Genomic DNA, 56115 nt, shown 5'->3' with positions numbered 1-56115 from the left:
TCCGCTCTACATCCTCTACACGTCCGGCACGACCGGTACGCCCAAGGGCGTCGTGCGCGAAAATGGAGGCCACGCCGTCAACCTCGCCTGGTCGATGCCCGCGATCTACGACGTCGGGCCGGGGGATGTGTTCTGGGCAGCTTCGGACGTGGGCTGGGTCGTGGGCCACAGCTACATCGTCTATGCGCCGCTGCTGGCAGGCGCGACGACCGTCCTCTTCGAAGGCAAGCCGGTCGGCACGCCCGATGCAGGGACGTTCTGGCGCGTCATCCAGCGCCACAAGGTCAAGACCTTCTTCACCGCCCCGACCGCGATCCGCGCCATCCGCAAGGAAGACCCGGAGGCGAGTTTCCTCCAGGAAATCGGTACAGGCGATCTCAAGGTGATTTTCCTGGCCGGAGAGCGCGCCGATCCCGAGACCATATCCTGGGCCGAGGAGCACACCCGCCTGCCCGTGATCGACCACTGGTGGCAGACCGAACTGGGCGCACCTGCCATCGCCACCTGCTTCGGCCTTGGCGACACGCGCCGCAAGCGTGGCAGCGCAGGCTTTCCCGTGCCGGGCAACGCTTTTGCGATCCTCGGTGAGGACGGCCAGCCCGTTCCCGATGGCAAGAGCGGTGCCGTGGTCATGCGCGAGCCTCTGGCCCCGTGTGCCTTCCGCACGCTCTGGAACAACCCGGCAGGCTACGCGAAGAACTTCACGTCCTTCCCCGGCTTCTACGAAACCGGAGATGCCGGCCATTTCGACGCGGAAGGCTTCCTCCACATCATGGGCCGCACCGATGACATCATCAATGTCGCCGGGCACCGCCTTTCGACCGGACAGATGGAGCAGATCGTCGCCACCGTCGATGGCGTGGCCGAGTGCGCGGTGATCGGCGCGGACGATGCGCTCAAGGGCCAGATCCCGATTGCCTTCGTGATCCCCCGCGCCGGGGCGAGCGATCTGGAGAGCCTGGCCCCTCGCGTCATTGCCGAGGTGCGCAGCGAACTGGGCGCCGTGGCCGCGCTCAAGACCGCGTTTGTCGTGCCCCAGCTGCCCAAGACCCGCTCGGGCAAGATCCTGCGCAATGTCCTGCGCAAGATCATGAACGGCGAGGACTTCCCCCCACCCCCGACCATCGAGGATCCGGGCGCACTCGACGCGATCCGCGCGGTTGTCTTTCCCAAGGCGGCGGCCTGAGAGCGCACGAGAACCCCAAACGAAGAAGGGCGGACCGCAAGGCCCGCCCTTTCTCGTTTGTAGATCCCTTGGGGACCCGCCGATCAGATGTGGATCGCGCGGCCAAAGGCGGCGAGCACGGATTCGTGCATCGATTCCGAGATCGTGGGGTGCGGGAAGACCGTCTGCATCAGTTCGGCTTCGGTCGTCTCGAGCGTCTTGCCCACGACGTAGCCCTGGATCATCTCGGTGACTTCCGCGCCGACCATGTGCGCGCCCAGCAGTTCGCCGGTCTTCGCGTCGAACACCGTCTTCACGAAGCCTTCCGGTTCGCCCAGCGCAATGGCCTTGCCGTTGCCGATGAAGGGGAACGTGCCCGCCTTGACGGTGTAGCCCGCTTCCTTGGCCTTGGCTTCGGTCATGCCGACAGAGGCCACCTGCGGGTGGCAATAGGTGCAGCCCGGGATGTTGTTGCGGTCAAGACCGTGCGGGTGCACGTCCTTGTTGCCCAGTTCCTGCGCGATGGCTTCGGCCGCCGTCACACCCTCGTGGCTGGCCTTGTGGGCGAGCCAGGGGCCGGGGGTGCAGTCACCGATGGCCCACAGGCCCTTGACGCCGGTGCGGCCGTAGTCGTCGATCTGGATGAAGCCGCGCTCGAGCTTGGCGCCGACCTTTTCCAGCCCCACGTTCTCGGTGTTGGGCACGATGCCCACGGCCGAGATCACGTGGCTGTAGGTTTCCTCGGTGACCTTGCCGTCCTTGGCCTTGATCTTGACCTTCACGTCCTTCGCACCGGCCTTGACGTCCTGCACGGCGGTTTCGGTCAGGATCTTCATGCCCTGCTTGGTCAGCGCCTTGTGCATGAAGGCCGAGACGTCCTTGTCTTCCACCGGCATGATGCGGTCGACCATCTCGACGATGGTGACGTCGACGCCCATGTCGTTGTAGAAGCTCGCGAACTCGACGCCGATCGCGCCCGAGCCCATGACCAGAAGCTTGGTCGGCATCTCGGTCGGGGTCATCGCGTGGCGGTAGGTCCACACGCGCTTGCCGTCAACGGGCGCATTAGGAAGTTCGCGCGCACGCGCGCCAGTCGCCACGATGATGTGCTTGGCCGAGATGGTTTCCTTGCCCTTCTCGCCCGCGACCTCGATCTTGCCGTCGCCCACCAGCGTGCCGGTGCCCATGTGGACGGTGATCTTGTTCTTCTTCATCAGGTGCGTGACGCCCTGGTTCAGCTGCTTGGCCACGCCGCGCGAGCGCTTGACCACGGCATCGAGATCGGCGCGGATATTGTCCGCGGCCAGGCCGTAGTTCTTGGCATGCTGCATCTGGTGAAACACTTCGGCCGAGCGCAGTAGCGCCTTGGTCGGGATGCAGCCCCAGTTGAGGCAGATGCCGCCGAGCAGCTCGCGCTCGACAATGGCGGTCTTCAGGCCAAGCTGCGCCGCACGGATGGCCGAAACGTAGCCGCCGGGGCCGGAGCCGAGGACGATGACGTCGTAGGTGTCTGCCACTGTCTTATTTCTCCTGTTCGATCTCGCGGGGCCTGCCCGCCTCGTCGATCGCGACGAAGGTGAAGACCGCCTGGGTCACCTTCACGCGCTCTTCTTCATAGCGATGGCGGCGCCAGGCCTCGATGGCGATGGTCATCGAGGTGCGGCCCACCTTCTGGATGTCGCCGTAGACGGAGACTTCGTCCCCGATGCTCACCGGCTTGTGAAACTGCATCGAATCCATGGCGATGGTCACGGCACGCCCGCGCGAAAATCGCGCGGCGATGAGCCCGGCGGCCATGTCCATCTGGCTCACCAGCCAGCCACCGAAGATGTCGCCATAAGCGTTGGTGTCGGCTGGACGCGCGGAGACGCGGATCACCGCCTCGCGCTTGTCTGCGATCATATCCTGCATGTCATGCTTCCTTGCGCCCGTCGGCCAGGGGCTTGGGACGGTCGTTCGCGTCGAGGCCGACGAAGGTAAAGGTGCCGTTGGCCACTTCCACTTCCTCGTCACTGGCCCGGGCTCGGCCGAAACCGCGCGTGCGCACCGTCATCGAGGTGCGGCCCACGCGCAGGACATCGGCGTAGACGTTGAGCTCGTCGCCCACCTGCATTGCGCCCGGAAAGGCGAAATCGGTGGCGCCCACGACAACGGCCTTGAGGCCGGTGCGCCGGGTGACGAGGGAACTCGCGCCAAGGGCCAGCTGGCACATCAGCCAGCCCCCGAAGACCCCGCCGTAGGGATTGAGATCGGTGGGCATGGCGGTGACGCGGATGACCAGGTCACCCACCTCGCCATGCCCTGATCCCGTGTCCATCTCAGGCGATCATCCCGAGCGGGTTCTCGACGAAGTCCTTGAACGCGGCCATCAGGCGCGCGCCGTCGGCACCGTCGATGGCGCGGTGGTCGAAGCTGCCGGTCGCGCTCATCACGGTGGCAACACCGAGCGAACCGTCTTCCATGACCCAGGGCTGCTTCTGACCGGCGCCAATCGCCATGATCATGCCCTGCGGCGGGTTCACCACCGCCGAGAAGGACTTGATGCCCATCATGCCCATGTTCGAGATCGACGCCGTACCGCCCTGGTATTCCTCGGGCTTGAGCTTGCCTTCCTTGGCGCGGGTGCCAAGGTCCTTGGTCATCTTCGCGATCTGCGAGAACGACTTGTTGTTGGCGTCCGGCACGATCGGGGTGATCAGGCCATTGGGGATCGAGACGGCAACCGAGATGTCGGCACGTTCGTACTTGATGAGCTCGGTGCCCGCGAAGGACACGTTGCACTCGGGAACTTCGACCAGCGCCATGCCGAGCGCCTTGACCAGCATGTCGTTGACCGAGACCTTGAGGCCGCGGCTCGCGAGCGTCTCGTTCACCTGCGCGCGCAGCGCCATCAGCGCGTCGAGCTTCACGTCCACCGACAGGTAGATGTGCGGCGCTTCCTGCTTGGACTGGGTGAGGCGCTTGGCGATCGTCTTGCGCATGCCCGAGAGCGTCTCGATGGTGTGCGGCACGCGATCGTCCAGGATCGAGGCTGCGCTGGAGACGGCCGGTGCAGCTGCGGGCGCCGGAGCGGCGGCGGCGGCAGGCGCTTCGGCCTTGCCGGGCTCGGCGTTCTCGACGTCCGCCTTCACGATCCGACCATTCGGGCCCGAGCCCTTGATGGTTGCAAGGTCGAGGCCCTTGTCGGCGGCAATGCGGCGCGCGAGCGGCGAGGCCTTGATGCGGCTGTCGTCGGACTTCGCGGCGGCGGGAGCCGGGCTCGGCGAGGGAGCGGGCGCGCTGGAAGCCGGGGCCGCAGCCTCTTCTTCCTTGGCGGCAGGGGCCGAAGCAGGAGCTGCGGAGACGTCGGCGTCGGCCAGAGCGGAGGCATCCTCACCCTCCTCGGCCAGCAGCGCGATGACCGTGCCGACCTTCACGCCTTCGGTGCCCTCGGGCACGGCGATCTTGCCGATCACGCCTTCATCGACCGCCTCGAATTCCATCGTGGCCTTGTCGGTTTCGATCTCGGCCATGATGTCGCCCGAGCTGACGGTGTCGCCTTCCTTGACCAGCCATTTGGCCAGCTTGCCCTCTTCCATCGTGGGGGAAAGGGCGGGCATCTTGATCTCGATGGGCATGGAAGCTTTTTTGTCCCTTATTTCCGTGGGGAGGCGTTTCAGGTTGCCCCTTCATTGAACAAGTTGCAGCTTGCGCACAAGCTCCCAACAGGTGCTTTTTTCGCATATGGGATGGGTTGCGCGCAGGCTCAATACCCCTGATAAAGCGCGGTGAGAGGATGAATATGCGCGTATATCTGGTCATTGTGGACGAAAGCGACGAGGCTCTGGTGGCGCTGCATTACGCCGCGCGCAGAGCTGCAAAAACCGAAGGTGCACTTCACCTTCTTGCAATCGTACCCCCTCAGGAGTTCAACGCCTTCGCCGGCGTGCAGGCCACGATCGAGGAGGAAGCGCGCGCGCGGGCCGAGACTCTGGTGACGGCAGCGGCCGGCAACCTGCTCTCGCAAGGTGCGAAGATGCCGCTGATTTCCGTCGAGGTCGGCGAGGACATCAAAGTCGTGCGCAAGTACCTTGAAGCCCACCCCGAAGTCTCCGCGCTGGTGCTGGGCGCTGCGCGCGAGGGAGGCCCGGGCCCCCTCGTCTCGCACTTCACCGGTTCGGGCCTTGCGCGCATGGCCTGTCCGGTCTTCGTCGTGCCGGGCAACCTCGACGATGCCGCCATCGAGCGCCTCGCCGACAACTAGGTTACTGGCTGTCACACCCGGCATCGCGCCGACCGATTTCGTCGGGGCGATGCCAGTTGATCGCGGGATCAGCGCTTCTTGCCGCGTCCCTGGTGGCGGATGTTCGCCGGGCGACCGCGCTTTCCGACCAGATGCTTGCCACGGTGCTTGAGCGGCGCGGGTTTGCCGCGCGGTTCGATCCGGCCACCGCCCTCTTCCAGCTCGAACTTGAGCGCGCCGGTCAGAGGGTTCGCTTCGGCGAGGCGCAGCGGCAGGATCTGCCCGATGGCGTACGTCGTGCCGCTCCGTTCGCCTTGCAGAACCTGCTTCTTTTCATCGTAATCAAAGCGCTCGTCGCCCAGCGTCGAGACCGGGACGAGCCCATCGCCGCCGAGCGAAATGATTGTCGCGAAGAAGCCGAACTTCTGGACGCCGGTAATGCGGGTCTGAAAGACCTCACCCACGCGCGAGGCGAGCCAGGCCGCAACATAGCGGTCGATAGTTTCGCGCTCGGCTTCCATCGCGCGGCGCTCGGCCTTGCTGATGGCATCGGTCACCCGGCCAAGATCCTCGCGGTCACGCTCGGAAAGGCCACTGGTTGCCGGGATGTCGCCCTTTGGAGCGGGCTGTTCGAGATGGTAGGCATCGACGAGCGCACGGTGGACCAGAAGGTCGGCATAGCGACGGATCGGCGAGGTGAAGTGGGCGTAGGAGCCCAGCGCAAGACCGAAGTGCCCGGCGTTGCGCGGCCCATAGTACGCCTGGGTCTGGCTGCGCAGGACCGCTTCCATGATGAGCGCCTTTTCAGCCTCGTCGGAAATGTCCTTGAGCATGCGGTTGAACAGCCCCGGCGTGATGACCTGACCCATCGCCAGCTTCATGTCGAAGGTGGCGAGGTAGTCCTTCAGCGCGACCAGCTTCTCGCGGCTCGGCGCTTCGTGAACACGGTAGACGACCGGCGCGACCTTGGCTTCCAGCGCCTTGGCCGCCGCGACGTTGGCCGCGATCATGAAGTCCTCGACCACGCGGTGCGCATCGAGACGTTCGCGCGTGGCGATCTCGGTGATGCGTCCTTCGGTGTCGAGCTGGACACGCCGTTCAGGCAGTTCCAGTTCGAGCGGGTCGCGGGCTTTGCGGGCCGCCGCGAGTGCCTTCCAGCAGGCCCAGAGGCCCTGGAGATTTGCGCCAGCACGATCCTCGTCGATGCGGGCCTGCGCTTCCTCGTAGGCGATCACTTCGTCGATGCGCACGATGGCGCGGGTAAAGCGCCAGTCGATGACCTTGCCCTGCGCGTCGAGGACCATGTGGCAGGCCATCGCAGCCCGATCCTCGCCCGAGCGGAGCGAACAGACGTCGGCGCTCAGGATTTCGGGCAGCATGGGCACGACTCGGTCGGGGAAGTAGACCGAATTGCCGCGCTTGCGCGCTTCCCTGTCGATACTGCCGCCCGGGCGCACGTAGAACGAGACGTCGGCAATCGCGACGAGCGCGTCGAAACCGCCATCCTCGCGCGGCTGCGCCCAGATCGCGTCGTCGTGGTCGCGCGCGTCCGACGGGTCGATGGCCACGATCGGAAGGTGGCGCAGGTCCTCACGGTCCTCGTGGTTGAGCGGCAGCTTCGCGGCGGCCTCCGCCTCGCCCAGCGTCTCTTCCTCGAAGTGATTGGGAATGCCGTGCTTGTGGATCGCGATCAGGCTGAAGGCCTTGGGCGCAAGCGGTTCGCCAAGAACCTCGGTGACCTTGACCGCCGCACGCACCGACTTGCCGATGGGCTCGGCCAGCACGAGCTCGCCCGCTTCGGCGCCGCCCAGATCGCTGATCTTGGAGGACTGGCGGATGCGCTTGTCGACGGGCTGCAACCAGCCCTGCCCCGACTTGTCGATCTCCACCACGCCCAGCATCTGTTCAGAGCGCAGGGCAAGTTTCTTCATCGGATAGCCGCGCCAGCCCGATCCGGTTTCCTCGGTCCGGGAAAGTACGCGGTCACCTTTCTTGAGCGCGCCCATCGGGTTGCGCTTGCCCTTGGCTTCGACAAGGCGGATGCGCGGCGGAGGGCTCGCGTCCTCGGGGTGCCAGGTATCGGGCACGGCAATCGCCTCGCCCTCGTCGATGTCGATCACGCGCAGCACGGTTACCTTGGGTAACCCGCCCATGCGGTGGTACGCGGTGCGCTTGCCGTCGATCAGGCCTTCCTCGGCCATATCCTTGAGCAGCGCCTTGAGCTGGATCTTCTCCTGCCCCTTCAGCGCGAAGGCGCGCGCGATCTCACGCTTGCCGGCGGGGCCGTCCGCGTTCTGGATGAAGTCGAGGATCTGCTTGCGCGTCGGCAGCCCCGGTTCGGGCCGTTTCTTGAATGCCATAGCCTTGCCATGGGACACACAGGGCCTGAATGCAATGGGCAGCGACGCGTTGAGGCTGCGTCAGTCCTGCTGGAGTGGGTAAAAGGCCCCGCCCGGCACCGCAGCCGCAATCGGGCTTTGGGCGCCGCTTGGCGAACTGGCGCTGACGCCCAGGATCCAGTCGTCCCCGCGAAGGCCCTCCAGTTTCACGCTGGTCTCGGAGGTCCCCGTGACGATGGGCTCCGCCTCCCAGTCCGCCGCGTTGGTCGCGCGCTTCCACACCGAATAGGTCGCAGCGCCCGCGACCGGCTCCCAGGTCACGTCGGTCCAGGTCTTTACGGCTGCATCGGCACGGGGTGCGGGCGGCATCGGCGACTTCGCCAGGGCACCGAGCGCCGCAATGTTCAAGTCGGTGACCTTGGCGAGATAGGGAAAATCCATGTACTCGACCGTGTCCCCGTAAAACGTACTGCCCTCGGTGCGCAGGTCCTGGTGCTGGTGATCGTAGTTCTCGACCGCGACCGTAAAGCGCACGGCCGGATAGCCCAGTTCGAGGAACGGGGTCTGGTCGCCGCCACGCCCCATGCGGTCCGCGCGCCAGATCTCGCGCACGTCGAAGGCGGGATCGATCCCCGGAACAAGGTTCGTGATGAAGCGTGAGAGGTTGCGGCCCGGACTGTCATTCTCACCGCCAAAACGCCGCGCGGCACTGCGCGTCTCGTCGGTTGCATCGGCGCGGGGACCTTCGGAGAAAAGGCGCACATGGGCATCGTCGCAATAGCCGTCCGAGCCGCACGAGCCGCCCACGATATCGTTGTTGAGGACCGCCTTCACGGTCCAGCCCTGCGCCCTGGCGTAGTCCGCCAGTACCTTTCCACCCAGAAGCCCCTGCTCTTCCCCGGAGAGCGCGGCGTAGACGATCGTTGTCGGAAACTTCTGCGGGGAGAGCGCGCGCGCGGCCTCGAGGACAAGCGCCACGCCCGAGGCATCGTCATTCGCGCCGGGAGCATCGCTGGTTGCGTCCATGACGTCGCTTACCCGGCTGTCGATGTGCCCCTGCACGATGATGACTTCATTCGGTCGTTCGGTCCCGCGCTGGATCGCGACCACATCGACAATGCGGGTCGGTTCGGGGACGCGGCGGCCGGTGACCGTCTGTTCCGGCTGAACGATATCGAGGCAGTTCCCGCACGCCGTACCGATCTTCGCGAACTCACGCGCGGCCCAGGCCCGGGCCGCACCGATCCCCCGCACCGGATCGCTCGCCGAGGACAGCGTGTGGCGGGTTCCGAAGGAAACAAGGGTCTCCACGTCGGCGCGCAGACGCGCCTCCGAGGCCGGATCCGCATGGGCGGTCATAGGGGAAAGGACGGCGCCAAGCGCGACTGCGGTGTGGAAAATGCGAGCGTTCATGGCGCGCAATGTTCCCCGCGCCAACGCAGAAAGCAAGCCTTGGCCGCAGCTCTCGCTCTGGTCAGTAGTCGTCGGGTTCCGGGCCGTAGCGGTTATCGCCATCGCTCGAGCCCATGATGCCAAAGACCACGACAAGCAGCAGGGGGACCATGCCCAGGAGCACGGCCGGCGAACTGTTGAGGCCCTGAAGGTCTGCCTGCATGGTTTCGGGATGCGCGAAGTCGAGCTTCTCGAACGCCGCTGTAACAAGGGGGATGCTGGCGATGCCGCCGCCGATGCCGACGAGCTTCAAAGCAACGGCAAGGCCCGCAATCCAGCCCGGCTTGCCGGAATCGTGGAGGCGGCGCACGAACGCGGCGACCAGCAATCCGGTTGCGACAAGGGATGCAATCGCGTTGACCCAGATCGTGCCGACCAGAGTGGATGCCATGCGTGTTCTAATCGCATCGGCCATGGCGGCTTCATTCACGCTATCCGGATTCGATGAGATGGCGTTGATGCCGTCCAGCACCATCGCACCGCCCACAATCAGACCATAGATCCACGATACGGCGAAATAGAGCACCACGAGAAACGCGGTGTAGATCCAGAAGGTCGTACGCGAATCGCGCCCTGTGAACGTGACGAGGTTCGAGAGGCAATGCCGGATCGGCTCTATCACGTTCATGGCTCGGTCCCTGTTTGCGCAGGCTCTAGTAAGAGCGCGCGACGTAGATACGTTCGGCCGCAGGTTCGCCGGTGAAGATGCACGCACCGCTGACGGGCTCGGCGTCCATGGGTGTGTTGCGCATGGTGAGCTTGAGCGCCTTCAGGCGCTGCACGACCTCTTCCAGCTGCACATCGGTCGGGCGCGACCACTGCACTTCGGCCCAGCCCGGGTACTTCTTGCTGGGAGCGAAGAAGGCCTCGAGTTCCTCGAAGGTCGAAACGCGCGAGATGTTGGCGTCGCGCTTGGCCTTGGCTTCGGCGAAGAGCGAAGCCTGAAGGTCTTCCAGTTCGCCGGCAGCGACACCAAGGAAAGCCTCGCGAGCCATGGCCTTGAAGTTGACCTTGCCCGCCTCGTTCCAGAGCTGGTCGCGGCGAACGACGGTAATCTGTCCGTTCTCGGCATCGCGTCCGCCGATCTCCAGGATCAGCGGAACGCCCTTCTTGACCCAGCCCCAGCGCTTGAGCGCGGCCTTGCCCGGACGCTTGTCCAGCATGACGCGGATCTTCTCGCCCAGGGCCTGGCGTGCGCCAAGTGCCTTGCGCAGGTCTTCGCAGTAGGCCAGCAGCGCGGCGTCTTCGGGCTTGTCGCGCAGCATCGGGAGAATGACGATCTGGTGCGGCGCCACGGCGGGCGGCACGCGCAGGCCATCGTCGTCACCATGGGTCATGATGAGCCCGCCGACCATGCGGGTCGAGGTGCCCCACGACGTCGTGTGGCACAGCTGCTGCTGGCCTTCGCGATCCTGGTAGCTGATGCCCGCCGCCTTGGCGAAGCCGGTGCCCAGGTAATGCGAGGTGCCCGCCTGGAGCGCCTTGCCGTCCTGCATCATGGCCTCGATCGAGTAGGTCGCATCGGCGCCCGGGAAGCGCTCGTTCTCGGGCTTTTCCCCGGCGATGACCGGCATGGCCAGGACGTCTTCGGCGAACTCGCGGTACATTTCGAGCGCGCGCAGCGTCTCTTCCATTGCGTCCACACGGTCGGCGTGGGCGGTGTGCCCTTCCTGCCAGAGGAACTCGCTGGTGCGCAGGAACATGCGGGTGCGCATTTCCCAGCGCACGACGTTGGCCCACTGGTTGGTCATCAGCGGCAGGTCGCGCCAGGACTGGATCCAGCGGCCCATGGCCTGGCCGATCACGGTTTCCGAGGTCGGACGCACGATCAGCGGCTCTTCGAGCTTGGCCTCGGGATCGGGGACCAGGCCGCCCTTCCCGTCCGAGACCAGACGGTGGTGGGTCACCACGGCCATTTCCTTGGCGAAGCCATCCACGTGTTCGGCTTCCTTGGAGAAGTAGGACAGCGGGATGAACAGCGGGAAATAGCAATTGTCGACGCCGGCATCCTTGATGCGGTCGTCCATCAGGCGCTGCATGCGCTCCCAGATGCCGTAGCCCCAGGGTTTGATCACCATGCAACCACGGACACCGGATTCTTCGGCCATTTCGGCCTCGGCGATCACTTCCTGGTACCACTGCGCGAAGTCGTTTTCACGCTTGGTGTTCAGGGCATGGCGGATAGCGGACACGGGCAATCTTTCTGTATCTGCATTAAAGGCGGCCGAATGGCCGCCCTTGCGTGAAAAATCAGTGTGCCGGAATCACCGGCACCATGCCCATGCGCAGATACTTATTTGCCGAGCGCGTCAAGCCTCTTCTGCATTTCGGCCATCTGATCACGCAGCGCCGCGAGGTCCTTGTCCCCATCTTCCGACTTGGGAGCGGGCGTTTCGGGCTTTTCGGCACCGGGCATGAAGGCGGCCGATGCGGCCCGGAACATGGCCATGTTCTGCTCGGCGAGCTTGGCCAGCGGGTTGTTGCCGAGGCTGTCCTCGAAGGTCTTGGCGAGCTTGGACTGGTTGGCCCGGAAATTCTCCATCGAGGCTTCCAGGTAGTGCGGGATCAGTGACTGCATCGAGTTGCCGTACATCCCGATCAGCTCACGCAGGAAGTTGACGGGCAGCATCTGCTCGCCGTTCGATTCCTCTTCCATGATGATCTGGGTCAGGATGGTGTGGGTGATGTCGGTCCCCGACTTGGCGTCGAGCACCTTGTAGTCCACACCTTCGCGCGTCATCTTCGCAAGATGGTCAAGCGTGATGTAGCTTGATGAGCGGGTGTTGTAGAGACGCCGGTTCGCGTACTTCTTGATGATGACCGTGCCGTCGTCCTTGGATGCCTTGTCAGCCATGCGCAATCCTCAGTTATCTATGAGTGAACCGTACCACCCGGATATGTCGCGTTGCAACAGGATTTGCTGCGCAGCAATAGACGGAATTAACCGCTTTCAACGCCCGAAACGACGGCCTAGTGAGGTCAGCAATTCATACTGGGTCAGGCCGGAGACTTCGGACGCCTCAGGTAGCGAATAGTCCAGCGTCAGCCAGTCGCCTTCCCGAACATGGGGTGCTGCGCCCAGATCGACGACCGTCAGGTCCATGCTGACCCGCCCGAGGACCGGCAAAGCCGCGCCCTCACCGTCGCGAAACATGCCCTTGCCCGACCAGCAGCGCAGGAAGCCATCGGCGTAGCCCAGAGCCAGCGCACCCACCCGCATGGCGCGCGGCGCGGTAAAGGTCGCGTTGTAGCCCACGCTCTGCCCGGCTTCGAGGTCCCGCACCTGCAGCACGGCCACCTGCGGGCGCACGACCTGCCGCAAGTGCGGTGCCATTTCGGCGCGCGGTAGCCCTCCGTACAGCCCCAGGCCCGGCCGGGTCAGGTCGCCATGATAGGCCTCGCCAAGGCCAATCCCGGCGCTGTTGGCAAGGCTGGCACGGCGATGCGTGAGGGCGCCCCGCGCCTCCATCCAGCGCGAGCGCTGCACCTCGTTGAGCGGGGTATCCTCTTCCGAGGCGACAAGGTGGGAGAGGAGGACATCGACATCGAGCTGCGCCAGTGCCGGGTCGCCCAGCTCGTCCATGGCAACGCCGAGACGGTTCATGCCGGTGTCGACCATGAGATCGCAGCGACCGCCACCCGCAGCCAGCCAGCGCCGTGCCTGGGCCAGGGAATTGATCACGGGCTTCACACCGCACGCTTTTGCGAAGGCGGCGTCGGCCTGCGTCAACGGGCCGTGAAGGACCGACACCATGCCAGGATCAACCGCCGGAACCGCATCGGCCACCTCGCCCCAGTGCGCCACGAAGAAATCGCGGCACCCTGCCTCAAGCAGAAGCGGCACGGCATGGCGCGCGCCGGTACCGTACGCGTTCGCCTTTACCGCTGCGCCCGCCCGCGCAGCGCCGGAGAGCCGGTCAAGAGCCTTCCAGTTTGCAATCAGGGCGTCGTCGTCGAAATCGAGGCGCAGGGGCGCCTGGGGCCGTTCAGGGTGCATCGTGTCCAAAGTCGCGCGGAGGCCCGCTACGCAGGCCCCAAAGGGAAATCAGCAGCGCAAACGCGACCACGATCCAAGTATACCACAGACCCTGATACGGATTCCCGCTGCTGGCGACCATGTAGCTGGAAATGAGCGGCAGGAAACCTCCGAAATAGCCTGTCCCGATATGATAGGGGATGGACATCGAGCTGTAGCGGATCTGGGGCGGAAACATCTCGGCCAGAAGGGCCGCGACCGGCCCGTAGGTCGCCCCGGAAAGCGCCATGAGGAGAAGCAGCATGGCCCCGATCCGAAAGGCGTCCCAGGCGCCCGGCCGGACCGTCTCGAAACTGTAGCCCGCGTCTTCCAGCCAGCCTTTCAGGCGCGCCTTGCGTTCGGGTGCCGCAGCCGTCGGTTGCGCATCGAGGGTGATGCCGCGCTCCCCGATGCGAAGTTTCAGCGCGTCGCCGGGGACCACCGTATAGGTTACACCCAGCTCGGTGAGATCGCCCAGAAGGCTCGCGCAGGGGGTGGCCTGCTCCTCGGCAAACGGACTGTAGCGGCATCCCGCGCCCTCGACCTGCACGGGGACCGCCATGTTGGTCCTGACGAGATCGGGATTGGCACTCTGGCCCATGATCCAGAAGGCCGGGAACAGCAGCACCAGCGTCAGCGCATATCCCCAGACAATCGGCTTCTTGCGCCCGATCCGGTCGGACAGCGCGCCGAAAATGACGAAGAAGGCCATGCCCAGCGCCGCACTCGCGCCGATGATGATCTCGGCCATGGTGCTCTCGACCCGCATGGCGCCTTTGAGAAAGCCAAGCGCGGAAAACATCGCGGTATACCAGATCACGGTCAGTCCCGCCGCGATCCCGAACAGCGCGATGAAGATGCGCTTGCGGTTGCCGGGATAGGTGAAACTCTCCTTGAAGGGATTGCCCGCGATCTCGCCTTCGGCGCGCATGGCCTGGAAGACGGGGCTCTCCGAGAGCTTGAGGCGCATCCACAAGGAGATACCCAGCAGCACGATCGAGAGCAGGAAGGGCACGCGCCAGCCCCACTCCAGCCACAGCGCCTCGGGCATGAGCGCCTTGCAGCCCAGCACCACGACAAGGCTGAGAACAAACCCGCCCACCACGCTCGCCTGGATGTAGCCGGTGAAGTAGCCACGGCGCTCCGGGGGTGAATGCTCCGAGACGTAGATCGCCGCCCCGCCGTACTCGCCGCCAAGCGCCAGCCCCTGCAACACGCGCAGGCACAGCACGATGGCGGGCGCGGCAAGTCCGATCGAGGCGGCCGAGGGGATGAGCCCGACCCCGGCCGTCGCGATGCCCATCAGGGTCACCGTAACGAGAAACGTGTACTTGCGACCGAGCCTGTCGCCCAGGAAGCCGAACAGGATCGCGCCCAGCGGTCGAAACCCGAAGCCGACCGCAAAGCCGGCCCAGACGAGCAGTGTCTCCAGCGTCTCATTACCCGAGGGGAAGAACGTCTGCCCGATGATCGCAGCCAGCGTGCCGTAGATGAAGAAATCATACCATTCGAACACCGTCCCCATCGACGATGCGGCAATCACCAGCCGAATATCGGAAGCGCTTGGCTGTGTGTCTGCTGCGTGCAGATGCGTCCCTGCCATGAACCGGACCTCTCCCCCCAAGAGCCTGTTCTCAGGCCTCTCTCCGGAAGGAGGGTAGCGTTACTCGGCGAGAGAGGAAAGGGCCTCTTGCGCCGCATCCCAGGCGAGCAGCACCGCGCCGTGTCGCCCCGGGTAATCCGGAACGGCCGCGAGCGTCTCAAAGCCGGGCCATCCGGGCATCGGCCCCTCGCCCGAAAGCCAGCTTCGGATCTCGCCGCGGGCCTGGGCCAGCTCGGGCGCGCTCTGTCCTTGCGCCCCCTTGGCAAAGATCGCGGCCGCAGCCTGGCCGATGGCGCAGGCCTGCGCGGATATGCCGACACGGACAATGCGGTCATCCGGGCCGCTGTCGAGACCAAGCCTGAGCTGGCTTCCGCAGGTTGGGGAACGGGCCTCAGCCACATGCGGCAGGTCGCCTGTCAAAGGATAGGCGGCCAGGTCCATGGCAAGTGTGAGCACATCGGGGGTGTAGAGGACTGTTGCCGACATCAGGCACCCTCCCCTTCGTTCAGCATGGCCGTGCGGCGCTCCGAGATCATCTGCACCATCGCTTCGCTGCTGGCGTTGATGAACGGGTAGGTGCGCGACTGTGTCACCCAATCGGGACGGCCGGCGACACCCCAGACGGTGTCATAGCCCAGCATCAGGACCGAGAAGGCCAGGACGATGATGATGATGCCCTTCATCGCCCCGAAACCGAGGCCGAGGACCCGGTCGATGGGGCCCAGCACCGACTTGCGGCTCTGCGAGCCGGCCCACTTCGCCACCATCTTGACCACGATGTAGGGCACCAGAAGCAGCAGGGCGAAGGCCAGGATGCTCACGCTTGAACTGTCACCAAGATAGCCTTCAAGCTGATAGGTGAGAGGCGTGTGCAGCATGCGGATCGCGAATATCGCGAAGATCCACGCCGAGAGGGCCAGGACTTCCTGGACAAAGCCGCGCACGAAGCCCGTCGCCGCGCCCAGGGCAACGAAAAGCAGGGCGGCCATGTCGAAACCAGTCATGGGATCAGTGTCCTAGGCATCGCTCAGGATGCGGTCAACGAGATTGGGTAACATGCCAAGTCCGGTGAAGGTCAGCCCCTTCCCACCCTCTCCGCCCGAATCCTGCTCGGCCGCCGAGGACGGGCCGAAGGCCTTGGCAAATCCCAGCTTCGCCGATTCGCGCTGTCGGATCGCTGAATGGGCCACGGGGCGGATCTCTCCGGCGAGCGAGACCTCGCCGAACCACACCGCGTTGCTCGACAGCGGCTTGTCGCCAAGCGCGGAGACAAGGGCAGCGGCCACAGCCAGATCGGCGGCCGGATCCGATAGCCGGTAGCCGCCTGCAACGTTGAGATAGACTTCCGCACTGGAGAAATTGAGCCCGCAGCGCGCTTCCAGTACCGCCAGCAGCATGGCCATGCGGCCGTTGTCCCAGCCCACGACGGCGCGGCGCGGCGTCGCCCCGCTCTGGAGCCGCACGATGAGCGCCTGGATCTCGATCAGGACCGGCCGTGTGCCCTCCATCGCAGGGAAGACCGCGCTGCCCGCCATCGGCTCTTCCCGGCCGGACAGGAACAGCATGGAAGGGTTGCCGACCTCGGCAAGCCCTGCACCTTCCATTGCGAAGACGCCGATCTCGTCGACCGGCCCAAAGCGGTTCTTGAGGCTGCGCAAGATGCGGTACTGGTGGCTGCGCTCGCCCTCGAAGCTCATCACCACATCGACCATGTGCTCAAGCACGCGCGGGCCCGCGATGTTGCCGTCCTTGGTGACGTGCCCAACAAGGATCAGCGTCACCCCGTTTTCCTTGGCGTAGCGGATCAACTCGAACGCGCAGCCACGCACCTGGCTGACCGTCCCCGGCGCACCCTCGATCTGGTCGGAATGCATGGTCTGGATCGAATCGATGACGAGCAGCGAGGGCGTGTCCATGTTGCCCAGCGTCGTCAGGATATCGCGTACGGATGTCGCTGAGGCCATGAGGATCGGCGCCTTGGAGAGCCCCAGACGCTCGGCACGCAGGCGCACCTGACCTGCCGCTTCCTCGCCGCTGACATAGACCGCGCTGCCGCCCGAAGTTGCAATGTGCGCCGAGACCTGGAGCAGCAAGGTCGACTTGCCGATGCCCGGATCGCCCCCCATCAGGATCGCCGAGCCCGGGACAAGCCCTCCGCCCAGCGCACGGTCGAACTCGGCAAGACCACTGGCGCGGCGCACCGGAAGTTCGCCCGGCGCGTCGAGCGGAGTGAACACGATCGGCCGCCCACCCGAGGACAGGTCGTGCTTGGAGGAGAAGACCGTCTGCGGCGCCTCCTCGACCAGGGTGTTCCATTCGCCGCAGTCGGCGCATTGTCCCTGCCAACGTGTCGCGACGGCGCCACAAGCCTGGCAGGCGTATCTACGTTTGGGCTTTGCCATGGCTCCGGGCGTAACCGGAACGGAGCAAGAACGCAATTGCCTTTCCCACCTATCAGGTCCACCCTAAGCCCATGCGCCAGAAAGAACTGCGAATTGCGCTCGTTTGCTATGGAGGGGTCAGCCTCGCCGTCTACATGCACGGGGTTACCAAGGAGCTTTGGCATGCCTTGCGGGCAAGCCGTTCATTCTGGTCGGACGATCCGGCCGATCTGGGCACAGGCGCGGTCTACCGCCGGTTGCTCGAACAGATCGAGGATGCCAGCGGCCTCAAATTGCGGGTCATGGCCGACGTGATCGCCGGGGCAAGCGCAGGTGGCATCAACAGCGTGTTCCTTGCCCAGGCAATCCATTCGGGCCAGTCGCTCGAACCGCTGACCAACCTGTGGCTGGAATGCGCGGACATCGACCGCCTGCTCCACCCCGATGCCCGCCCGCTTTCGGCCGCCACCAAGTTCTGGGCACAGCCGCTCGTCGCCTTCCTCCTGAAGCGCCCAGACGGCGCCATCGCCTCCAGCGTCGCGCCCGAAACCCGCACCGAGGTGCGCGAGAAGCTCTCGCGCCTGATCCGCTCGCGCTGGTTCGAGGCGCCGTTCTCGGGCGAAGGGCTCTCCAATACGCTCGCCTCGGCATTGGAAGCCATGGCGCGCGCGCCGGGCGGCGCTCCGCTCCTGCCGAGCGGCCACCCGCTCGACCTGTTCGTGACGGCGACCGACTTCAAGGGCCACCTCGAAGCGCTCAAGCTGCATTCGCCCCCGCTCGTCCTGGAGAGCGAGCATCGCCTCACCATCGACTTTCACGCCCGTACGCCGGTGCATCGCGGCATGCCCCTGGCGCCCATTCCCGAACTCGTTTTCGCGGCAAGGGCCACCTCCAGCTTCCCGGGCGCCTTCCCCCCTCTTCAGCTTGCCGAAATCGATGAGCTCGCTCGTGAGCGCGAGATCGAATGGGAGGAGCGCGAGACCTTCCTGGCCCGGATCATGCCAGAGCACACCCGCCGCGGCGATCTCGCCAATGTCGCGCTGATTGATGGCTCGGTGCTCGTCAACGCCCCCTTCCGCGATGCCATGAGCGTCCTGCGCACGCGCCCGGCTGCGCGCGAAGTGGATCGCCGGGTTGTCTATATCGAGCCCACCCCCGATGCCTTCGGCGAAGCGGCACGGCGCGAGAACACGCCGCCCGGCTTCTTCCCCGTGATCTTCGGTTCGCTGTCCTCGATCCCGCGCGAGCAGCCCATCCGCGACAACCTGGAGGCGATCCAGCTCGATTCGCGCGAGACGGCGATGCTGCGTGAAATCATCGAGGCCCTGCGCCCCGAGATCGAGGAGACGGTCGAGCGCCTGTTCGGGCACACCCTCTTCCTCGACCGCCCCACCCCGGCACGCCTCGCAAGCTGGCGCAGCAAGGCGCACAAGGCCGCGCAGGAGCAATCGGGATTTGCCTACCACAGCTACGCGCAGGTCAAGCTGACCGGCGTCCTCGAGAAGATGGCCGAGCGCATCGTCGAAAGTGCGCCCGGTGCCGAGCACGTTACGCTCCGGCGCGTGGCCAAGCACCTTGCACGCTATCTTGCCGAAACCGGGCTCGACCGGCGCGAAGCCCTGCGCGATGGCAATTCGCCACGCCTGATCGCGTTCTTCCGCAAGTTCGACCTTGCCTACCGCACCCGCCGCCTGCGTTTTCTGGCGCGGCGCGTCACGCAGGAAAGTGCACAGGACGAGGGCGTGCGCGAGGTGGACCGCGACCAGGCCCGCGAGGCCATCTACAGCGCGCTCAATCGCTACCAGGAGGCGGGCAACCGCACTGCGCAGGATAGCGACTTTGAGCAGAAGGCTGCGCAGATCCTCGCCGATCCCGAGGCGGTCCTGGCCGATCTGGGACGGTGCTGGTCGCTCCACGACATCGATGAAAAGGTGGACGCCATCCTGGCCGAGGCGCTCTCACGAATGCCGCGCGCGCTGCGGCGGCGCATGCTTCTCGCGTACCTGGGCTTTCCCTTCTACGACGCCGCGACCCTGCCCATGCTGCGCGGCGAAGGTCTGAACGAATTCGACCCGGTGCAGGTCGATCGCATCTCGCCCGAGGACTGCACCGCGATCCGGCCCGAAGGTTCGCCCTCGCCCTTGCGCGGGACCGAGTTCTACACATTCGGTGCCTTCTTCAGCCGCGCCTATCGCGAGAACGACTATCTGTGGGGAAGGCTTCACGGTGCAGAGCGCATGATCGACCTCATCGCTTCGGCGCTTCCCAGAGACCATGCGCTGGGCCGCAGCGAGATCGACACGATCCGGCGCGAGGCGTTTCTGGCCATCCTCGACGAAGAAAGGGACCGGCTTCAAGCCGATCCCTCCCTTGTCGATCAGATCCGCAACGAGGTCCTCGCCCGGCTGTAGTCTGTGGGGCGACCTCAGTCGGTGAGGTCGCTCCAGGCATCCTTGATGCGGTCGAAGAAGCCCTTGGACTGGGGACATTCGTCGCCCGTCTCGGTTTCCTGCAGTTCGCGCAGGATTTCCTTCTGGCGCGCACTCAGGCGGGTCGGGGTCTCGACAGTGATCTCGATGACGAGATCGCCGCGGCCACGGCCCTGCAGTACGGGCATGCCCGCGCCGCGCTTGCGCAGCTGCTTGCCCGACTGGATCCCGGCGGGAATGTCGAGCGCGATCATCTCGCCGTCGATGCCCGGGATTTCGATCGAACCGCCCAGCGCCGCCGTCGTAAAGGTGATCGGAACGCGCGTGAGCAGCGTCGTGCCCTCCCGCTCGAACACCTTGTGGCGCTTGACGTGCAGGAAGATATAGAGGTCACCCGGAGGCGCCCCGAATGGCCCGGCTTCACCCTTGCCGGCAAGGCGAATGCGCGTGCCGTTGTCGACGCCGGGGGGCACGTCCACCTCGATCGTCTGGGGCTTGTCGACGCGGCCTTCGCCGCCACAGGCCCGGCACGGTTTCTCGATGACTTCGCCGCGGCCATGGCACGTCGGGCAGGTTCGCTCGACGATGAAGAAGCCCTGCTGCGCACGGACCTTGCCGTGCCCGTTGCACATCGAACAGCCACGCTTGCCGGTGCCCGGCTCCGCGCCCGAACCCTCGCAGGGTTCGCACGGCTGCGACACCTCGATGGTGATCTCGGTCTTGCGGCCCTTGAACGCGTCCTCGAGCGAGATCTCCATGTCGAAGGGAAGATCCGCGCCCCGGCGCGCCTGCTGACGCCCGCCTCCGGCACCGCCACCAAAGGCACTGCCGAAAATGGATTCGAAGATGTCGCCGATGTCGCCGAATTCGGCGCCCATGCCGCCGCCGCCGTGGCCACCGCCGCCGCCCATGCCCTGCTGGAACGCAGCGTGGCCGAAGCGATCGTAGGCTGCGCGCTTCTGCGGGTCCTTCAGGACGTCATAAGCTTCGCTGCACTGCTTGAAGCGGGACTCGGCCTCGGCATCGCCCGGGTTCTTGTCCGGGTGAAAGCGCATCGCCATCCGGCGGTAGGCCGACTTGATCGTCTTGTCGTCGGCATCGCGCGAGACTTCGAGAAGTTCGTAATAGTCGATTTCGGTTGCTGACACTGTGGTCTCACCTCCTTCGATGCTGCAAGGCGCCACCGGTGCGGATCACACCGATGACGCCTTCACAGTTTCATCCGGACTGTCAGCCCTTGTTGTTTTCGTCGACTTCCGAGAATTCGGCATCGACCACGTCATCGTCCGCCTTGGGGGCTTCGCCACCCTCGGCGCCGCCAGCGGCCTGTTCCTTCTCGTAGATCGCCTGGCCCATCTTCATGGCAACCTGAGTCAGCGCTTCGGTCTTGGCCGTGATCTCGGCAGCATCGTCGCTTTCCAGAGCGGACTTGGCTGCGGCAATCGCGGCTTCGACTTCTTCCTTCAGGCCGGCGTCGATCTTGTCGCCGTTCTCGGCAAGCTGCTGCTCGGTGGCGTGAACGAGGCTTTCACCGTTGTTCCTGGCTTCGGCCGATTCACGACGCTTCTTGTCCTCGTCCGCGAACTTTTCCGCGTCCTTGACCATCTGGTCGATGTCGGCGTCCGAGAGACCACCCGAGGCCTGGATGCGGATCTGCTGTTCCTTGCCCGTGCCCTTGTCCTTGGCGGACACGTTCACGATGCCGTTGGCGTCGATGTCGAAGGTCACCTCGATCTGCGGAACACCGCGACGTGCCGGGGGAATGCCGACGAGGTCGAACTGGCCGAGCAGCTTGTTGTCCTGCGCCATCTCGCGCTCGCCCTGGAACACGCGGATCGTCACCGCTTGCTGGTTGTCCTCGGCGGTCGAGTAGACCTGGCTCTTCTTGGTCGGGATCGTCGTGTTGCGGTCGATCATCTTGGTCATGATGCCGCCCAGCGTCTCGATGCCCAGCGACAGCGGGGTCACGTCGAGCAGCAGCACGTCCTTGACGTCGCCCTGAAGCACGCCAGCCTGGATCGCGGCGCCCATGGCAACCACTTCGTCCGGGTTCACGCCGGTGTGCGGGTCCTTGCCGAAGAAGTCCTTCACGACTTCGCGGACCTTGGGCATGCGGGTCATGCCGCCCACGAGAACGACGTCATCGATTTCCGAAGCCGAAACGCCAGCATCGGCGAGCGCCTTCTTGCAGGGCTCGAGCGTACGCTTGATGAGGTCGGCGACCATCTTTTCCAGGTCCGAACGGGTGACCGTCTCGACCAGGTGAAGCGGGGTCGTCGCGCCGCCTTCCATGCGCGCGGTGATGAAGGGCAGGTTGACTTCGGTCGAAGCCGTCGAGGACAGCTCGATCTTGGCCTTCTCAGCCGCTTCCTTCAGGCGCTGCAGGGCCAGCTTGTCGGTGCGGAGATCCATGTTCTCCTTGGCCTTGAACTTGTCGGCCAGCCATTCGACGAGCTTGGTGTCGAAGTCTTCACCGCCCAGGAACGTGTCGCCGTTGGTCGACTTCACCTCGAAGACGCCATCGCCGATCTCGAGGATCGAGACGTCGAAGGTGCCGCCGCCAAGGTCGTAGACGGCAATGGTCTTGCCATCGTTCTTGTCGAGGCCATAGGCGAGCGCAGCCGCGGTCGGCTCGTTGATGATGCGCAGCACTTCAAGACCTGCGATCTGGCCGGCGTCCTTGGTCGCCTGGCGCTGCGCGTCGTTGAAGTAGGCGGGCACGGTGATCACGGCCTGCGTCACGGTCTCGCCAAGATAACTCTCAGCAGTTTCCTTCATCTTCTGGAGCGTGAAGGCGGAGACCTGCGACGGGCTGTAGTCTTCGCCGCCAGCCTGAACCCAGGCGTCGCCGTTCTTGCCCTTGACGATGGTGTACGGGACGAGCTCGGTGTCCTTCTTGGTCACCGGATCGTCAAAGCGGCGGCCGATAAGGCGCTTCACCGCGAAAATCGTATTGTCGCCGTTCGTGACCGCCTGGCGCTTGGCCGGCTGTCCGATCAGGCGTTCGCCGTCCTTGGTGAAGGCGACGATGGACGGCGTCGTACGCGCGCCCTCGGAGTTTTCAATTACCTTCGGCTTGCCACCGTCCATGACCGCAACGCAGCTGTTGGTGGTGCCAAGGTCGATACCAATTACTTTACCCATTATCCCCATTCCTCACGTCAGTGGTTGACACCGCACGGATCGCCTCCCTGGCTTGAGGCAAGGCGGCTTGTGCAGCTCGGTGACGTTCAATCGTCGAAGCGGGATATAGGTGCGGTTTTTGTTGGAACAAGACCATTGCGATGGCATTAGCGCAATCCACGCCATCAGAGCTTCCCGCAAGGACCGGTTTCGCATGTTCACTCGCAAAAACGCCGCCTTTTCCGCCCTGTCGCTGGGCCTTCTCGCACTTGCGGGATGCCAGCAGTCGGCAGAACCCGACGCGCAAGGCTCCGCCTCTGCGCCTGCCGAAGCACTGGGCCCCGACGCCAAACCCGGCACCAGCGGCGAGGCGGGTCGGATGATCCTGCCCGTCGTCGCGGATCGTCCCGCGGCGGTCTATTTCACCTTCACCAACGCCAGCGATGAACCCGTCGCGCTCGCCGCGATCCATATCGCGGGCGCCAACAGCGCCGAGATGCACAAGACCGAAGGGGGACAGATGCGCGCGGTTGAGCGCGTGGCGGTTGATGCGGGCAAAAGCGTCGCGTTCGCGCCCGGCGGCCTGCACGTCATGGCCTTCGATCTCGACGACAGCCTGAAGAGCGGCGGCACGACCGAGATGACCATCACGTTCGAGGGCGGCGACAAGCTTTCCATGCCGCTGGTCATCGAGAAGATGGGCGCAGGCATGCACGCCGATGCAACCATGGATCACGGCGCGATGGACCATGACGCCATGGGCGGGATGGAGCACTGAGCGCACCCTCGTCCCTAGCCTGCCCAGTGGGCGGGTCGCGTGCCCTGACGCGGGGCGAAATCGCACTTGCCCGGAGTATCTTCGGCGAGGCGATTTCCTATGACGAGGTGCGGATCAAGCGTACGAAGTGGTTTCCGCTGCAGCCCCGCTCAACGGTCATGGCGCCCTGCGGGCATATCCACTTCCATCCCGCCTGCGAGATCTACCGCGATGATTTCGCCTGCGGTGACCTCGCCCTGGAAGGCTTGTTCATCCACGAGATGACCCATGTCTGGCAGGCGCAGACGCGCGGGCGCCTGTTCCTGCCGACCCGGCGCCATCCCTTCTGTCGCTATCACTATGCCTTGAGACCGGGCTGGACGCTCGAGCGCTATGGACTTGAGCAGCAGGCCGAGATCGTGCGGCACGCGTTCCTGCTTCAACGCGGCGTGGTGCTGGCCGGGGCTCCGCCTCTTGCCTCCTACCGGGCGATCCTGCCGTTCCAGCCCGCCTGATACGAAAAAGGGCGCGGTGACCGCCTTGTCACCACGCCCTTTTCATCCCCCTGCCCGAACAGGCTCGATCAGCAATCGTCGTCCCAGTAGCGGTCACCCGAGCGGTCACGGCGATAGCAGCCACGGTCCTTGTCGACCTGCGAACCCGCCGCGGCGCCCGCGGCTGCACCAATGGCCGCGCCCGTGCCGACATCGCCGCCCGCGAGAGCGCCGATGCCCGCGCCCACCGCGCCGCCCGCAGCAGCTCCTTCGCCGGTGTAGTTGCTGGCGCAACCCGCCATCGTGAATGCGCCTGCTGCCATTACCGGCAGAATGAGCTTGCTGTACGCCCGCATACTGAGATCTCCTTGAAATTGCCTGTTTCCAATTTCAACGAGACCTGCGCGCAAGAGTTCCTGACTTTTTGTCCCGCGCCCCCGCTGCCCTCAAACAGCAAAGGCGCAGACGAGCCCCTGCCCGCCTGCGCCTTTGCGTATTTCAAGCTGCCGAAGCGGCCTGCGAGGATGCCCTCGATCAGTCCGGCTTCTTGGCCACGGCCACCATGGCCGGACGCAGCAGACGATCCTTGATCATGTATCCAGCCTGGAGTTCCTGCACGACCGTACCCGGCTCGGCGTCGGCTGAGGGAACCTCGATCATCGCCTGGTGCTGGTTGGGGTCGAGCGGGAGGCCCATTGCCGCGATGCGGGTGATGCCGTGGTTGGTGAACACCTTGTCGATCTCGCGGTTGGTCGCCTCGATACCGGTGACGATGTTCTTCATCTTCTCGTCCTCGCGCTGGTCGGCGGGAATGGCCGAAAGCGCACGGGCGAGGTTGTCGGAGACCGAGAGGATCTCACGCGCAAAGCTGGTGGCGGAGTAGTTGCGGGCGTCCGCGATGTCCTTCTCCAGACGGCGACGCACGTTCTGCGTCTCGGCACGCGCGTAGAGCGCTTCCTGCTTCACCGTTTCCAGCTCTTCACGCAACCTGGCAAGTTCGTCTTCCACGCCGTCACCGTTCGCTTCGCTGTTGTCGAGCATCTCTTCGGGCACGCCGTCCAGTTCCTTGGCCACTTCCTGGTCAACCGGCGGCTGAGTCTTGTCGTCAGTCATGTCTTCTATGGTTCCAGCTATCCGATAAGCTTGCCCAGACTTCGGGCAGTGAAGTCCACCATGGGGACGACCCGCGCGTAATTCAACCGCGTCGGACCGATAACCCCCACCACGCCGACCACCTTGCCGTCGCGATCACGATAGGGCGAGGCGATCACCGAGGACCCGGAAAGCGCAAAGAGGCGATTTTCCGAGCCGATGAAGATGCGGGTCGAGCGCGCTTCACGCGCACTTTCCAGCAGTTCGGCAACCGACTGCTTGTTTTCAAGGTCATCGAGGAGCGAGCGGACACGCTCCAGGTCCGAAAGCGTGCTTTCGTCGAGGAGGTTTGCCTGCCCGCGCACGATCAGAACCGGACGCTCCAGCGCGTCCTCGCTCCACACCGCGATCCCGCGCTCGACCAGTTCGCGGCTCGCCGCATCCAGTTCCGCCTTCCCCGAGGTGATCTCGGCCTGCATCAGCCGTGTCGCCTCCCCGAAGGTGCGCCCCTTCAGATGCGCACTGATGAAGTTGGAGGCCTGCTCCAGGCTGCCCTGCGTCAGGTCGTCGGGAAGGTCCACCACGCGGTTCTCGACCGCGCCATCGTCCCCGACAACGACCGCCAGCGCCCGGCCTGGCGCCAGCGGCACGAGTTGCAAGTGGCTGAGGCGCGGCTCACGGCGCGGAACCATCACCAAGCCTGCACTCGACGTCAGGTTGGAGAGAAGCGAGCTCGTTGCCTCCAGCGCCGCCTCGATGGGCCCAGGCGCCGAAAGCCCGCGCTCGATCGCCTGGCGCTCCTCGATGCTGGGCTCGGCCATCTGCATGATGCCATCGACGAACAGCCGCAGGCCGGCTTCGGTCGGCAAGCGTCCCGCGCTCGTGTGCGGCGCGGCCAGAAGGCCCAGTGATTCAAGGTCTGCAAGGACCGAGCGGATCGAGGCGGGCGAGAGATTGACGCCCCCGGCCCCGGCCAGCGCCTTGGAGCCGACCGGGGTTCCGGTATCGAGATAGCCCTCCACGACAAGGCGGAAGATCTCGCGGGCGCGGGTGGTCAGTTCGGTGATGGGCGGTGTGGGCATGATGCGTGACAATTTAGCCTCTGCTCTTGCAGCCTCAAGCCCAATGCGCGTAGGGGCGGCTCGAAAATAGAGAAAGGCAAATCCATGCGTCCTTCCGGCCGTGCATCCGACGAGATGCGCACCATCGACATCCAGACCGGTTTCACCAAGCACGCCGAGGGCTCCGTGCTGATTTCCTTCGGCGACACCCGCGTGCTGGTCACCGCTTCGGTCGAGGAAAAGGTCCCGCCGTTCCTGCGCGGCAAGGGTGAAGGCTGGGTCACGGGCGAATATTCGATGCTGCCGCGCGCCACGCACACCCGTGGCAGCCGCGAAGCCGCCAAGGGCAAGCAGTCGGGCCGCACGCAGGAAATCCAGCGCCTGATCGGCCGCTCCTTGCGCGCCGTCGTCGACATGAAGAAGCTGGGTGAGCGTCAGATTGTGCTCGACTGCGACGTGCTCCAGGCCGACGGCGGCACCCGCACCGCCTCGATCTCGGGTGCCTGGGTGGCGCTGCGCCTTGCCGTCGACAAGCTGATGGCCGAAGGCAAGATCAAGGAAGATCCCATCGAGGGCCGTGTCGCCGCTATTTCCTGCGGCATCTGCGAGGGCACCCCGGTGCTGGATCTGGACTACATCGAGGACAGCTCGGCCGATGCCGATGCCAACTTCGTCCTGATCGAAGGTGGCAAGATCGCCGAAGTCCAGGCCACCGCCGAAGGCGCGACGTATGACGAGGAAGGCCTCCTGCGCCTGCTGCGCCTCGCCAAGATCGGCTGCGACCAGATCTTCGCCGCACAGGCCAAGGCCGTCGGCAAGTAAACTAGAGGCACGAGGAGGGATCCCATGACCCGCAAGCTCCAGGGCGGAAAGCTCGTCATTGCCACGCACAATGCGGGCAAGCTGAAGGAAATCGGCGCCCTCCTCGCGCCCTATGGCCTTGAATGCGTCTCGGCGGGCCAGCTTGGCCTGCCCGAGCCGGAAGAGACCGGCACGACCTTTGCCGAGAACGCGCTCATCAAGGCGCACGCGGCGGCCAAGGCCGCGCAGCTTCCGGCACTTTCGGATGACAGCGGCCTCTCGGTCACCGCGCTCGATGGACGTCCCGGCGTCTACACCGCGGACTGGGCCGAGCGGCAGTGGTTTGAAGGCGAACCGGGGCGCGACTGGTTCATGGCGATGGGTAAGGTCGAGGGCCTGCTCGCCGAAAAGGGCCCCGATGCCGACCGCTCCTGCTGGTTCTCCTGCACGCTCGCGATTGCCTGGCCCGATGGCGAGGAAGTGGTCTACGAAGGCCGCGTCAATGGCACCTTCTCCTGGCCTCCGCGCGGCCGTGTCGGCTTCGGCTATGACCCGGTGTTCGTGCCCGAGGGCAAGACCGTGACCTTCGCCGAGATGGAACCGGCCGACAAGCAGGCGATGAGCCACCGCGCCGATGCCTTTGCCAAGCTGGTCGCGGAGCAGTTCGGCAGCTAAGCTGGGCCGATCATGGCGCGCGCACTCTACATCCACTGGCCGTTCTGCCTCGCAAAGTGCCCTTATTGCGACTTCAACAGCCATGTCCGCGACCGCGTGGACAATGACGCGATGGAAGCCGCGATGCTGGCCGACATGCGCCACGAACATGCCCTTGCCGGTCGCGAGCCGCTTCATTCCATATTCTTTGGCGGCGGCACGCCCTCGCTGATGCCCCCTGCCCTTGTCGAGCGGCTGCTGCGCGAGGCGCAGGATCTCTGGGGCTTTGCCCCGGACATCGAGATCACGCTGGAGGGCAACCCCTCCTCGATCGAGGCGGCGAACTACGCCGCGCTTGCCAGTTGCGGGATCAACCGTGTGTCGCTCGGCCTCCAGGCGCTCGACAACGAAACGTTGCGCTTCCTGGGGCGCCTCCACGATGTCTCGGAGGGCTTGAAGGCGCTCGAAGTCGCGCAGGCCCAGTTTGCCCGGGTGAGCTTCGACCTGATCTACGCGCGCCCCGGCCAGTCCCTAGAGCAGTGGGACGCTGAGTTGGCACGTGCGCTTGGCTTTGGCACCGGGCACCTCTCGCTCTACCAGCTCACCATCGAGCCGGGCACGAAGTTCGAGACGATGGTCCGCAAGGGCGATTTCACGCCGCTGGACGAAGACGCCTGCGCCGACATGTTCGCCCTTACGCGGGAGCGTACGGCAGCGGCAGGCCTTCCCGCTTACGAGATCAGCAACCACGCCCGCCCGGGCGAGGAAAGTCGCCACAACCTCACCTATTGGCGGTATGAGGATTATTGCGGGATCGGCCCCGGCGCGCACGGCCGGCGCGCGAACGCCGCGACGGTCCGCCACCGCAAGCCGGAAAACTGGCTCAACGCCTTTGCTAGCTCCGACCATGGCATCGTCGAGGAGCGCGCACTTGCGGTGCCCGAACAGGCCTCCGAAGCCATGTTGATGGGCCTGCGCCTGCGCGAAGGGATCGACCTTGCCCATCTCGCCCAGCGTTTCGGCCTTCCGGCCAGCGCCTTGTGCCATGCCGACAAGGCCACGTTCTACGAACGGCAGGGGCTCGTGTGGCAGGACGGCAGCCGGATGGGCGTGACAGAGGCGGGCATGCCACTCCTCGACGGGCTCCTCGCCGAGATCGTTCCCGAAGACCTGGTGGCGGTGTGACCCGCGCCGATGTGCTTGAGGCCTGGGGAAACCACCTCGTCCAGGCCCGTCGCCGCAGCCCCCACACGACCCGCGCCTATCTCGCGACTGCTGCGCGGCTCCTCGATTTTCTGGGCAAGGACATTACCGCAGGCGTGACCTGGGCCGAGCTTGCCCGGTGCACCAGCGAGGACCTGCGCCGTCATCTTGCCGCGCGCCGCGCCGGGGGCATCGGCAACGCCTCGGCCGCGCGCGAACTTTCCGCGCTCAAGGCTTTCCTGACTTTCGCGCGTCAGCAGGCAGGTGACGCCATGGCCGCCCCGCCCCGGGTACGCGGCCCGCGCGTGAAGAAAGGCATCCCCCGCCCGGTCACGCCCGACGAGGCGGTGAGCCTTGCCGCCATGGCCGATGAACTGGCTTCGGACGACTGGATCGGCGCGCGCGACCGCGCGGTTCTCGTCCTGCTCTATGGCTCGGGCCTGCGCATCTCCGAAGCGCTGTCGCTGACAGGTTCCGTGATGCCGCTCGGCGACCGCCTTGTCGTGCTCGGCAAGGGCAACAAGGAGCGCGTCGTACCCATCCTTCCCATCGTGCGCGCGGCCATCGAGGACTATCTTGCCAGATGTCCCTGGCCGATTTCAGCCGATACCGCGCTGTTTCGCGGCGCGAAGGGCGGAGCGCTTTCGCAGGGCATGGTGCAAAAGGCGATGGCGCGTGCGCGCACGGTCCTGGGTCTACCGCAGACGGCCACGCCCCACGCCCTGCGCCACAGCTTTGCCACGCATCTGCTGGGTGCAGGCGCGGACCTGCGCTCGCTGCAGGAATTGCTGGGCCACGCCTCGCTTGGCTCGACGCAGATCTACACACAGGTCGATGCCGCCACCTTGCTGGACGTTTACCGCAACGCCCACCCGCGTGAGAACGAGAGCTAGGAGCGCCCTCGCCGCCAGGTAACGATCCGCCAGACGTACCACACCAGCGCCACTGCGATGAGCGCGAGCGCGCTCCCGCTCAGCCAGTCTTCGGCGTGCTGGAGCGTGCGGCCAAGCCAGCCCCCCCCGATGATGAGGACCACGTTCCAGGCTCCGGTACCAATGGCGGTAAAGGCCAGGAAGCGGACGTGACCCATGTGCGCAAGGCCCGCCGGGATCGAGACGACGGTGCGGAACATGGGCAGGAGCCGCAGTCCGAGCACGACCCAGTGCCCATGCCGCTTGAGAAACCGGCTCGAGCGCTCGATATCGTTCCAGTCCAGCGTCAACCAGCGGCCCCAGCGGTCGATGAACGGGTGAAGCCGCTCATAGCCCATGCGGTGCGCCCCCAGAAAGAGGACGTAGTTGCCCAAGGTTGCCCCTGCCGTCGCCCAGCAGAGCAGGGGCAGGAAGCTCATGTCCTCGCGCGCAACGGCAAGGCCGCCAAGCCCCATGATCAGCTCGGAAGGGATAGGCGGGAAGATATTCTCCAGCGCCATCAACACGAAGACGCCGAAATAGCCACCCTCACGGATGACGTCGTAGATGAGGTCGCTCACGAAGCGGTCTCCGTCCTGCCCCTCCCCCGAGAAGCGGGTTCACGAAGCGGGTTTACATCGCCGCGTGGCGGGCTTCGATGGCATCCCAGATCCGGGCGCCGGTGTCGGTGCCGTTGAACTTGTCGATGGCCACGATGCCCGTAGGCGATGTCACATTGATCTCGGTGAGCCACTTGCCCCCGATCACGTCGATGCCCACGAAAACGAGGCCGCGCGCCTTGAGTTCCGGCCCCATCGCCGCGCAGATCTCTTCCTCGGTCGCGCTGAGCGTGCAGGCTTCCGCCGAACCGCCGACAGCCAGGTTGGAGCGGAACTCGCCCTCGCCCGGCTTGCGGTTGATCGCGCCCGCAACCTCACCATCAACCAGCACGATGCGCTTGTCGCCCTCGGCGACGCCGGGAAGGAAAGGCTGGACCATGAACGGCTCGACCCAGGCGTTCTGGAACATCTCGACCAGCGCGCCAAGGTTGCTGCCGTCTTCGGGCACGCGGAAGATCGCCTTGCCACCATTACCGTGCAGCGGTTTGACGACGAGATCGCCAGGAAGACCCTTGTCGACCATCTGCGCCTGGAAGCGCTTCACGTCCTCGATCCGGCGCGCGATGAAGGTCGGCGGCATGAAGCGCGCATAGTCGAGTACGAAGACCTTTTCCGGCGCGTTGCGCACCGAAGCCGGATCATTGACGACGAGGGTCTGGCCCTCGAGCCGTTCGAGCAGGTGCGTGGCGGTGATGTAGCCCAGGTCAAAGGGCGGGTCCTGGCGCATCAGCACCACGTCGATGTCCTTGACGAGGTCGATCAGGCGGTATTCGCCGCGCACATAGTGGGCTCCCTCCACACGCTGCACAGTGATCGGCGCCCCCCAGCAGGTGAGCTTTCCGGCCGCGCCCTCATTGGTATCGTAAGCGAGCGTACGCACGTCATAGTGGAACAACTCGTGCCCGCGCGCCTGCGCGCTCAACATCAGTGCGAACGAGGAATCGCCCGCGATGTTGACGCTTTCGATCGGGTCCATCTGTACGGCAATGCGCAAGGTCATAGTATCGAGTCCTGAGGGTTCCTACCGGGAGGCCGCTTAAAGCGAATCATGGGGCAACGCGAGTAGTTATCGCTGCGAAGCAACAGACTTCTTGGGAGTTTCGGAGCACATGAACAAGACCACCCTGACCCTTCTCGCCAGCCTTTTCGCGGTTTCGGGCCTTGCGCCTCTCGCCGTGGCCGCCGAGCCCGACCATCATGAAGAAGGCCACAAGGACGAGGGCCACCACGAGGAAGCCGACAAGGGCGACCACCACGAGGAAGGTCATCACGAAGGCGAAAAGGGCGAGCATCACGAAGAGCCCAAGCCCCACTTCTGACACGAGCCCCCCGCCAGCCCGCGTGACCGCTGCCTTCAGGATCCCGGCATCCAGGCATTCTCGATCACGCGCGGCCAGCATCCCGGCGACAGCAACAGGACATCGATCCGCACGCTGTCGCCGGGCTTTTCGTATCGACTTGCCACCAGGGTCACCGCATCGGCCACCCGGCGCAGCCGCCAGGCGTCAATCGCATGATCGAGATCGGCTCTGTTCCGGCGCCACTTGACCTCGACGAAGCACAAGGTCCGCCCGCGCCGCACCACCAGGTCGATTTCCCCACGCCGGGTCTTCACCCGGCGGGCGATCACGCGCCATCCCTTCAGACGCAGATACCAGGCCGCCCAGGCTTCGCCGCGCCGTCCATCGCGCTCCGCCTGCTCGCGGCGGGCGCTCACCGCAGTTCCAGGGCCCGCGCGTAGAGCGTCTTGCGATCCAGTCCGGTCGCCTTGGCCACCTTGGCGGCGGCCTGCGAGGCCTTCGACACCTCAAGCTCGGAGCGTAGCAGCGCATCGACGTCGAGCGCCTCGTCCGGCGCGTCGGAAGGCGGTGCGATCATCAGCACGATCTCACCCTTGGGAGGATGGGCCGCATAGTGCGCGGCGATGTCTTCTGGCCGACCGGTCCGGCATTCCTCGAACTTCTTGGTCAATTCGCGCGCGACCGAAACTTCGCGTCCGGGCAGGTGTGTCGCAATCGCCGTCAGCGCCGCATCAAGGCGCGGTGCCGTTTCATAGAAGATGAGCGTCGCGCGGACCGCGCCCAGCTCGGCCAGCACATCCTCGCGCGCCTTGGCCTTGTTGGGCAGGAATCCTGCGAACAGAAAGCGGTCGTTCGGCAGGCCGGACAGCGTCATTCCGACCACCGCCGCACTCGGCCCCGGAAGGCTCGTTACCGCGATGCCGCGCTCACGCGCCTCGCGAACGAGACGATAGCCGGGATCGGAAATGAGCGGGGTTCCTGCATCGCTGACAAGCGCCACGGGGTGCTCGGCCATCAGCGCGAGCAACCGTTCGCGGTCGCCCTCACCCGCGTGATCGTCGTAGCGGATGAGCCGGGTCTTGAAGCCCAGGTGGTGCATCAACTTGCCCGTCACGCGCGTATCCTCGCACGCAACCGCCTCCACGCCCCGCAGCACGTCGACAGCACGCATCGTGATATCGCCAAGGTTGCCAATCGGGGTTGCCACTATATAGAGGCCGGGATCTAAAGAATGTTCCATCGCGGGACTCATGCCCAAGCACTACGGGAGCGGCAAGCAATGTTCGACATGCGCCTGAAAAGTTTCACCAATCGGCGCAACCTGCTTGCCGCAGCGGCGATGACGCTGGTCGCTGGCTGCAGCGTCGTTCCCAAGACCACGGCGCCCGACCTTCCGCCCGAACCCGAGCCTACCCAGAGCACGATTCCGACCGATACCGCGCACCACCGCGTGGCTCTGCTGGTCCCCACGAGCGGGACAAACGCCGAGGTCGGCCAGTCGATCGCGAACGCGGCTACCATGGCCCTCCTCGACACCAATGCCTCGAACCTGCGCATCACGACCTACGACACCGCGAGCGACCCCTCGGGCGCCACGCGCCGCGCCCTGTCCGATGGCAACCAGCTGATCCTGGGGCCGCTTCTTTCGGACAATATTGTCTCGGTCAACAATGTGGCGCGACCGGCAGGCGTGCCGCTCATCTCGTTCTCGAACGATGAAAAGATGGCCTCGGACAATGTCTTCGTCATGGGCAACCTGCCCGGCCAGTCGGTCACCCGCACCGTTGAGTACGCCCACTCCAAGGGCATCTCGGCTTTCGCCGCACTGATCCCGCGCGGCGACTATGGCGAGCGCACCAGCTCGGCTCTCATGTCGGCGGTGCGCGCCAACGGCGGCGCCGTCATCGCCATGGAATCCTACGAACGCTCGCCCACCTCGATCCGGGCCGCGGCCGAGCGTATCCAGGCCAAGAAGGGCTATGGCGCCCTCCTCATCGCCGACAGCGGAAGCCTTTCGGCCCAGGCCGCCACGACCTTCAAGGCGGGCGACGACACCGGTTCGGTCCGTGTTCTGGGCACCGAGCTGTGGGGCGGGGAAAAGCGCCTTGCCACCACCCCCGCGCTGCAGGGCGCCTGGTTCGCGACCGTTTCCGACCAGCGCTTCTCGCAGTTTGCCTCCAGCTACAAGAGCCGCTTCGGCGCACAGCCCTATCGCATCGCGACGCTGGGCTACGATGCGGTGCTCCTGACGCTGCGCGTAGCGCGCGACTGGAAGCAGGGTTCGAAGTTCCCGACCACCAGCCTCGTTTCGGCCGACGGATTCCTCGGCCTCGACGGGCCGTTCCGCTTCGGCAAGGGCGGTGTCGTCGAGCGCGCTCTGGAAGTGCGCGAGGTCAGCTCGGGTTCGGTCCGTGTTGTAAGCCCCGCCCCGACCCGCTTCGACAAGTAAACCCGCCGGTTTCGCCGACTTGCGCCACAATGGCGGAAAAAGCGGCGATGGCCGCTTGATTGCGGAACAAAACGGGCCCTATACACCGGGCATGTCCGATAACCTGTTCGAGAACATGCCCGGCGCGGGCAGCGGTGAAACCTACGATGGCTCGGCGATCGAGGTCCTGGAGGGGCTTGAGCCGGTCCGCCGGCGCCCCGGCATGTACATCGGCGGTACCGACGAACGTGCCTTGCATCACCTCGCGGCCGAAGTCCTCGACAACGCGATGGACGAAGCGGTCGCTGGCCACGCCAACCGCATCGAGGTCACTCTCGACGAGGAACCCGGCACCGCAGGACGGATCACCATCACCGACAACGGCCGCGGTATCCCGGTCGATGAACATCCCAAATATCCCGGCAAGTCCGCGCTGGAGGTGATCCTCTCGACGCTGCACTCGGGCGGTAAGTTCTCGGGCAAGGCCTACGCCACGTCGGGCGGCCTGCATGGCGTCGGCATCTCGGTCGTCAACGCTCTGTCGATCAAGACCCGGGTCGAGGTCGCGCGCAACAAGGAACTCTACGCACAGGAGTTTGCCAAGGGCCAGACGCTTGGGCCCATCCAGAAGATCGGCGCGGCGCCCAACCGGCGCGGCACCGCCGTCACCTTCACCCCCGACACCGAGATCTTCGGCGAGTTGAAGTTCAAGCCTGCGCGCCTGTTCAAGCTGGTGCGGTCCAAGGCCTACCTCTTCGCCGGCGTCGAAATCCGCTGGAAGTGCGCGCCCGCACTTGCCTCGGAAGACGTGCCCGCCGAAGCCACCTTCCAGTTCCCGGGCGGTCTTGCCGATCACCTGGCCGAACAGATCAAGGGGCGTTCGTGCGTCACCGCCGAGTTCTTTTCCGGTTCGCAGGACTTCCCGGAGAACGATGCGGGGCAGGAACAGGGCCGCGTGGAATGGGCAATTGCCTGGCCGCTCTATTCGGACGGCGCCTATTCCTGGTACTGCAACACCATTCCCACACCCGATGGAGGCACCCACGAACAGGGTCTGCGCGCCGCGCTCACCAAGGGAATCCGCGCCTTTGCCGAACTGATCGGCGAAAAGAAGAAGGCCAAGGACATCACGCCCGACGACGTGGTGACCGGGTCGGAGATCATGCTCTCGGTCTTCATTCGCGATCCCCAGTTCCAGAGCCAGACCAAGGACCGCCTCACCAGCACCGAGGCGAGCCGCCTGGTCGAAAACGCCGTACGCGACCACTTCGACCTGTTCCTCTCGCACAACCTCGACCGTGGCAAGGCGCTGCTCGGAGCCATCCTGGAGCGCGTGGAAGAACGCCTGCGCCGCAAGGCCGAGCGCGAGGTCAAGCGCAAGACCGCGACCAACGCCAAGAAGGTGCGCTTGCCCGGCAAGCTGACCGACTGTTCGGGCGAAGGCGAAGGCGATACCGAGCTCTTCATCGTCGAAGGTGACAGCGCCGGCGGTTCGGCCAAGCAGGCGCGTGACCGCAAGACGCAGGCCATCCTGCCGATCCGCGGCAAGATCCTCAACGTGGCATCTGCGAGCGCCGACAAGATCCGCGCCAATCAGGAAATTGCCGATCTCATGCTCGCCATGGGCTGCGGCGTGCGCAAGGACTGCAATGCGGACAACCTGCGCTACGACCGCATCATCATCATGACCGACGCAGACGTGGACGGCGCGCACATCGCCACCCTCCTGATGACGTTCTTCTTCCAGGAAATGCCCGAGATCGTGCGGCGCGGGCACCTCTACTTGGCCCAGCCGCCGCTCTACCGCCTGACCCATGGTTCGAAGTCGGCCTACGCGCGCGATGATGAGCACCGCGCCGAACTCGAAGCCACTGTCTTCAAGGGCAAGAAGGTCGAGGTTGGTCGTTTCAAGGGCCTTGGCGAGATGAACCCGCAGCAGCTTCGCGAGACGACCATGGCGCCGGCCAGCCGCTCGCTGGTGCGCATCACCCTGCCCGCCGAGTACGAGGACCGCGCCGTGGTCAAGGACCTTGTGGACCGCCTCATGGGCCGCAATCCCGAGCACCGCTTCCAGTTCATCCAGAACCGCGCAGGCGACGTCGACCGCGACCTGATCGACGCCTGATTTTTGCGCTTCGACGGCAGAAAACAGTAGAATTTAAAGGGCACTCGCGCCTTGCCCGCCTCGTCTGCAAATTTGCCTCTCGCGCAAAAGGGAGCGTGCGCAAGATGAGCTCGACAGTATTGGGAGCCCGAGGGCGATGGCCCTCGGAAGTTTCCTTCCAGTTGCATTTCTCCCTTTGACGGATCTTCGTGGCTCCGCCCACGAAACATGAAAACGATTGTTAGGCCGCCGCCGAGTGGGTGCGACCTGCCTGGTGACGTGCTATCCTTGCCATCTGGCCCCCGTTGCGTCGGAGGTGTTCATGGCGTTTGCACGACACATTCTGAGCCTTGCTCTGGCCCTCGCCCTGTCCGCGTGCAATCAAACCGCGACGGATGGGGCCACGAGCAGTTCCATGGCGAGTGACGTCCCCGAGGAAGCCTTGATGGTTCCTGCCGATCCGGGCGAGACGGCTTTTTGCGACGTGGCGGGGCGGCGCATGAGGCTGGAAGACTGCGCCGACCTCACCAGCGCCATGGAGCAGGCACGGCAAGGCACCGCCGCCTTCAACGTGCCCGAGGAACTGATGCGGGACGAGACGGTGAACATCCGCCTGTCGATCGGGTTTCCTGCAGAAACACGGGCTGACGAGCTCGAAGAGAACATGGCCCTCCGCCCACGCACGCCGCAGGAAGAACTCGCAGGCCAGCCCGGTACCATCGAGACGTACACCCCCATCGTCGGGAGGATCATGCGCGCCGAACTCACGGGCGATGGGTTTCGCATAGAGCCGATGAACCCGGCCGAGCAAACCGTCAGCGACAGGTCTGCAACGACCTGGGAATGGGCGGTTACGCCCTTGCGGCATGGTGCCCAGGAGCTTGCCTTGCGCACCGTCGTGATGGGTGTGACGGCGGACGGGACGCGCTATGCGCTCCTACCGACAATGCACATCGAGCAGGTCCGCATCGAACGGACCGCATGGCAAGCGACGATGGATACCTTTCGCGACCTGCCCGAGGTGTTCAAGGTCCTTACTGCCGTGCTGACGGGAGCCACCGCTCTCCTTGCCGCCTTCTGGGCTTTCCGCAAGGCGCTGCGAAAGCCCAGGGATGATCCCGGAAAGAAGTCCTGATCGTGAGCGTCAGCGCATGCGCTTGACGAAGACCCCGTTCGCGCGCTGTTCGATGGCGAACTGCGGCAGGCTCTGCACCAGTTCAGACAGGCGTGAGAAGCCGTAACTGCGCGCGTCGAAGCTGGACCTGTTGGCCGCCCGCTGGCCGACTTCGGACAGGCTCGCAAAGCCTTCATCGTCGCGCTTGCTGGCCTTCCACGCATCGCCGAGCAATTCGACCAGAGCATCTTCGACCTGCGGCTTGGCGACGGCAAGTTCGGGATCCGAAGCCTTGGCATCCTGCTCTGCATTCAAGGCGCCAAGGTCGATGAAGCGCGTGCAGGCCTCGCGGAACGCCTCGGGCGTGCGGTCCGTCCCAAAGCCATAGACCGGCGTGCCGTTCTGCCGGATGCGAATGGCAAGCGGCATGAAATCGCTGTCGCTGGTCATGAGCCCGAACCCGTCGACATGCCCCCCATAGAGCAGGTCCATCGCGTCGATGGTCATCTTCATGTCCGTGGCGTTCTTGCCCTTGGTCACATCGAATTGCTGCTGGGGTTCGAGTGCATAGCGATGGACGAGTTCGGACCAGCCCTTGAGCCCGGGCTTGCTCCAGTTGCCGTAGATGCGCCGGATGTTCACGGTTCCAAGGTCACCCAGGATCGTGAGCGCACTCTCCAGCGTCGACGGCGATGCGTTATCGCCATCGATCAGGAGGGCGATATTGCGGCTGCGGCTATTGGGGCGATGGGCCACGCGTGTTCCTCATTCGTTGTGCGGCCTCTTGCAAAGCCTGCTTTTCTTTTGTTCACAATACCTCGAAGCGCCTCGGGTTGCACGCGCGCCGCTCTCGGCTCCCCCTCTTGCCAAGCCCTTGTGCAACGCACAAACTGTCCGCACGAAATCAAGGCAAGGGAATTGAGGGCAGCCGATGCAGCGTTTTGAAGGTACGAGCAATTACGTCGCGACGGATGACCTCAAGGTCGCGGTCAATGCCGCGGTGCTCCTGCGCCGGCCCCTTCTGGTGAAAGGAGAGCCGGGCACCGGCAAGACGGTTCTGGCCGAACAGATCGCGGCAGCGCTCGATGCCCCGCTCATCACGTGGAACGTGAAATCCACGACCAAGGCCCATCAGGGCCTCTATGAGTATGACGCCGTGGCACGGCTGCGCGATGGACAACTGGGTGACGAACGGGTCCACGACATCGCCAACTACATCCGCAAGGGCAAGCTGTGGGAGGCTTTCACCAGCGAGCGCCTGCCGGTCCTCCTCATCGACGAGATCGACAAGGCCGACATCGAGTTCCCCAACGACCTTCTGGCCGAACTCGACCGCATGGCCTTCGATGTCTACGAGACGGGTGAGCACGTGGCCGCGCGGGAGCGCCCGATCGTCGTCATCACCTCGAACAACGAGAAGGACCTGCCCGACGCCTTCCTGCGCCGCTGCTTCTTCCACTACATCAAGTTTCCCGAGCGCGAGACGATGGAAGCCATCATCGACGTGCACTTCCCCGACATCCAGAAGATCCTCGTGCGCCGGGCGATGGAGATCTTCTATGAACTGCGCGAGGTTCCCGGCCTCAAGAAGAAGCCCTCGACCAGTGAATTGCTCGACTGGCTCAAGCTCCTGATGAACGAGGACATGCCTCTGGACGTCCTGCAGTCGCAGGACAAGGGCAAGGCCATCCCGCCCCTGCACGGTGCACTTCTCAAGAACGAGCAGGACGTGATGCTTTTCGAAAGGCTCGCCTTCATGGCGCGGCGCGGCGAATGAGCGCGCCCTATCATGGCTCGTGCAACTGCGGCGCGGTGACGCTGACGATTGCCAGTGAACCGCTTTGGGTGCGCCAGTGCTGGTGCCGCCAGTGCCAGAAGGCCGCGGCAGGCAACGCCACCTGCAACGGCCTCTTTCGGACGGAAGGTATGACAGTCGACGGCACCGTCACCTGGCGTGGATACACGGCGGCGAGCGGCAACACGGTCGAGCACGGTTTCTGCCCCACCTGCGGAAGCCAGCTCTTTGGCCGCAATCCGAGCCGAGAAGGCGCACAGGTGGTGCGCCTTGGCGCACTGGACGACGCCCAGAACCTCAAGGTCAACGCCATCATCTGGACGAGCGAGGCACCTGACTGGGCCTATTTCGATCCCAAGGTCGAGCACTGGTCCGCCCAGCCTCCAGGGCCGGCGGCAAAATTCGCCTGAACGGATGGACGCGCCCTCTTCCCATACCCGTTTCGCAGCACTCCGCACGCGACTGGAAGCCTTCGCACCGCCTGGTCCCTTGGCCTGGGCGTACGAATTCCTGCTGTTTGGCTTCAAGCAGGCGTGGGCCTGCCTGTTCGGCGGGCTGCTCCTGGCGCTCCTTCTGGCTACACACCTGTTCTATCCTGCAGACGCGGGCTTGGCTCGTTACGATTTCCTGACCCTGTCGGCGCTGGCTATTCAGATCGCCCTTCTCGTGCTGCGTCTGGAAACCTGGGACGAGGCCAAGGTCATCCTCGCCTTCCACGTTGTCGGGACAGTAATGGAACTGTTCAAGACAGCCGCCGGCTCATGGGTCTACCCCGAGCCCAGCGTTCTGCGCATAGCCGGTGTCCCGCTCTTTTCGGGTTTCATGTATGCGGCTGTGGGGAGCTATATCGCGCGGGTCTGGCGCATCTTCGACTTTCGCTTCACCGCCTACCCCTCCCGCGCACTCAGCGCCGCGCTGGCCGTGGCCATCTACATCAATTTCTTCGCGCACCACTGGCTACCCGACCTGCGCCTTGCGCTATTCGCAGCGCTTGCTCTGCTCTTCGCCCGGACCCGCATATGGTTTCGCCCCTGGCGCACCGAGCGATGGATGCCGCTTCTTCTGGGCTGGTTGCTGGTGGCGCTGTTCATCTGGTTTGCCGAGAATCTTGCAACCTTCTCACGCGCCTGGATCTATCCCGATCAGCGCGATGGCTGGGCACTGGTCCACCCATCCAAACTCGGCGCGTGGTATCTCCTCATGTATATTTCCTTCGTCCTCGTCGCGGCGGTGCATCGCCCCCGCCCGCGCACGGTCCCTCCGGCAAAGGGGAGCCTTGCTTCGTGTTCCTGAACTTCATCGACGAGCTGCGCGCGGCCGGAATTTCCGCGTCCCTCAAGGAACATCTCGTCCTCCTCGAAGCGCTCGAGCGCGAGGTCATCGAGCAGACGCCTGAGGCGTTCTACTATCTGAGCCGTGCGACTTTCGTGAAGGATGAAGGGCTTATCGATCGCTTCGACCAGGTCTTCCAGAAGGTCTTCAAGGGCATCTTTACAGATTACGGCCAACAGCCGGTCGACATTCCGGAGGAGTGGCTCAAGCGCCTTGCGGAGCGGTATTTCAGCCCCGAGGAAATGGAGCGCGTCCAATCGCTGGGCGACTGGGACGAGATCATGGAGACGCTCAAGAAGCGCCTGGAGGAGCAGAAGGAGCGCCACCAGGGCGGCAGCAAGTGGATCGGGACCGGCGGAACCTCGCCCTTCGGGCACTCGGGCTACAATCCCGAAGGCGTGCGGATCGGCGGCACCAGCCAGCACAAGCGCGCGATCAAGGTCTGGGAAAAGCGCGAGTTCGCCAACCTCGACAGCACCAAGGAACTGGGCACGCGCACGATGAAGGTGGCGCTGCGCCGCCTGCGCCGCTTTGCCCGCGAAGGCGCGGCCGAGGAGCTTGATCTCGACGCCACGATCCGGGGCACGGCCAGGCAGGGCTGGCTGGATATCCGCATGCGCCCGGAACGCCACAACGCGGTCAAGGTTCTGCTCTTCCTCGACGTCGGCGGGTCGATGGATCCCTTCATCGAGATGATGGAGGACCTCTTCAGCGCCGCCACCAGCGAATTCAAGAACATGGAGTTCTTCTACTTCCACAACTGCCTCTACGAAGGCGTGTGGAAGGACAACCGCCGGCGCTGGTCGCAGCGCATTCCGACCTGGGATATCCTCCATAAGTACGGGCACGACTACAAGGTGATCTTCGTGGGCGATGCCGCGATGAGCCCTTACGAGGTCAGCTATCCGGGTGGCTCGGTCGAGCACATGAACGAGGAGCCCGGCTCGACCTGGATGCGCCGGGTTGTCCAGACCTATCCAGCCACCGTCTGGCTCAACCCGGTGCCCGAGCGCCAATGGGGCTACACCCCCTCCACCCAGATGCTGCGCGAACTGGTGAGCGGCGCGATGTTCCCGCTGACGCTGGGCGGGCTCGACGAGGCCATGCGCACCCTCACCCGCAAGAAATGAGCCTGCGCAAAAGCTCATAGGGGGTATGCAAGAGCGCTGGATTGATCGCAAGCGCGACTGGGACCATCTTGCAGGCATGACACACGCACAGCCTGCCTTCTTCATCGGTCACGGTTCGCCCATGACCATGATCACCGACAACCCGGAACGTCGCTTTCTTGAAGCGCTGGGTCCCCTGCTCGAACGTCCCAAGGCCATCCTGACGATCACGGCGCACTGGGAGAGCCAGGGAACAACGCGCATTTCTGAAGGTGAATTTCCCCGTACAATCCATGACTTCCGTGGATTTCCTCAGGAACTTTACGATATGCAGTATCCCGCGCCACTTGCGGCCGAGCTGCATGACAAAGTACTTGAACTGGCGGGCGACATCCCCGTGCGCGGCGACGCCAGCTGGGGCTTCGACCATGGCGTCTGGGGCGTCCTGCGCCCGCTCTTCCCCGCGGCCGACATTCCCGTCCTTGCGATGAGCGTGAACCATTCGCTCTCGCCCGAACAGCACCTGGAACTCGCACGCCGTCTGGCCCCCCTGCGCCGCGACGGCGTGATGATCGTGGGCAGTGGCAATGTCGTCCACAACCTGCGCCTCTACCACGCCACCCACGGTACGAAGCCCGACTGGGCGACCGCCTTCCAGGACCGCATCAACGCCGCCGTGATCGCGAACGACCACGCCGCGCTGACGCAGTTCGCCCGCGACGACCAGGCCGCGGCGAACGCGATCAACTCGGGTGAGCATTACCTGCCGCTGCTCTATGCGGTCGGTGCAAGGCTGCCCGAGGACGAAGTCGGCGTGTTCAACGACAGCATCGACGGCGCGCTTTCGATGACCTCGTACATGCTCGGTAACCCGAGTGTCCTGAACGAGGTAGCTGCGCCCGCCGCTGCCTGATCGCCCAGCCCTAGCGGGCTGGGCCGATCGCGCCCAGTCACGCTAGGGCATAGTCCCGGTAGAGCAGCAGGTCGGCCACCTCGGCGTGCCAGGCCTGCTCGTCCGCCGAGGCCAGCGCGTCGAGATCGCCCGGCACCGCGGCCGGATCATCGACCCACTCGCGCAGCGCCGGACCGCCATTGATGACGTCGATCGCGAGCCGGTCGAATTCGTACTCGTAGGGAAAATCGCGCCAGAGCGGATAGTCCGGATAGAGATTGCGGATGGCCTTGAAGGCCAGCGCCTGAAGCCGCCACGGCTTGAACGCGCCGTGATCATAGAACGCGCCTTCCGCGTGGACCATGAGCGCGCTGCACAAGGTGCCCTGGTGCTTGTGGAAGGTCGGCTCGAACCAGCATTCGCGAAGAGCGCAGCCTTCAAGCCAGTGCGGCGCGACACGCTCCATCTCGGCCAGGATCGCCTTGGCATCGAGATCGGGCGCGCCGAACAGCACCTCGAGCGGGCGCGTGGTGCCGCGCCCTTCCGAAACCGTCGCGCCCTCGATCATCACCGTGCCCGCATAGGCGCGCGCCATGTTGACGCTGGCGGCATTGGGGCTGGGGTTGATCCAGATGCGATCCTCGGGCCAGCCGTAGCCCGGCCCGTGCGAGGGGCGCCAATCCTCCATCGCGACAACCTTGTAGTCGACATCGAGACGATAGTGGCGCTTGAACCAGAAGCCCATCTCACCCAGCGTCAGGCCGTGGCGCATGGGCATGGGACCTGCGCCCACGAAGCTCTCCTGCCCCGGGATCAGCTTCGTCCCCTCGACCGGGCGACCCGCGGGGTTGGGCCGGTCGAGGACCCAGACCGACTTGCCCTGCGCCGCGGCCGCTTCCAGCAGGTACAGGAGCGTCGTGCAGAAGGTGTAGATGCGGCAGCCCAGGTCCTGGAGATCGAACAGGAAGACATCGGCCGTATCCATCATCGCCGCGCTGGGGCGTCGCACCTCGCCGTAGAGGCTGAAGACAGGGATGCCGTACACGGGATCGCGCTCGTCCGCGCTCTCCACCATGTTGTCCTGCTTGTCGCCCTTCAGGCCGTGCTGGGGCCCGAAGGCCGAGGTCACGTTGATGCCGGCCGCGATCAGCGCGTCGAGCGAATGGACAAGATCGGCCGTGAGCGAGGCGGGATGCGCAACGAGGGCCACGCGCTTGCCCTCGAGGGGTTCGCGCAGTTCAGGGTCTGCAAGGAGACGATCGATACCGAATTTCATGCCGCTTGCGGTGCCGCAACTGCCAGCGTGAAGCAAGCCGGATCATGGAAATCAGGCGCTTCACCGGCGTGGGTCAGCGCCCAGTAGCTCTTGTGGCCACCCTCCTCCTCGATCACGGCACTGATGCCGCAACGCCAGGGCATCGCCGGCAGTGCGGCGCGGGGAATGGCCGCATCGAAGATCGCCATCGTCTCGCCCACGCGCATCGTGCACACCGGCTCGCGCGGCGCCGGACGCTCGGTCATACCTTCACGGCGCGCGGTGAAGTCATAGGCCGCCCAGCGCTCGGAGGGCGAAAGATTGAACTCCGCGTAAGCTTCCCCATCCGGATCGGCGACGAAGAGTTCAAAGCAGGTCCTCTGCCAGAGGTTGTCCGCCCGCCCCTTGCCCGCGAAGGGTGGGACAACAAGGTCCTGCGCACCATCGATACGCCAGCGCAGCCGCACCCAGTCGGCTTCCGGCGTCAAGCGTCCGGTCACGGCTTCGACCCTGTGCGCGGGCGTGGCGGGATGACAGGCCAGCGTAAATGTCTGCGGTCGCATGGGTTTGGCGCTCCTTGTTGCACGAGCCGTCCTAGACCGGGCTGGAGGCGAGGTCGAGACGGCATGGAAGCGTTGGCGTCCGCCCGCCACACTCTTGCCTCGCGCGCAAGCTGTGGCTAAGCGCACTTCCACTATGACCCAGTACAAATCGGACCTTCTTCGCCTGCTCGACGAGCGCGGCTACATCCACCAGATGACCGACGCCGGGAGCCTCGATGCCCTCGCCGCCAAAGAGGTCGTACCGGGTTATGTGGGCTTCGATGCTACCGCCTCCTCGCTCCACGTCGGCAACCTCGTATCGATCATGCTGCTGCGCCGCCTGCAGCAGGCCGGGCACAAGCCGATCGTCCTGATGGGCGGCGGCACCACCCGCATCGGCGATCCGACCGGCAAGGACGAAGTGCGCAAGATGCTCTCGGACGACAAGATCGAGAGCAACATCGCCTCGATCCGCACCGCCTTCGAGCGCTTCCTGACCTTCGGTGATGGGCCGACCGACGCGGTGATGGTCAACAACCACGACTGGCTCGGCCAGCTCGGGTACATCGAGATGCTGCAGAAGGTCGGCACCCACTTCACCGTCAACCGCATGCTGAGCTTCGATTCGGTCAAGCTGCGCCTCGAGCGCGAGCAGCCGATGACCTTCCTCGAATTCAACTACATGATCCTGCAGGGCTACGATTTCCGTCACCTCTCGCAAGGGATGGGCGTGCGCCTGCAGATGGGCGGTTCGGACCAGTGGGGCAACATCGTCAACGGCGTCGAGCTCTCGCGCCGGATGGACGGCACCGAGGTGTTTGGCCTGACCACCCCGCTCATCACCAAGGCCGACGGCACCAAGATGGGCAAGTCGGTCTCGGGCGCCGTGTGGCTCAACGAAGACATGCTCCCCGCCTACGATTACTGGCAGTTCTGGCGCAATTGCGATGACCGCGACGTGGGCAAGTTCCTGCGCCTGTTCACCGACCTTCCGCTGGACGAGATCGCTCGCCTCGAAGCACTCGAGGGCGGCGCGATCAACGATGCCAAGGTGATCCTCGCCAACGAAGCGACCAAGCTGTGCCGCGGCCAAGATGCAGCCAAGGCGGCCGAGGCGACGGCCGCTCAGACCTTTGCAGGCGGTGGCCTGGGCGAAGATCTGCCGACCCTGGACGTTGGCTCGGATGGCATCCGCCTCAACGCGGCCTGCACCGCGCTCGGCTTCACAGGCTCCAACGGCGAGGCCAAGCGCAAGGTCGCCGAAGGTGCGGTGCGCCTTGACGATGCGGTGATGGATGATCCCGGCTTCCTCATCGAGGTGCCCGCCGGAACGTCGATCAAGCTCAGCGTGGGCAAGAAGAAGCACGGCATCCTGAAGGCTATCTAACGCGACTAACGGCAAATTTCCGCCGCGGTGCCTGCCAGTCTTAACGCATTGTTTGCCATTTGAAGCCAATAGTGCGTCACTGGTCCCCACAAACAAAGGCAGGCAGCCATGAGTGCAGGAGCACAGCTCACTGTAACCGACAAGCGGCGCGCAGCGCGCCACCCGGTCGACTACAAGGTGATTGCCGAGCATCGCCAGCAGGGTGACGTGCATCTGCACATCGTCAACATCTCTGCACAGGGGTTCATGGCCCAGGGTGACCTGGGTCTTGAGCGCGGGGAACGTCTGGTCATGCGCCTGCCCGTCATCGGACGGATCGAGGCGCACCAGATCTGGGCCCACGAAGGGCGCGCCGGTTTCCAGTTTGAGCGGATCATCCGCATCGATGACTTCCTGAAGCTCGTGGACGAACTCCAGCCCAACCCGCGTCTGCGCCCGCGCCGTTGAGAAGGCGACGAAGCGCACCCATTCTCAAACGCTTAAGCTTGGACACATGGTGATTGTAACAAATTGTTTCTGGACGCCACTCACACTTGTTACAGTATAACATCACAAGTAGCGGAGCGGGATGAGCACGCACCCGTTCCGATTCGCATTCGCGCCCCGCGCGATGTCCGCCTCTCTTTTCGCCCTCGCCTGCGCCCTCCCCCAGGTTGCCCTTGCCGAAACCCCGGACGATCCGGCGCAGGCAGGCGCCGACACTGGGGCCACCGCGCCGCACGGCAAGGTCCACGAGGAGACCCCGAAGGAAATTCTCGTTGTCGGCCATCCCCCGACGGATTTCGGCCTGCTCGCCGCGACGGCGAGCATCGGCGGCGATGAACTTGTCGCGGCCGACCGCGCGCAGATCGGTGACATTCTCGATGGCCTCCCGGGTGTCGCCTCGACCAGCTTTGCGCCCGGCGCCTCGCGCCCGATCCTGCGCGGCTTCAGCGGGGACCGCATCCGCGTGATGACCGACGGCCTGGGCTCGCTCGACGCTTCGAACGTCTCGGTCGACCACGCGGTCGTGTTCGACGCGCTCACCGTCGATCACATCGACGTCTTCCACGGCCCCTCGGTCCTGCTTTACGGCGGCAACGCTATCGGCGGCGCGGTCAACGCCATCGACACCCGCATTCCGCGCCAGGTGCCCGAGCGCATCACCGCGACGGGCATGGGCAGCTACGGCACCGCCGCTGACGAGCGCATGCTGAGCGGCAAGATCGACATGCCACTCGGCGACCGTTTCGTGGCCCATGTCGACGGCTCTTGGCGCAAGAGCGATGACCTGCGCATCGGCGGCAATCTCTATTCACCGGCCCTGCGTCACGAAATGGAGCAGGCGGCCGAGCACCTCGCCGAGGAAGGCGAGACCGACGAGGCGAATGAACTTCTCGCCGATGCAGGCCGCCGGGGCCGTGCGCCCAACACCGCCGCGCGCACCTACACCATCGGCGCGGGCCTCGCCTTCATCGATGCAGGCGGCAGCCTGGGCATTTCCTACCAGCGCTACGATTCGCGCTACGGCATCCCCGCCCGCCCCGCCTTTGAGGACCCGCACGGGCACGAAGAGGATGGCCATGACGATCACGACGATCACGAGGAAGAAGGTCACCATCACGACCACGGCGAAGAGCCGGTCACCATCGACCTTGTCCAGAACCGCTTCGACCTGCGCGGCGAGCTGATCCTGGGCGGCCTGTTCCAGAGCCTCCAGCTGCGTGGCGGCTACTCCGACTACACCCACACCGAATACGAAGGCACCGAGACCGGCACGATCTTCGACAGCCAGGCCATCGAGACCCGTGCCGACCTCGTCCAGGCCGACCGTGGTGGCTGGCGCGGACGCAGCGGTGCGCAGTACTTCTGGCGCAAGATGAACGTGAATGGCCCCGAAGCGGTCGTTCCCGACTACCAGATCGAGCGCTTTGGCCTCTTCACGCTGCAGTCGCTGGCGCTGGGCTCGGGCTTCACCGTCGATGGTTCGGGCCGCTACGAAAGCTCGCACGTCTCCTCCCGCTCGATGGACTTCGACAAGCAGTACCACCTGTGGTCGGGCGCTGCGGGCGTGAGCTGGAAGTCGGGCACGGGCCTGACGCTGGGCGCGAACTTCATCCACGGCGAACGCGCGCCCTCGCCCGAGGAATTGCTGAGCGATGGCATCCATGTCGCCACGCAAGCCTACGAGCTGGGGGACAGCACGCTCGGCACCGAGCGCAGCAATGGCGGCGAAGCGTTCATTCGCTACACCAGCCCGCGCTTCGAGCTGTCGCTGACCGGCTACATCACCGACTTCGACAACTACATCGCCTCGGTCGCGACCGGCGGTGAGGAAGACGGGCAGCCGATCTACCAGTACGCCGAGGCCGGCGCCCTGTTCAAGGGCTTCGAGGCCCAGGCCAGCTTCCAGGCCGCGCAGTGGAGCGGCGGCCAGTGGAGCATCGATGCGACCTCGGACTACACCCATGCCAAGCTTGACGACATCGGCCCGGCCCCGCGCATTCCCCCGCTGCGCCTGCGTGGTGGCAGCGACTTGACCTTCGGCGACCTGCACCTTCGCGGCGAAGTGGAATGGAACGCCAAGCAGGACCGCGTCGGGACTTACGAGAACGCGACCGACGACTTCACCCTCGTCAACCTGCGGGCCGATTGGCACCCCATGGGCGAGGAGGGTCCGGTCACGCTGATGCTGGCGGCCAACAACCTGTTCGACGTCATCGGACGCCGTTCGGCCTCCTACACCAGCGATTTCATGCCCATTTCCGGGCGTGACGTGCGCATCACGGCAAAGATCACCTATTGATGATAAAACGCTGCATGGCTTGGCAATTCCCGGCCTCACTGCCATGCAGCGTCCCGTGACTACGAAAAGCCCCTCCGCCGCGCCGACATCTCCGCTGCAGATCGCAGACTACCGCCGGTTCTGGCTGGCCCGCTTCTGTGCGGTGCTCGCCTCGACCGGCATGGTCGTCATCATCGGCTACCAGCTCTATGACGTGGCGCGCGCCGACTACGGGATGTCGATTGCGCAAGCCTCCTTCCAGCTGGGCCTGCTGGGGCTGGCCCAGTTCATTCCGATCTTCCTGCTGACACCGGTCGCCGGCGTCCTTGCCGACCGCATGGACCGCCGCAAGCTCGCCGGATCGGCCGCCTTCCTCGACTGCCTCGTTGCCATCGGCCTTGCGGTCACCACCGCGATGGAATTGCGCAACCTGCCCGTGCTCTACGCCTTTGGCGTCCTCCACGGCACCGTGCGCGTCTTCGTGCGCCCTGCCATGGGAGCGATTGCGCCCAACATCGTGCCTGCGGCCATGATCCCCAAGGCCATCGCGCTCAATTCGATGGCCATGCAGATCGGCGTCATCTTCGGCCCGGCCGTGGCGGGCTACCTCTTTGCCTGGGACAGACCCCTCCCCTATACCGTCTCGGCCGTCGCCGAGGTCGTGGCCGCGATCGCGATCCTTTCGATCCGAAACATGCCCCCGCTCCACGCCGACGCGCGCAAGGCCCATCCGGTGCGCCAGATCATCGACGGCTTCCACTTCATCTGGAAGGAACGCTTCCTCTTCGGCTGCATCTCGCTCGACCTCTTCGCGGTGCTTCTGGGCGGAGCGACCGCACTCCTCCCGGTCTTTGCCCGCGACATCCTCCATGTCGGGCCGCAGGGCCTTGGCGAGATGCGCGCTGCCACCGCGGCCGGTGCCGCCGTTGTCGGCGTGATCCTCTCCTTCCGTCCACTCTCGAAGGAAGTCGGGTCGAAAATGCTGTGGTCGGTCGCCGCCTATGGCGCTGCCACGCTGGCCTTCGGGCTTTCGCGCAACTTCATGCTTTCGCTCGTCTTCCTGGCTTTTCTAGGCGCAGCCGACATGGTCTCGGTGTTCATCCGCGGCTCCCTTGTCCAGTTGCGCACCCCCGACGACAAGCGCGGGCGTGTCTCCGCGATCTCGGGCCTTGCCATTTCGGCCTCCAACGAACTGGGCGAAATGCAGTCGGGCGTGGCCGCGGCACTGCTGGGTGCAACAGGAGCCGTTGTTTTCGGCGGCGCCGGGGCCATATTCGTTACTGCCGTCTGGGCCGTGCTGTTTCCCGAGATCCGGCGCGCGCGGACATTTGAACAACACTACTAAGAGGGACCCGGAGCCATGAAGGCCAACAGCGTTCTCGAGACAATCGGCAAGACCCCGCACATCCGCCTGGCGCGGCTGTTTCCCGACCACGAGGTCTGGGTGAAGTCGGAGCGCACCAATCCGGGCGGTTCGATCAAGGACCGCATTGCGCTGGCCATGATCGAGGCCGCCGAGGCCGAGGGCAGCCTGAAGCCGGGCGGCACCATCGTCGAGCCGACCTCGGGCAACACCGGGATCGGCCTTGCCATGGTGGCCGCGGTCAAGGGCTACAAGCTCATCCTCGTCATGCCCGAATCGATGTCGATCGAACGCCGCCGCCTCATGCTCGCCTACGGTGCCAGCTTTGACCTCACCCCGCGCGAAAAGGGCATGAAGGGCGCCATCGAGCGCGCCAGCGCCATCGTTGCCGAGACGCCCGGCGCCTGGATGCCGCAGCAGTTCGACAACGCCGCGAACCCGGCGATCCACGCGCGCACGACCGCGCAGGAGATCCTCGCCGACTTCGCCGATACGCCGATCGACGCGCTCATCACGGGCGTGGGCACCGGCGGCCACCTGACCGGCTGCGCCGAGGCGCTGAAGGCAACCTGGCCCGCCATGAAGGCCTACGCGGTGGAACCCGAACTCTCCCCCGTGATCTCGGGCGGCCAGCCCGGCCCGCACCCGATCCAGGGTATCGGCGCAGGCTTCATTCCCTCCAACTTGCACACCAAGGCCATCGACGGCGCGATCAAGATCGACGGCGCGGAGGCCAAGGCCATGGCCCGCGAATGCGCGACCAAGGAAGGCATGCTGGTGGGCATCAGCTCGGGTGCGACGCTCGCCGCGATCAAGCACAAGCTGGCCGACCTGCCCGCTGGCAGCCGCGTCCTGGGCTTCAACTACGACACCGGTGAGCGCTACCTGTCAGTCCCGGACTTCCTGCCCGAATGAGCGACCTCAGCCCCTACACGTACCGCCACGCGGGCACAGAGCTGACCGGATGGATTGCCCGTCCGGTCGGCGCTGCGCGCGCGGCCCTGGTGCTGTTTCCGACGATCATGAACATCACCCCGGCCATCGAACGCCGCGCGGCGATGTACGCAGAACTGGGCTTTCTGGTCCTGGTCGCGGATTTCTATGGCGAGCCGGTCGCCGATTTCGAAGCCTCCCGCGGGCTGGCTGAGGCTTTGCGCACGAACGTGAAACAGTACCGCGGGCGCATTGGCGCGGCCATTGCCGCGCTGCGTGACGTGCCCGAAGCCGAGGATCTGCCGCTTCTGGCCGCGGGATATTGCATGGGCGGACAGGCGGTTCTCGAAGCGGCGCGCGATCGCCAACCCTTGCGCGCCGGTGTGAGTTTCCACGGACTGCTCTCGACCGACAGTCCGGCTCATCACGACAGCATCGCAACCCGCCTGCTCATCTGCCATGGCGATGCCGATCCGATGGTGCCGCGTGACCAGGTGCTCTCGTTCTGGGAGGAAATGGACCACGGCGGCGCGGACTGGCACTTCCATGCCTACAGCGGCGTACGCCACGGCTTCACGGATCCCGGGAGTGATGCGCGCGGTAGCGATGCCATTGGCTATGACGCCAGCGCGGATCGCCAATCCTGGGCGGCCATGCGCAGCTTCTTCGACGACGTTCTGGAAACGCCCTCACCTGCGTGAGGGCACCCCAACTTTCGCCGACTGCGCTCAGTCGGTGAAGTTAACCAGTTCGTCGCCCTCAAGGCGGCGGTAGAAACACCGGCGCGCGCCGGTGTGGCACGCCGGGCCTTCGGGTTTCACAACCAGGGTGAGCGCATCCTGATCGCAATCGACCTGAATTTCCTGGACACGCAGGAAGTGCCCCGAGGTTTCACCCTTCAGCCAGAGCTTGCCGCGAGAACGGGAATGGAAATGGGCAAGGCCGGTCTCCCGCGTCCTGGCGAGCGCCTCTTCATCCATGTAGGCGACCATCAGGATGTCCTTGGTCTGCGCGTCGACCGCGATCGCGATCAGGAGGCCCTGTGCGTCGAACTTGGGGAGGAACGCGGTGCCCTTCTCCCGATCCGCGTCGCAACCGTCTGCCATTTTCCAAAAGTTCCTCTAATTCGCAGCCACAGGCTTCGATTGTTGCAGGATAACAACAGCTGCGGCCCAAAATCGACCCTGATCCCGGAAACCGCTTTCCAATTGCCGTCCAGTGACGGAAAAAGGTTTTGCAGCTGGGGGACTGCTTCTGACCCAAAGGGTGCTGAATGACAAGCGCCACGGTTCAGGGAGAATTTGCGGCAGGTATCATCTACATAGGACCTGCCGCCTTGAGGGACGGACCAAGCGACTAAGGGGAAGTTGCTTCGATTCGCAGGGTCCGAACAGTTTCGTCACGAGGACGCCCGGAATGCCAGTCATTCCGGGCGTTTTCGATTCTGTCCCAAAAACTTCCGACCATTGGCCCGGCAGCGCAAGACTGGCGGACACGTGCCTATTGGACGATCTGTATGACATTCATGTGGCACTAAGCGCTTCGTCGAGCACACGCGCGAAACATGCAATGACCACCCTCTTCGCGCCCGCCTTCTTGAGCGCCGATACACAGGCCTCGGTCGTGGCGCCGCTCGTCATCACATCGTCGACCAGGACGACCTGCGCGCCCTTGAATGTCGCCGTCATTCGCGGATTTACCCGGATGGCACCGGATAGCGTACGTTTGCGGGCAACCGCGCCGAGCCCACCCAACGAGGGCGTCGACTTCGTGCGTATCAGCCCCTCGGGCAGGAGCCGTGCGCCCCGTGGCCGGGCGAGCCCCTTGGCCAATTCGGAGGACTGGTTGTAGCCCCTTTGCCACAGCCGCCAGCGGTGCAGTGGCACCGGAACCACAAGCCAATGCTCATCGAGAAAGGGCAGCCGTGCCAGCATCAACTGCGCAAGCAAGGGCGCGAGCCCGATGCGGTTACCGTGCTTGAGCGCCAGCACCAACTTGCGCGAGGCCGCGTTGTAGAGCGTTGCCGACGCGATCCCGTCGTGCCGTGGAGGGTCTTTCAGACACGGCGCACAGCAGCTTCCTTCCGCGACCTGGTGCGCGAAAGGACGCCCACAGCTTGCGCAGGCCGGCGTTCCCGGAAGCGCCAGTTCGCTCCAGCAATCCGCGCAGAGACCCGTCTGCGTCGCAATCATGTCCCCGCACAAGGGGCATCGCGGCGGAAAGACGAGGTCTATGAGCGGAGAAAAGGCCTCGCGAATGCGCATGGATGCAGCCTAGGCGCGCGGCCTTGCCGCACAAGCGGTTGCAACCTTTTAACCAACGCGGCAGGGAGCGGTCATGGCCAGCACACCTCCCCGCACTCCGCCCCGCATCTTTTCGCGCAGCCGCCGCACGGCGCTGCGTCAGCGCTTGCGGCTCCTGCAGCAGCGTCCGAACGCGGCGCGCTACCTCATCGAGGACATGATCGAGGACGTCCACGAGCGGCTCGGCTTCCTGCGCTTCGAGCCCAGGACCGTGCTCATCGTGGGCGACTACACCGGAGATCTGGGCCGCGCGATGCGCGCGGCAGGCCGGGAGGTCACCGAGATCGACCCGGCCGACGGCTTTGACGAAGAACAGCCCTATCCCTTCGGCGAATTCGAGCTGATCGTGAGCCTGGGCACGCTCGACACCGTCAACGATCTTCCCGGCGCCCTCATCCACATCCGCCGCGCACTTGCGCAAGGCGGAATGATGATCGCCAGCTTCCTGTCGCTCGGCAGCCTGCAGAACCTGCGCGAAGCCATGCTGGAAGCCGACGGCGAGCGGCCCGCACCGCGCCTCCACCCCATGGTCGACGTGCGCGCGGGCGGCGAACTGCTCCAGCGCACGCTCTTTACCGATCCGGTGATCGACCAGCGCCCGCTCAAGGTCGCCTTTCGCAGCCTCGATAGCCTGGTGGCGGACCTTCGCGCCCAGGGTGCCTCGAACGTGCTGAACGATGCAGGTCCGATCCTTGGAAAGGAAGCGCGCAAACGCGCTTCGGCCGCCTTCACCGCGCGGGGCGAAGACGGCCGAACCGTGGAAACTTTCGAGATCCTCACCCTTTCGGGCTGGCGAAAGTAATGATCAAGGAGCGGCGTCGAGAGCGTCTCGACGCCGCCCTGTTCGTGATCAGGCCAGCGCAGCCTGTGCCGCGGCCAGGCGCGCGATCGGCACGCGGTAGGGCGAGGCGCTGACGTAGTCGAGGCCGACCTTCTCGCAGAACGCGATCGAGGCCGGATCGCCGCCATGCTCGCCGCAGATGCCCAGCTTCAGGTCCGGACGGGTCGTGCGGCCACGCTCGGCGCCCAGCTCGACCAGCTGGCCGACACCCTCGACATCGAGGCTGACGAACGGATCGCGCGGGTAGATGCCCTTCTCGACGTAGGGGCTGAGGAAGCGGCCCGCATCGTCGCGGCTGACGCCCAATGTCGTCTGCGTGAGATCGTTGGTACCGAACGAGAAGAAACGGGCTTCCTGCGCGATATCGCCCGCCATCAGAGCCGCGCGCGGCAGCTCGATCATGGTGCCCACGATGTATTCGAGCGTGCGGCCCTTCTCGGCGAACACGGCCGCGGCGGTCTCGTCGACGACCTTCTTGAGGATTGCGAGCTCCTTGCGGGTAGCCACCAGCGGGATCATCACTTCGGGTACGGGCGCATCGCCCGAGGCCTCAGCCACGTCGCACGCGGCCTCGAAGATCGCGCGCGCCTGCATCTCGTAGATTTCCGGGAAGGTGATGCCCAGACGGCAGCCACGGTGGCCGAGCATCGGGTTCAGCTCGTGCAGTTCGCCTGCGCGGCGCTGCAGCGTGTCAACACCGATGCCGATAGCATCGGACAGCTCGGCAAACTCGGCCTCGCCCTGCGGCAGGAACTCGTGCAGCGGCGGATCGAGCAGGCGGATGGTGACCGGAAGGCCCGCCATGACATCGAAGATCGCGTGGAAGTCGGCGCGCTGTTCAGGGAGCAGCTTTTCCAGCGCGGCGCGGCGGCCGGCTTCGTCTTCGGCCAGGATCATCTGGCGCACGGCCGAGATGCGTCCGGCATCGAAGAACATGTGCTCGGTGCGGCACAGGCCAACGCCTTCGGCGCCGAACTGGCGGGCCATCTTGCAGTCGGTCGGCGTTTCCGCATTCGCGCGCACCTTCATGCGGCGGTGCTTGTCGGCCCACTCCATGAGCGTGCCGAAATCGCCCGCAAGTTCAGGCTCGATGGTGGGCACTTCACCCGCCATGATCTCGCCCGTCGCGCCGTCCAGCGTGATGACATCGCCTTCCTTGAGCTCGCGATAGCCGATGCGCAGGGTGCGGGTCTTCATGTCGATGGAGACGCCCGAGGCACCCGAGACGCAAGGGCGGCCCATGCCGCGAGCAACCACGGCGGCGTGGCTGGTCATACCGCCGCGCGCGGTCAGGATGCCCTTTGCTGCGTGCATGCCGTGGATGTCCTCCGGCGAGGTTTCCACGCGCACCAGGATCACCGCTTCGCCCAGTTCGTTGCGCTTTTCGGCCGTATCGGCGTCAAGCACGATCTGGCCCGAGGCCGCGCCCGGCGAGGCGGGCAGGCCCTTGGCGAGAATGTCGCGCGGGGCTTCGGGATCGAGCGTGGGGTGCAGAAGCTGGTCGAGCGCCATCGGGTCGACGCGCTTGATCGCGGTCGCCTCGTCGATGAGGCCCTCGCCCACCATTTCGACCGCCATCTTGAGTGCGGCCTTGGCGGTGCGCTTGCCCGAACGGGTCTGCAGCATCCACAGCTTGCCCTGCTGCACGGTGAACTCGATGTCCTGCATGTCCGCATAGTGCTTTTCAAGCAGCTCGAAGACAGCGGCGAGTTCGCCATAAGCCTTGGGCATCGCCTCTTCCATCGAAGGCGCGGTGGCGCCGGAGGCTTCGCGGGCGGCCTTGGTCAGGTACTGCGGGGTGCGGATGCCGGCAACGACGTCCTCGCCCTGCGCGTTGACGAGGTATTCGCCGTAGTAGGCCTTGTCGCCCGTTGCCGGGTCGCGGGTGAAGGCAACGCCGGTGGCCGAGGTTTCGCCCATGTTGCCAAAGACCATGGCCTGCACGTTGACGGCCGTCCCCCAGTCACCCGGAATGTCGTTGAGACGGCGGTAGACCTTGGCGCGGTCGGAATCCCAGCTGTCGAACACGGCGCGGATAGCGCCCCAGAGCTGTTCGTGCACGTCCTGCGGGAAGGGCTTGCCCTGTTCCTCGGAAACGATCGCCTTGTACTGCGTGACAATGCCGCGCCAGTCGTCCGCCGACAGCTCGACGTCGTTCATGAAGCCGTTGTCTTCCTTGACGATTTCGAGGGCTTCCTCGAAGCGGCCGTGGTCGAGACCAAGGACGACGTCGGAATACATCTGGATGAAGCGGCGGTAGGAATCCCACGCAAAGCGGTCATCGCCCGAGACCTTCGCAAGCCCTTCGACCGTCTCGTCGTTGAGGCCCA

At 65.1% G+C, this 56115-nt stretch carries 54 protein-coding genes and 1 pseudogene (2 of these 55 only partly in view); 25 read left to right on the top strand and 30 right to left on the bottom strand.

Annotation, left to right across the window (positions count from 1 at the left end; genetic code table 11):
- Positions 1-1186: the 3' portion of an AMP-binding protein gene (locus HT578_RS01650; protein ID WP_213501772.1), read on the top strand. It extends 698 nt beyond the left edge of the window; the window shows 1186 of its 1884 coding nt (coding positions 699-1884); its start codon lies off the left edge, out of view; it ends in the stop codon at positions 1184-1186.
- An 83-nt stretch (positions 1187-1269) separates the two neighbouring features.
- Here the strand turns inward: HT578_RS01650 and lpdA are convergent, their stop codons facing one another.
- From lpdA to HT578_RS01630, 4 genes are read right to left on the bottom strand one after another with little or no spacing between them, the layout of a single operon-like run.
- Complete coding sequence (gene lpdA, locus HT578_RS01645; protein ID WP_039393716.1) at positions 1270-2682, bottom strand: dihydrolipoyl dehydrogenase; 1413 nt, start codon at positions 2680-2682, stop codon at positions 1270-1272.
- Between the two features lie 4 nt (positions 2683-2686).
- Positions 2687-3076: an acyl-CoA thioesterase gene (locus tag HT578_RS01640; RefSeq protein WP_371710868.1), complete on the bottom strand. Its 390-nt coding sequence runs from the start codon at positions 3074-3076 to the stop codon at positions 2687-2689.
- 1 nt (position 3077) lies between these two features.
- Positions 3078-3482: an acyl-CoA thioesterase gene (locus HT578_RS01635; RefSeq protein WP_084592244.1), complete on the bottom strand. Its 405-nt coding sequence runs from the start codon at positions 3480-3482 to the stop codon at positions 3078-3080.
- A gap of 1 nt (position 3483) precedes the next feature.
- Positions 3484-4782 carry a pyruvate dehydrogenase complex dihydrolipoamide acetyltransferase gene (locus HT578_RS01630; protein WP_039393718.1) on the bottom strand — a complete coding sequence of 433 codons (1299 nt, stop codon included), beginning with the start codon at positions 4780-4782 and terminating at the stop codon, positions 3484-3486.
- 164 nt (positions 4783-4946) lie between these two features.
- Here HT578_RS01630 and HT578_RS01625 point away from each other — a divergent pair, with 164 nt between their 5' ends.
- Entirely contained in the window at positions 4947-5408 is a 462-nt protein-coding gene (locus HT578_RS01625) for a universal stress protein (RefSeq protein WP_039395529.1), read from the top strand.
- 68 nt (positions 5409-5476) lie between these two features.
- Here HT578_RS01625 and rnr read toward each other — a convergent pair whose 3' ends face one another.
- The 10 genes from rnr to radA all read right to left on the bottom strand — a co-directional run bounded on the left by rnr (position 5477) and on the right by radA (position 17198).
- A complete protein-coding gene (gene rnr, locus HT578_RS01620; protein ID WP_213501769.1) occupies positions 5477-7747 on the bottom strand; it encodes a ribonuclease R in 2271 nt (756 codons plus the stop codon).
- A 60-nt stretch (positions 7748-7807) separates the two neighbouring features.
- Positions 7808-9139, bottom strand: a complete 1332-nt coding sequence (locus tag HT578_RS01615; RefSeq protein WP_213501766.1) for a M20/M25/M40 family metallo-hydrolase — start codon at positions 9137-9139, stop codon at positions 7808-7810.
- Positions 9140-9200: 61 nt separating this feature from the next.
- Positions 9201-9806: a DUF805 domain-containing protein gene (locus tag HT578_RS01610; protein ID WP_213501762.1), complete on the bottom strand. Its 606-nt coding sequence runs from the start codon at positions 9804-9806 to the stop codon at positions 9201-9203.
- Positions 9807-9831: 25 nt separating this feature from the next.
- Positions 9832-11370, bottom strand: a complete 1539-nt coding sequence (gene proS / locus HT578_RS01605) for a proline--tRNA ligase (protein ID WP_213501760.1) — start codon at positions 11368-11370, stop codon at positions 9832-9834.
- A 101-nt stretch (positions 11371-11471) separates the two neighbouring features.
- On the bottom strand, positions 11472-12032 hold the full coding sequence (gene phaR / locus HT578_RS01600) for a polyhydroxyalkanoate synthesis repressor PhaR (RefSeq protein ID WP_039393723.1): 561 nt from the start codon (positions 12030-12032) through the stop codon (positions 11472-11474).
- 96 nt (positions 12033-12128) lie between these two features.
- On the bottom strand, positions 12129-13175 hold the full coding sequence (locus HT578_RS01595) for an alanine racemase (protein WP_213501758.1): 1047 nt from the start codon (positions 13173-13175) through the stop codon (positions 12129-12131).
- Entirely contained in the window at positions 13165-14796 is a 1632-nt protein-coding gene (locus HT578_RS01590) for an MFS transporter (protein ID WP_213501756.1), read from the bottom strand. Before HT578_RS01590 ends, HT578_RS01595 begins: the two co-directional genes overlap by 11 nt.
- Positions 14797-14856: 60 nt before the next feature.
- Entirely contained in the window at positions 14857-15282 is a 426-nt protein-coding gene (locus HT578_RS01585) for an iron-sulfur cluster assembly scaffold protein (protein ID WP_213501754.1), read from the bottom strand.
- Positions 15282-15800: a CvpA family protein gene (locus tag HT578_RS01580; RefSeq protein ID WP_039393732.1), complete on the bottom strand. Its 519-nt coding sequence runs from the start codon at positions 15798-15800 to the stop codon at positions 15282-15284. Before HT578_RS01580 ends, HT578_RS01585 begins: the two co-directional genes overlap by 1 nt.
- Before the next feature lie 12 nt (positions 15801-15812).
- Entirely contained in the window at positions 15813-17198 is a 1386-nt protein-coding gene (gene radA, locus HT578_RS01575) for a DNA repair protein RadA (protein ID WP_039393734.1), read from the bottom strand.
- Between the two features lie 71 nt (positions 17199-17269).
- Between radA and HT578_RS01570 the strand changes: the two genes are divergently transcribed.
- Entirely contained in the window at positions 17270-19588 is a 2319-nt protein-coding gene (locus HT578_RS01570) for a patatin-like protein (RefSeq protein ID WP_213501752.1), read from the top strand.
- A 14-nt stretch (positions 19589-19602) separates the two neighbouring features.
- On the opposite strand, the gene dnaJ is transcribed toward HT578_RS01570, so the two are convergent.
- Positions 19603-20754, bottom strand: a complete 1152-nt coding sequence (dnaJ, locus tag HT578_RS01565) for a molecular chaperone DnaJ (RefSeq protein ID WP_213501750.1) — start codon at positions 20752-20754, stop codon at positions 19603-19605.
- 82 nt (positions 20755-20836) lie between these two features.
- Positions 20837-22750, bottom strand: coding sequence for a molecular chaperone DnaK (gene dnaK, locus HT578_RS01560; RefSeq protein WP_213501748.1), 1914 nt, complete (start codon positions 22748-22750; stop codon positions 20837-20839).
- 193 nt (positions 22751-22943) lie between these two features.
- Here dnaK and HT578_RS01555 point away from each other — a divergent pair, with 193 nt between their 5' ends.
- Both HT578_RS01555 and HT578_RS01550 read left to right on the top strand, forming a co-directional pair.
- Positions 22944-23507 (top strand): copper chaperone PCu(A)C, encoded by a 564-nt coding sequence (locus HT578_RS01555; RefSeq protein ID WP_239026432.1) that lies wholly within the window; start codon positions 22944-22946, stop codon positions 23505-23507.
- A 26-nt stretch (positions 23508-23533) separates the two neighbouring features.
- Positions 23534-24001 carry a vgr related protein gene (locus HT578_RS01550; protein WP_239026431.1) on the top strand — a complete coding sequence of 156 codons (468 nt, stop codon included), beginning with the start codon at positions 23534-23536 and terminating at the stop codon, positions 23999-24001.
- A gap of 68 nt (positions 24002-24069) precedes the next feature.
- Here the strand turns inward: HT578_RS01550 and HT578_RS01545 are convergent, their stop codons facing one another.
- The 3 genes from HT578_RS01545 to hrcA all read right to left on the bottom strand — a co-directional run bounded on the left by HT578_RS01545 (position 24070) and on the right by hrcA (position 26154).
- Positions 24070-24336, bottom strand: a complete 267-nt coding sequence (locus tag HT578_RS01545) for a YMGG-like glycine zipper-containing protein (RefSeq protein ID WP_213501746.1) — start codon at positions 24334-24336, stop codon at positions 24070-24072.
- Positions 24337-24514: 178 nt separating this feature from the next.
- Positions 24515-25093, bottom strand: a complete 579-nt coding sequence (grpE, locus tag HT578_RS01540) for a nucleotide exchange factor GrpE (RefSeq protein WP_213501744.1) — start codon at positions 25091-25093, stop codon at positions 24515-24517.
- A gap of 17 nt (positions 25094-25110) precedes the next feature.
- Complete coding sequence (hrcA, locus tag HT578_RS01535) at positions 25111-26154, bottom strand: heat-inducible transcriptional repressor HrcA (RefSeq protein ID WP_213501742.1); 1044 nt, start codon at positions 26152-26154, stop codon at positions 25111-25113.
- Between the two features lie 84 nt (positions 26155-26238).
- Between hrcA and rph the strand changes: the two genes are divergently transcribed.
- The 4 genes from rph to HT578_RS01515 are packed head-to-tail and all read left to right on the top strand — an operon-like array spanning position 26239 to position 29684.
- On the top strand, positions 26239-26955 hold the full coding sequence (rph, locus tag HT578_RS01530; protein WP_039393750.1) for a ribonuclease PH: 717 nt from the start codon (positions 26239-26241) through the stop codon (positions 26953-26955).
- A gap of 24 nt (positions 26956-26979) precedes the next feature.
- The gene (gene rdgB / locus HT578_RS01525) at positions 26980-27609 is read left to right on the top strand and encodes an RdgB/HAM1 family non-canonical purine NTP pyrophosphatase (protein ID WP_213501740.1); all 630 of its coding nucleotides are present in this window, start codon (positions 26980-26982) and stop codon (positions 27607-27609) included.
- Positions 27610-27621: 12 nt separating this feature from the next.
- Positions 27622-28773 (top strand): radical SAM family heme chaperone HemW, encoded by a 1152-nt coding sequence (hemW, locus tag HT578_RS01520; RefSeq protein ID WP_213501738.1) that lies wholly within the window; start codon positions 27622-27624, stop codon positions 28771-28773.
- Complete coding sequence (locus HT578_RS01515; RefSeq protein ID WP_213501736.1) at positions 28770-29684, top strand: tyrosine recombinase XerC; 915 nt, start codon at positions 28770-28772, stop codon at positions 29682-29684. Before hemW ends, HT578_RS01515 begins: the two co-directional genes overlap by 4 nt.
- Here the strand turns inward: HT578_RS01515 and HT578_RS01510 are convergent.
- Together HT578_RS01510 and gshB are read right to left on the bottom strand one after the other, a co-directional pair.
- A complete protein-coding gene (locus tag HT578_RS01510; protein WP_213501734.1) occupies positions 29681-30283 on the bottom strand; it encodes a DedA family protein in 603 nt (200 codons plus the stop codon). The two genes, HT578_RS01515 and HT578_RS01510, sit on opposite strands and share 4 nt — an antisense overlap.
- A gap of 52 nt (positions 30284-30335) precedes the next feature.
- Positions 30336-31322 carry a glutathione synthase gene (gene gshB, locus HT578_RS01505; RefSeq protein WP_213501732.1) on the bottom strand — a complete coding sequence of 329 codons (987 nt, stop codon included), beginning with the start codon at positions 31320-31322 and terminating at the stop codon, positions 30336-30338.
- Between the two features lie 109 nt (positions 31323-31431).
- On the opposite strand from gshB, the gene HT578_RS01500 reads away from it, so the two are divergent.
- Entirely contained in the window at positions 31432-31641 is a 210-nt protein-coding gene (locus HT578_RS01500; RefSeq protein ID WP_039393759.1) for a hypothetical protein, read from the top strand.
- Positions 31642-31676: 35 nt separating this feature from the next.
- On the opposite strand, the gene HT578_RS01495 is transcribed toward HT578_RS01500, so the two are convergent.
- Entirely contained in the window at positions 31677-32039 is a 363-nt protein-coding gene (locus HT578_RS01495) for a YraN family protein (protein ID WP_213501731.1), read from the bottom strand.
- Positions 32036-32863, bottom strand: coding sequence for a 16S rRNA (cytidine(1402)-2'-O)-methyltransferase (gene rsmI / locus HT578_RS01490; protein ID WP_213501729.1), 828 nt, complete (start codon positions 32861-32863; stop codon positions 32036-32038). The genes HT578_RS01495 and rsmI overlap by 4 nt, the downstream gene beginning before the upstream one ends.
- A gap of 39 nt (positions 32864-32902) precedes the next feature.
- On the opposite strand from rsmI, the gene HT578_RS01485 reads away from it, so the two are divergent.
- The 3 genes from HT578_RS01485 (at position 32903) to HT578_RS01475 (ending at position 37290) form a co-directional block, all read left to right on the top strand.
- A complete protein-coding gene (locus tag HT578_RS01485) occupies positions 32903-34072 on the top strand; it encodes a penicillin-binding protein activator (RefSeq protein ID WP_213501727.1) in 1170 nt (389 codons plus the stop codon).
- A 91-nt stretch (positions 34073-34163) separates the two neighbouring features.
- Positions 34164-36176, top strand: coding sequence for a DNA topoisomerase IV subunit B (parE, locus tag HT578_RS01480; protein ID WP_213501725.1), 2013 nt, complete (start codon positions 34164-34166; stop codon positions 36174-36176).
- Positions 36177-36570: 394 nt separating this feature from the next.
- Positions 36571-37290, top strand: coding sequence for a hypothetical protein (locus HT578_RS01475; protein ID WP_213501723.1), 720 nt, complete (start codon positions 36571-36573; stop codon positions 37288-37290).
- 9 nt (positions 37291-37299) lie between these two features.
- Here HT578_RS01475 and HT578_RS01470 read toward each other — a convergent pair whose 3' ends face one another.
- Positions 37300-38025: an NYN domain-containing protein gene (locus HT578_RS01470; protein ID WP_039393770.1), complete on the bottom strand. Its 726-nt coding sequence runs from the start codon at positions 38023-38025 to the stop codon at positions 37300-37302.
- Positions 38026-38200: 175 nt separating this feature from the next.
- On the opposite strand from HT578_RS01470, the gene HT578_RS01465 reads away from it, so the two are divergent.
- From HT578_RS01465 to ygiD, 5 genes are read left to right on the top strand one after another with little or no spacing between them, the layout of a single operon-like run.
- Positions 38201-39046, top strand: a complete 846-nt coding sequence (locus HT578_RS01465) for an AAA family ATPase (protein WP_039393771.1) — start codon at positions 38201-38203, stop codon at positions 39044-39046.
- Positions 39043-39474, top strand: a complete 432-nt coding sequence (locus tag HT578_RS01460) for a GFA family protein (RefSeq protein WP_213501721.1) — start codon at positions 39043-39045, stop codon at positions 39472-39474. Before HT578_RS01465 ends, HT578_RS01460 begins: the two co-directional genes overlap by 4 nt.
- Before the next feature lie 4 nt (positions 39475-39478).
- Complete coding sequence (locus tag HT578_RS01455) at positions 39479-40357, top strand: DUF817 domain-containing protein (RefSeq protein WP_213501719.1); 879 nt, start codon at positions 39479-39481, stop codon at positions 40355-40357.
- Positions 40348-41526, top strand: a complete 1179-nt coding sequence (locus HT578_RS01450) for a vWA domain-containing protein (RefSeq protein ID WP_213501717.1) — start codon at positions 40348-40350, stop codon at positions 41524-41526. The genes HT578_RS01455 and HT578_RS01450 overlap by 10 nt, the downstream gene beginning before the upstream one ends.
- Before the next feature lie 25 nt (positions 41527-41551).
- Positions 41552-42418, top strand: a complete 867-nt coding sequence (ygiD, locus tag HT578_RS01445) for a 4,5-DOPA-extradiol-dioxygenase (protein WP_213501715.1) — start codon at positions 41552-41554, stop codon at positions 42416-42418.
- A 37-nt stretch (positions 42419-42455) separates the two neighbouring features.
- Here ygiD and HT578_RS01440 read toward each other — a convergent pair whose 3' ends face one another.
- Complete coding sequence (locus HT578_RS01440; RefSeq protein ID WP_213501713.1) at positions 42456-43673, bottom strand: exo-beta-N-acetylmuramidase NamZ family protein; 1218 nt, start codon at positions 43671-43673, stop codon at positions 42456-42458.
- Positions 43670-44215: a DOMON-like domain-containing protein gene (locus tag HT578_RS01435; RefSeq protein ID WP_213501711.1), complete on the bottom strand. Its 546-nt coding sequence runs from the start codon at positions 44213-44215 to the stop codon at positions 43670-43672. The genes HT578_RS01440 and HT578_RS01435 overlap by 4 nt, the downstream gene beginning before the upstream one ends.
- A 133-nt stretch (positions 44216-44348) precedes the next feature.
- Here HT578_RS01435 and tyrS point away from each other — a divergent pair, with 133 nt between their 5' ends.
- The 6 genes from tyrS (at position 44349) to HT578_RS01405 (ending at position 51342) form a co-directional block, all read left to right on the top strand.
- Positions 44349-45581, top strand: coding sequence for a tyrosine--tRNA ligase (gene tyrS / locus HT578_RS01430; protein ID WP_213501709.1), 1233 nt, complete (start codon positions 44349-44351; stop codon positions 45579-45581).
- A 108-nt stretch (positions 45582-45689) separates the two neighbouring features.
- On the top strand, positions 45690-46028 hold the full coding sequence (locus tag HT578_RS01425) for a PilZ domain-containing protein (protein ID WP_039393781.1): 339 nt from the start codon (positions 45690-45692) through the stop codon (positions 46026-46028).
- A 121-nt stretch (positions 46029-46149) separates the two neighbouring features.
- A complete protein-coding gene (locus HT578_RS01420) occupies positions 46150-48366 on the top strand; it encodes a TonB-dependent receptor (protein ID WP_213501707.1) in 2217 nt (738 codons plus the stop codon).
- Positions 48367-48409: 43 nt separating this feature from the next.
- A complete protein-coding gene (locus HT578_RS01415; protein ID WP_213501705.1) occupies positions 48410-49690 on the top strand; it encodes an MFS transporter in 1281 nt (426 codons plus the stop codon).
- Positions 49691-49705: 15 nt separating this feature from the next.
- Positions 49706-50623, top strand: a complete 918-nt coding sequence (gene cysK, locus HT578_RS01410; RefSeq protein ID WP_213501703.1) for a cysteine synthase A — start codon at positions 49706-49708, stop codon at positions 50621-50623.
- Entirely contained in the window at positions 50620-51342 is a 723-nt protein-coding gene (locus HT578_RS01405; RefSeq protein WP_213501700.1) for a dienelactone hydrolase family protein, read from the top strand. The genes cysK and HT578_RS01405 overlap by 4 nt, the downstream gene beginning before the upstream one ends.
- A gap of 27 nt (positions 51343-51369) precedes the next feature.
- Here HT578_RS01405 and hisI read toward each other — a convergent pair whose 3' ends face one another.
- The 3 genes and pseudogenes from hisI to HT578_RS22450 all read right to left on the bottom strand — a co-directional run.
- Positions 51370-51747: a phosphoribosyl-AMP cyclohydrolase gene (gene hisI / locus HT578_RS01400; protein WP_213501698.1), complete on the bottom strand. Its 378-nt coding sequence runs from the start codon at positions 51745-51747 to the stop codon at positions 51370-51372.
- A gap of 417 nt (positions 51748-52164) precedes the next feature.
- Positions 52165-52632 carry a ComF family protein gene (locus tag HT578_RS22455; RefSeq protein ID WP_338422181.1) on the bottom strand — a complete coding sequence of 156 codons (468 nt, stop codon included), beginning with the start codon at positions 52630-52632 and terminating at the stop codon, positions 52165-52167.
- Between the two features lie 78 nt (positions 52633-52710).
- A pseudogene (locus tag HT578_RS22450) lies at positions 52711-52905 on the bottom strand (double zinc ribbon domain-containing protein); the annotation flags it as partial.
- Positions 52906-52978: 73 nt separating this feature from the next.
- On the opposite strand from HT578_RS22450, the gene HT578_RS01390 reads away from it, so the two are divergent.
- The gene (locus tag HT578_RS01390) at positions 52979-53746 is read left to right on the top strand and encodes a methyltransferase domain-containing protein (protein ID WP_213501695.1); all 768 of its coding nucleotides are present in this window, start codon (positions 52979-52981) and stop codon (positions 53744-53746) included.
- Between the two features lie 48 nt (positions 53747-53794).
- Here HT578_RS01390 and ppdK read toward each other — a convergent pair whose 3' ends face one another.
- Positions 53795-56115, bottom strand: partial view of a pyruvate, phosphate dikinase gene (ppdK, locus tag HT578_RS01385; RefSeq protein WP_213501694.1) — the 3' portion only. The gene runs 343 nt beyond the window's last position; only the last 2321 of its 2664 coding nucleotides appear in the window; its start codon lies beyond the right edge, outside the window — the gene reads right to left on this strand; its stop codon occupies positions 53795-53797.

This window comes from Novosphingobium decolorationis, from assembly GCF_018417475.1.
GTDB classification, from domain to species: Bacteria; Pseudomonadota; Alphaproteobacteria; order Sphingomonadales; family Sphingomonadaceae; genus Novosphingobium; species Novosphingobium decolorationis.
The sequence above is the reverse complement of the archived record's forward strand: the minus strand, read 5'-3'. Positions and strand labels throughout refer to the sequence as shown.

What these genes read in the sequence shown, in the direction of transcription:
- HT578_RS01640 (WP_371710868.1), bottom strand. Translation starts at nt 3,076, where the DNA reads ATGCAGGATATGATCGCAGACAAGCGCGAGGCGGTGATCCGCGTCTCC.
- HT578_RS01635 (WP_084592244.1), bottom strand. Translation starts at nt 3,482, where the DNA reads ATGGACACGGGATCAGGGCATGGCGAGGTGGGTGACCTGGTCATCCGC.
- HT578_RS01630 (WP_039393718.1), bottom strand. Translation starts at nt 4,782, where the DNA reads ATGCCCATCGAGATCAAGATGCCCGCCCTTTCCCCCACGATGGAAGAG.
- HT578_RS01625 (WP_039395529.1), top strand. Translation starts at nt 4,947, where the DNA reads ATGCGCGTATATCTGGTCATTGTGGACGAAAGCGACGAGGCTCTGGTG.
- rnr (WP_213501769.1), bottom strand. Translation starts at nt 7,747, where the DNA reads ATGGCATTCAAGAAACGGCCCGAACCGGGGCTGCCGACGCGCAAGCAG.
- HT578_RS01615 (WP_213501766.1), bottom strand. Translation starts at nt 9,139, where the DNA reads ATGAACGCTCGCATTTTCCACACCGCAGTCGCGCTTGGCGCCGTCCTT.
- HT578_RS01610 (WP_213501762.1), bottom strand. Translation starts at nt 9,806, where the DNA reads ATGAACGTGATAGAGCCGATCCGGCATTGCCTCTCGAACCTCGTCACG.
- phaR (WP_039393723.1), bottom strand. Translation starts at nt 12,032, where the DNA reads ATGGCTGACAAGGCATCCAAGGACGACGGCACGGTCATCATCAAGAAG.
- HT578_RS01595 (WP_213501758.1), bottom strand. Translation starts at nt 13,175, where the DNA reads ATGCACCCTGAACGGCCCCAGGCGCCCCTGCGCCTCGATTTCGACGAC.
- HT578_RS01590 (WP_213501756.1), bottom strand. Translation starts at nt 14,796, where the DNA reads ATGGCAGGGACGCATCTGCACGCAGCAGACACACAGCCAAGCGCTTCC.
- HT578_RS01585 (WP_213501754.1), bottom strand. Translation starts at nt 15,282, where the DNA reads ATGTCGGCAACAGTCCTCTACACCCCCGATGTGCTCACACTTGCCATG.
- HT578_RS01580 (WP_039393732.1), bottom strand. Translation starts at nt 15,800, where the DNA reads ATGACTGGTTTCGACATGGCCGCCCTGCTTTTCGTTGCCCTGGGCGCG.
- radA (WP_039393734.1), bottom strand. Translation starts at nt 17,198, where the DNA reads ATGGCAAAGCCCAAACGTAGATACGCCTGCCAGGCTTGTGGCGCCGTC.
- HT578_RS01570 (WP_213501752.1), top strand. Translation starts at nt 17,270, where the DNA reads ATGCGCCAGAAAGAACTGCGAATTGCGCTCGTTTGCTATGGAGGGGTC.
- dnaK (WP_213501748.1), bottom strand. Translation starts at nt 22,750, where the DNA reads ATGGGTAAAGTAATTGGTATCGACCTTGGCACCACCAACAGCTGCGTT.
- HT578_RS01555 (WP_239026432.1), top strand. Translation starts at nt 22,944, where the DNA reads ATGTTCACTCGCAAAAACGCCGCCTTTTCCGCCCTGTCGCTGGGCCTT.
- HT578_RS01545 (WP_213501746.1), bottom strand. Translation starts at nt 24,336, where the DNA reads ATGCGGGCGTACAGCAAGCTCATTCTGCCGGTAATGGCAGCAGGCGCA.
- grpE (WP_213501744.1), bottom strand. Translation starts at nt 25,093, where the DNA reads ATGACTGACGACAAGACTCAGCCGCCGGTTGACCAGGAAGTGGCCAAG.
- hrcA (WP_213501742.1), bottom strand. Translation starts at nt 26,154, where the DNA reads ATGCCCACACCGCCCATCACCGAACTGACCACCCGCGCCCGCGAGATC.
- rph (WP_039393750.1), top strand. Translation starts at nt 26,239, where the DNA reads ATGCGTCCTTCCGGCCGTGCATCCGACGAGATGCGCACCATCGACATC.
- rdgB (WP_213501740.1), top strand. Translation starts at nt 26,980, where the DNA reads ATGACCCGCAAGCTCCAGGGCGGAAAGCTCGTCATTGCCACGCACAAT.
- hemW (WP_213501738.1), top strand. Translation starts at nt 27,622, where the DNA reads ATGGCGCGCGCACTCTACATCCACTGGCCGTTCTGCCTCGCAAAGTGC.
- gshB (WP_213501732.1), bottom strand. Translation starts at nt 31,322, where the DNA reads ATGACCTTGCGCATTGCCGTACAGATGGACCCGATCGAAAGCGTCAAC.
- HT578_RS01500 (WP_039393759.1), top strand. Translation starts at nt 31,432, where the DNA reads ATGAACAAGACCACCCTGACCCTTCTCGCCAGCCTTTTCGCGGTTTCG.
- rsmI (WP_213501729.1), bottom strand. Translation starts at nt 32,863, where the DNA reads ATGGAACATTCTTTAGATCCCGGCCTCTATATAGTGGCAACCCCGATT.
- HT578_RS01485 (WP_213501727.1), top strand. Translation starts at nt 32,903, where the DNA reads ATGTTCGACATGCGCCTGAAAAGTTTCACCAATCGGCGCAACCTGCTT.
- parE (WP_213501725.1), top strand. Translation starts at nt 34,164, where the DNA reads ATGTCCGATAACCTGTTCGAGAACATGCCCGGCGCGGGCAGCGGTGAA.
- HT578_RS01475 (WP_213501723.1), top strand. Translation starts at nt 36,571, where the DNA reads ATGGCGAGTGACGTCCCCGAGGAAGCCTTGATGGTTCCTGCCGATCCG.
- HT578_RS01465 (WP_039393771.1), top strand. Translation starts at nt 38,201, where the DNA reads ATGCAGCGTTTTGAAGGTACGAGCAATTACGTCGCGACGGATGACCTC.
- HT578_RS01460 (WP_213501721.1), top strand. Translation starts at nt 39,043, where the DNA reads ATGAGCGCGCCCTATCATGGCTCGTGCAACTGCGGCGCGGTGACGCTG.
- HT578_RS01455 (WP_213501719.1), top strand. Translation starts at nt 39,479, where the DNA reads ATGGACGCGCCCTCTTCCCATACCCGTTTCGCAGCACTCCGCACGCGA.
- ygiD (WP_213501715.1), top strand. Translation starts at nt 41,552, where the DNA reads ATGCAAGAGCGCTGGATTGATCGCAAGCGCGACTGGGACCATCTTGCA.
- HT578_RS01440 (WP_213501713.1), bottom strand. Translation starts at nt 43,673, where the DNA reads ATGAAATTCGGTATCGATCGTCTCCTTGCAGACCCTGAACTGCGCGAA.
- HT578_RS01435 (WP_213501711.1), bottom strand. Translation starts at nt 44,215, where the DNA reads ATGCGACCGCAGACATTTACGCTGGCCTGTCATCCCGCCACGCCCGCG.
- tyrS (WP_213501709.1), top strand. Translation starts at nt 44,349, where the DNA reads ATGACCCAGTACAAATCGGACCTTCTTCGCCTGCTCGACGAGCGCGGC.
- HT578_RS01425 (WP_039393781.1), top strand. Translation starts at nt 45,690, where the DNA reads ATGAGTGCAGGAGCACAGCTCACTGTAACCGACAAGCGGCGCGCAGCG.
- HT578_RS01420 (WP_213501707.1), top strand. Translation starts at nt 46,150, where the DNA reads ATGAGCACGCACCCGTTCCGATTCGCATTCGCGCCCCGCGCGATGTCC.
- HT578_RS01415 (WP_213501705.1), top strand. Translation starts at nt 48,410, where the DNA reads ATGCAGCGTCCCGTGACTACGAAAAGCCCCTCCGCCGCGCCGACATCT.
- cysK (WP_213501703.1), top strand. Translation starts at nt 49,706, where the DNA reads ATGAAGGCCAACAGCGTTCTCGAGACAATCGGCAAGACCCCGCACATC.
- HT578_RS01405 (WP_213501700.1), top strand. Translation starts at nt 50,620, where the DNA reads ATGAGCGACCTCAGCCCCTACACGTACCGCCACGCGGGCACAGAGCTG.
- hisI (WP_213501698.1), bottom strand. Translation starts at nt 51,747, where the DNA reads ATGGCAGACGGTTGCGACGCGGATCGGGAGAAGGGCACCGCGTTCCTC.
- HT578_RS01390 (WP_213501695.1), top strand. Translation starts at nt 52,979, where the DNA reads ATGGCCAGCACACCTCCCCGCACTCCGCCCCGCATCTTTTCGCGCAGC.